The sequence below is a fragment of the Streptomyces sp. bgisy159 genome (assembly GCF_965341775.1).
Lineage (GTDB): Bacteria > Actinomycetota > Actinomycetes > Streptomycetales > Streptomycetaceae > Streptomyces.
Map to the genome: position 1 here is coordinate 1 of NZ_CBDQZH010000024.1, position 56,724 is coordinate 56,724.

53 protein-coding genes and 2 pseudogenes (1 of these 55 only partly in view) are annotated in these 56,724 nt (G+C 71.8%); 29 read left to right on the plus strand and 26 right to left on the minus strand.

The genetic code is table 11. The features are described from left to right. Positions 1-43 precede the first annotated feature (43 nt). Together ACSLTV_RS22340 and ACSLTV_RS22345 are read right to left on the minus strand one after the other, a co-directional pair. Positions 44-550: a hypothetical protein gene (locus ACSLTV_RS22340; RefSeq protein WP_435612764.1), complete on the minus strand. Its 507-nt coding sequence runs from the start codon at positions 548-550 to the stop codon at positions 44-46. A gap of 276 nt (positions 551-826) precedes the next feature. Next, positions 827-1,216, minus strand: a complete 390-nt coding sequence (locus ACSLTV_RS22345; RefSeq protein WP_432134763.1) for a DUF192 domain-containing protein — start codon at positions 1,214-1,216, stop codon at positions 827-829. 105 nt (positions 1,217-1,321) lie between these two features. Here ACSLTV_RS22345 and ACSLTV_RS22350 point away from each other — a divergent pair, with 105 nt between their 5' ends. From ACSLTV_RS22350 to ACSLTV_RS22375, 6 genes are all read left to right on the plus strand, one after another. Further along, a complete protein-coding gene (locus ACSLTV_RS22350) occupies positions 1,322-2,335 on the plus strand; it encodes an LLM class flavin-dependent oxidoreductase (RefSeq protein WP_435612765.1) in 1,014 nt (337 codons plus the stop codon). Between the two features lie 6 nt (positions 2,336-2,341). Further along, positions 2,342-3,145 (plus strand): methyltransferase domain-containing protein, encoded by an 804-nt coding sequence (locus tag ACSLTV_RS22355; RefSeq protein WP_435612766.1) that lies wholly within the window; start codon positions 2,342-2,344, stop codon positions 3,143-3,145. Positions 3,146-4,089: 944 nt separating this feature from the next. Continuing rightward, positions 4,090-4,863 carry an isoprenyl transferase gene (locus ACSLTV_RS22360; protein ID WP_432134766.1) on the plus strand — a complete coding sequence of 258 codons (774 nt, stop codon included), beginning with the start codon at positions 4,090-4,092 and terminating at the stop codon, positions 4,861-4,863. Positions 4,864-5,238: 375 nt separating this feature from the next. After that, a complete protein-coding gene (locus tag ACSLTV_RS22365) occupies positions 5,239-6,564 on the plus strand; it encodes a PhoH family protein (protein WP_432134767.1) in 1,326 nt (441 codons plus the stop codon). Positions 6,565-6,962: 398 nt separating this feature from the next. Beyond that, a complete protein-coding gene (locus ACSLTV_RS22370) occupies positions 6,963-7,646 on the plus strand; it encodes a transglycosylase SLT domain-containing protein (RefSeq protein WP_435612767.1) in 684 nt (227 codons plus the stop codon). Between the two features lie 148 nt (positions 7,647-7,794). After that, entirely contained in the window at positions 7,795-9,225 is a 1,431-nt protein-coding gene (locus ACSLTV_RS22375; RefSeq protein WP_435612768.1) for an AI-2E family transporter, read from the plus strand. Between the two features lie 25 nt (positions 9,226-9,250). Here ACSLTV_RS22375 and ACSLTV_RS22380 read toward each other — a convergent pair whose 3' ends face one another. Together ACSLTV_RS22380 and ACSLTV_RS22385 are read right to left on the minus strand one after the other, a co-directional pair. Continuing rightward, complete coding sequence (locus ACSLTV_RS22380; RefSeq protein ID WP_432134770.1) at positions 9,251-9,790, minus strand: alkyl hydroperoxide reductase; 540 nt, start codon at positions 9,788-9,790, stop codon at positions 9,251-9,253. A gap of 3 nt (positions 9,791-9,793) precedes the next feature. Then, the gene (locus ACSLTV_RS22385) at positions 9,794-10,348 is read right to left on the minus strand and encodes a peroxiredoxin (protein ID WP_432134771.1); all 555 of its coding nucleotides are present in this window, start codon (positions 10,346-10,348) and stop codon (positions 9,794-9,796) included. A gap of 133 nt (positions 10,349-10,481) precedes the next feature. Between ACSLTV_RS22385 and ACSLTV_RS22390 the strand changes: the two genes are divergently transcribed. From ACSLTV_RS22390 to ACSLTV_RS22405, 4 genes are all read left to right on the plus strand, one after another. After that, on the plus strand, positions 10,482-11,498 hold the full coding sequence (locus ACSLTV_RS22390) for a LysR substrate-binding domain-containing protein (protein ID WP_432134772.1): 1,017 nt from the start codon (positions 10,482-10,484) through the stop codon (positions 11,496-11,498). Positions 11,499-11,685: 187 nt separating this feature from the next. Then, positions 11,686-13,371, plus strand: a complete 1,686-nt coding sequence (locus ACSLTV_RS22395) for a hypothetical protein (protein WP_435612769.1) — start codon at positions 11,686-11,688, stop codon at positions 13,369-13,371. Between the two features lie 13 nt (positions 13,372-13,384). Beyond that, complete coding sequence (locus ACSLTV_RS22400; RefSeq protein WP_432134774.1) at positions 13,385-13,765, plus strand: roadblock/LC7 domain-containing protein; 381 nt, start codon at positions 13,385-13,387, stop codon at positions 13,763-13,765. Positions 13,766-13,768: 3 nt separating this feature from the next. Further along, entirely contained in the window at positions 13,769-14,197 is a 429-nt protein-coding gene (locus tag ACSLTV_RS22405; protein ID WP_432134775.1) for a hypothetical protein, read from the plus strand. A 71-nt stretch (positions 14,198-14,268) separates the two neighbouring features. On the opposite strand, the gene ACSLTV_RS22410 is transcribed toward ACSLTV_RS22405, so the two are convergent. The 5 genes from ACSLTV_RS22410 to ACSLTV_RS22430 form a co-directional block, all read right to left on the minus strand. Then, positions 14,269-16,599: an ABC transporter permease gene (locus ACSLTV_RS22410; protein ID WP_432134776.1), complete on the minus strand. Its 2,331-nt coding sequence runs from the start codon at positions 16,597-16,599 to the stop codon at positions 14,269-14,271. Next, on the minus strand, positions 16,596-17,285 hold the full coding sequence (locus ACSLTV_RS22415; RefSeq protein WP_432134777.1) for an ABC transporter ATP-binding protein: 690 nt from the start codon (positions 17,283-17,285) through the stop codon (positions 16,596-16,598). Before ACSLTV_RS22415 ends, ACSLTV_RS22410 begins: the two co-directional genes overlap by 4 nt. Continuing rightward, complete coding sequence (locus ACSLTV_RS22420; protein WP_432134778.1) at positions 17,282-17,809, minus strand: PadR family transcriptional regulator; 528 nt, start codon at positions 17,807-17,809, stop codon at positions 17,282-17,284. The genes ACSLTV_RS22415 and ACSLTV_RS22420 overlap by 4 nt, the downstream gene beginning before the upstream one ends. Positions 17,810-17,925: 116 nt before the next feature. Next, complete coding sequence (locus tag ACSLTV_RS22425) at positions 17,926-18,180, minus strand: hypothetical protein (protein ID WP_432134779.1); 255 nt, start codon at positions 18,178-18,180, stop codon at positions 17,926-17,928. Further along, positions 18,177-19,124 carry an SPFH domain-containing protein gene (locus tag ACSLTV_RS22430; RefSeq protein WP_432134780.1) on the minus strand — a complete coding sequence of 316 codons (948 nt, stop codon included), beginning with the start codon at positions 19,122-19,124 and terminating at the stop codon, positions 18,177-18,179. Before ACSLTV_RS22430 ends, ACSLTV_RS22425 begins: the two co-directional genes overlap by 4 nt. A gap of 273 nt (positions 19,125-19,397) precedes the next feature. On the opposite strand from ACSLTV_RS22430, the gene ACSLTV_RS22435 reads away from it, so the two are divergent. Further along, positions 19,398-21,794, plus strand: coding sequence for a transglycosylase domain-containing protein (locus ACSLTV_RS22435; RefSeq protein ID WP_432134781.1), 2,397 nt, complete (start codon positions 19,398-19,400; stop codon positions 21,792-21,794). Positions 21,795-21,830: 36 nt separating this feature from the next. On the opposite strand, the gene ACSLTV_RS22440 is transcribed toward ACSLTV_RS22435, so the two are convergent. The 4 genes from ACSLTV_RS22440 to ACSLTV_RS22455 all read right to left on the minus strand — a co-directional run bounded on the left by ACSLTV_RS22440 (position 21,831) and on the right by ACSLTV_RS22455 (position 26,941). Then, complete coding sequence (locus tag ACSLTV_RS22440; protein WP_432134782.1) at positions 21,831-23,822, minus strand: SpoIIE family protein phosphatase; 1,992 nt, start codon at positions 23,820-23,822, stop codon at positions 21,831-21,833. Between the two features lie 531 nt (positions 23,823-24,353). Further along, positions 24,354-25,049: a cytidylyl-2-hydroxypropylphosphonate hydrolase gene (gene fomD / locus ACSLTV_RS22445; RefSeq protein WP_435612770.1), complete on the minus strand. Its 696-nt coding sequence runs from the start codon at positions 25,047-25,049 to the stop codon at positions 24,354-24,356. A 72-nt stretch (positions 25,050-25,121) separates the two neighbouring features. Next, positions 25,122-26,519: a class II fumarate hydratase gene (locus ACSLTV_RS22450; protein WP_432134784.1), complete on the minus strand. Its 1,398-nt coding sequence runs from the start codon at positions 26,517-26,519 to the stop codon at positions 25,122-25,124. Between the two features lie 104 nt (positions 26,520-26,623). Further along, complete coding sequence (locus ACSLTV_RS22455) at positions 26,624-26,941, minus strand: hypothetical protein (RefSeq protein ID WP_432134785.1); 318 nt, start codon at positions 26,939-26,941, stop codon at positions 26,624-26,626. 166 nt (positions 26,942-27,107) lie between these two features. Here ACSLTV_RS22455 and ACSLTV_RS22460 point away from each other — a divergent pair, with 166 nt between their 5' ends. Then, positions 27,108-27,356 carry a GntR family transcriptional regulator gene (locus tag ACSLTV_RS22460; RefSeq protein WP_432134786.1) on the plus strand — a complete coding sequence of 83 codons (249 nt, stop codon included), beginning with the start codon at positions 27,108-27,110 and terminating at the stop codon, positions 27,354-27,356. A gap of 90 nt (positions 27,357-27,446) precedes the next feature. Further along, entirely contained in the window at positions 27,447-28,088 is a 642-nt protein-coding gene (locus ACSLTV_RS22465; RefSeq protein WP_432134787.1) for a hypothetical protein, read from the plus strand. Between the two features lie 87 nt (positions 28,089-28,175). Here ACSLTV_RS22465 and ACSLTV_RS22470 read toward each other — a convergent pair whose 3' ends face one another. Next, the gene (locus tag ACSLTV_RS22470; protein ID WP_435612771.1) at positions 28,176-29,843 is read right to left on the minus strand and encodes a fumarate hydratase; all 1,668 of its coding nucleotides are present in this window, start codon (positions 29,841-29,843) and stop codon (positions 28,176-28,178) included. Positions 29,844-29,999: 156 nt separating this feature from the next. Here ACSLTV_RS22470 and ACSLTV_RS22475 point away from each other — a divergent pair, with 156 nt between their 5' ends. Continuing rightward, the gene (locus ACSLTV_RS22475; RefSeq protein WP_432134789.1) at positions 30,000-30,743 is read left to right on the plus strand and encodes a DUF1707 SHOCT-like domain-containing protein; all 744 of its coding nucleotides are present in this window, start codon (positions 30,000-30,002) and stop codon (positions 30,741-30,743) included. Positions 30,744-30,867: 124 nt separating this feature from the next. Beyond that, a complete protein-coding gene (locus tag ACSLTV_RS22480; protein WP_432134790.1) occupies positions 30,868-31,245 on the plus strand; it encodes a WhiB family transcriptional regulator in 378 nt (125 codons plus the stop codon). Positions 31,246-31,526: 281 nt separating this feature from the next. Here ACSLTV_RS22480 and glpX read toward each other — a convergent pair whose 3' ends face one another. Next, complete coding sequence (glpX, locus tag ACSLTV_RS22485) at positions 31,527-32,561, minus strand: class II fructose-bisphosphatase (RefSeq protein WP_432134791.1); 1,035 nt, start codon at positions 32,559-32,561, stop codon at positions 31,527-31,529. Positions 32,562-32,687: 126 nt separating this feature from the next. Here glpX and ACSLTV_RS22490 point away from each other — a divergent pair, with 126 nt between their 5' ends. After that, positions 32,688-33,215, plus strand: a complete 528-nt coding sequence (locus ACSLTV_RS22490) for a DUF4245 domain-containing protein (protein ID WP_432134792.1) — start codon at positions 32,688-32,690, stop codon at positions 33,213-33,215. 65 nt (positions 33,216-33,280) lie between these two features. Here the strand turns inward: ACSLTV_RS22490 and ACSLTV_RS22495 are convergent, their stop codons facing one another. The 3 genes from ACSLTV_RS22495 to xseA form a co-directional block, all read right to left on the minus strand. Continuing rightward, positions 33,281-33,871, minus strand: coding sequence for a malonic semialdehyde reductase (locus ACSLTV_RS22495; protein ID WP_432134793.1), 591 nt, complete (start codon positions 33,869-33,871; stop codon positions 33,281-33,283). A gap of 139 nt (positions 33,872-34,010) precedes the next feature. Next, positions 34,011-34,265, minus strand: a complete 255-nt coding sequence (locus ACSLTV_RS22500; protein WP_432134794.1) for an exodeoxyribonuclease VII small subunit — start codon at positions 34,263-34,265, stop codon at positions 34,011-34,013. Between the two features lie 108 nt (positions 34,266-34,373). Beyond that, entirely contained in the window at positions 34,374-35,597 is a 1,224-nt protein-coding gene (gene xseA, locus ACSLTV_RS22505) for an exodeoxyribonuclease VII large subunit (protein WP_432134795.1), read from the minus strand. Positions 35,598-35,777: 180 nt separating this feature from the next. Between xseA and ACSLTV_RS22510 the strand changes: the two genes are divergently transcribed. From ACSLTV_RS22510 to ppgK, 3 genes are all read left to right on the plus strand, one after another. Next, entirely contained in the window at positions 35,778-36,242 is a 465-nt protein-coding gene (locus ACSLTV_RS22510; RefSeq protein ID WP_432134796.1) for a hypothetical protein, read from the plus strand. A 176-nt stretch (positions 36,243-36,418) separates the two neighbouring features. After that, entirely contained in the window at positions 36,419-37,462 is a 1,044-nt protein-coding gene (locus ACSLTV_RS22515) for a 4-hydroxy-3-methylbut-2-enyl diphosphate reductase (RefSeq protein WP_432134797.1), read from the plus strand. A gap of 52 nt (positions 37,463-37,514) precedes the next feature. Next, a complete protein-coding gene (ppgK, locus tag ACSLTV_RS22520) occupies positions 37,515-38,261 on the plus strand; it encodes a polyphosphate--glucose phosphotransferase (RefSeq protein ID WP_432134798.1) in 747 nt (248 codons plus the stop codon). A gap of 335 nt (positions 38,262-38,596) precedes the next feature. Here ppgK and ACSLTV_RS22525 read toward each other — a convergent pair whose 3' ends face one another. Beyond that, positions 38,597-39,103, minus strand: a complete 507-nt coding sequence (locus ACSLTV_RS22525) for a DUF6542 domain-containing protein (RefSeq protein ID WP_432134799.1) — start codon at positions 39,101-39,103, stop codon at positions 38,597-38,599. Positions 39,104-39,751: 648 nt separating this feature from the next. Here ACSLTV_RS22525 and ychF point away from each other — a divergent pair. Then, complete coding sequence (gene ychF / locus ACSLTV_RS22530) at positions 39,752-40,840, plus strand: redox-regulated ATPase YchF (RefSeq protein ID WP_432134800.1); 1,089 nt, start codon at positions 39,752-39,754, stop codon at positions 40,838-40,840. Between the two features lie 127 nt (positions 40,841-40,967). Here the strand turns inward: ychF and ACSLTV_RS22535 are convergent, their stop codons facing one another. Both ACSLTV_RS22535 and ACSLTV_RS22540 read right to left on the minus strand, forming a co-directional pair. Beyond that, positions 40,968-41,360, minus strand: coding sequence for a DNA-binding protein (locus tag ACSLTV_RS22535; RefSeq protein WP_279560030.1), 393 nt, complete (start codon positions 41,358-41,360; stop codon positions 40,968-40,970). After that, complete coding sequence (locus ACSLTV_RS22540) at positions 41,360-41,611, minus strand: hypothetical protein (RefSeq protein ID WP_018845686.1); 252 nt, start codon at positions 41,609-41,611, stop codon at positions 41,360-41,362. The genes ACSLTV_RS22535 and ACSLTV_RS22540 overlap by 1 nt, the downstream gene beginning before the upstream one ends. 146 nt (positions 41,612-41,757) lie before the next feature. Between ACSLTV_RS22540 and ACSLTV_RS22545 the strand changes: the two genes are divergently transcribed. From ACSLTV_RS22545 to ACSLTV_RS22555, 3 genes and pseudogenes are all read left to right on the plus strand, one after another. Beyond that, positions 41,758-43,938 carry a DEAD/DEAH box helicase gene (locus ACSLTV_RS22545; protein ID WP_435612772.1) on the plus strand — a complete coding sequence of 727 codons (2,181 nt, stop codon included), beginning with the start codon at positions 41,758-41,760 and terminating at the stop codon, positions 43,936-43,938. 479 nt (positions 43,939-44,417) lie between these two features. After that, positions 44,418-44,702, plus strand: coding sequence for a hypothetical protein (locus ACSLTV_RS22550; RefSeq protein WP_435612773.1), 285 nt, complete (start codon positions 44,418-44,420; stop codon positions 44,700-44,702). Continuing rightward, positions 44,684-45,089, plus strand: a pseudogene (locus ACSLTV_RS22555) (DNA-binding protein). The gene ACSLTV_RS22550 and the pseudogene ACSLTV_RS22555 overlap by 19 nt, the downstream one beginning before the upstream one ends. Before the next feature lie 252 nt (positions 45,090-45,341). Here the strand turns inward: ACSLTV_RS22555 and ACSLTV_RS22560 are convergent. Both ACSLTV_RS22560 and ACSLTV_RS22565 read right to left on the minus strand, forming a co-directional pair. After that, complete coding sequence (locus ACSLTV_RS22560; protein ID WP_435612774.1) at positions 45,342-45,749, minus strand: PIN domain-containing protein; 408 nt, start codon at positions 45,747-45,749, stop codon at positions 45,342-45,344. Continuing rightward, positions 45,746-46,021 carry a hypothetical protein gene (locus ACSLTV_RS22565; protein ID WP_255980202.1) on the minus strand — a complete coding sequence of 92 codons (276 nt, stop codon included), beginning with the start codon at positions 46,019-46,021 and terminating at the stop codon, positions 45,746-45,748. Before ACSLTV_RS22565 ends, ACSLTV_RS22560 begins: the two co-directional genes overlap by 4 nt. A gap of 84 nt (positions 46,022-46,105) precedes the next feature. Here ACSLTV_RS22565 and ACSLTV_RS22570 point away from each other — a divergent pair. Together ACSLTV_RS22570 and ACSLTV_RS22575 are read left to right on the plus strand one after the other, a co-directional pair. Continuing rightward, positions 46,106-46,312: pseudogene (locus tag ACSLTV_RS22570) on the plus strand (carbohydrate ABC transporter permease); the annotation flags it as partial. Positions 46,313-46,469: 157 nt separating this feature from the next. Beyond that, positions 46,470-46,802: a hypothetical protein gene (locus tag ACSLTV_RS22575; RefSeq protein WP_432134805.1), complete on the plus strand. Its 333-nt coding sequence runs from the start codon at positions 46,470-46,472 to the stop codon at positions 46,800-46,802. 186 nt (positions 46,803-46,988) lie between these two features. On the opposite strand, the gene ACSLTV_RS22580 is transcribed toward ACSLTV_RS22575, so the two are convergent. The 3 genes from ACSLTV_RS22580 to ACSLTV_RS22590 are packed head-to-tail and all read right to left on the minus strand — an operon-like array spanning position 46,989 to position 52,359. Beyond that, positions 46,989-50,660, minus strand: coding sequence for a DEAD/DEAH box helicase (locus ACSLTV_RS22580; protein ID WP_432134806.1), 3,672 nt, complete (start codon positions 50,658-50,660; stop codon positions 46,989-46,991). Between the two features lie 41 nt (positions 50,661-50,701). Continuing rightward, the gene (locus ACSLTV_RS22585; protein WP_432134807.1) at positions 50,702-51,658 is read right to left on the minus strand and encodes an effector-associated domain EAD1-containing protein; all 957 of its coding nucleotides are present in this window, start codon (positions 51,656-51,658) and stop codon (positions 50,702-50,704) included. Further along, positions 51,655-52,359, minus strand: a complete 705-nt coding sequence (locus tag ACSLTV_RS22590) for a hypothetical protein (RefSeq protein ID WP_432134808.1) — start codon at positions 52,357-52,359, stop codon at positions 51,655-51,657. Before ACSLTV_RS22590 ends, ACSLTV_RS22585 begins: the two co-directional genes overlap by 4 nt. A gap of 503 nt (positions 52,360-52,862) precedes the next feature. Between ACSLTV_RS22590 and ACSLTV_RS22595 the strand changes: the two genes are divergently transcribed. From ACSLTV_RS22595 to ACSLTV_RS22610, 4 genes are all read left to right on the plus strand, one after another. Continuing rightward, positions 52,863-53,942 (plus strand): SMP-30/gluconolactonase/LRE family protein, encoded by a 1,080-nt coding sequence (locus ACSLTV_RS22595; protein WP_432134809.1) that lies wholly within the window; start codon positions 52,863-52,865, stop codon positions 53,940-53,942. Beyond that, complete coding sequence (locus ACSLTV_RS22600) at positions 53,939-55,372, plus strand: MFS transporter (protein WP_432134810.1); 1,434 nt, start codon at positions 53,939-53,941, stop codon at positions 55,370-55,372. The genes ACSLTV_RS22595 and ACSLTV_RS22600 overlap by 4 nt, the downstream gene beginning before the upstream one ends. Positions 55,373-55,666: 294 nt before the next feature. Continuing rightward, on the plus strand, positions 55,667-56,695 hold the full coding sequence (locus ACSLTV_RS22605) for an AfsA-related hotdog domain-containing protein (protein ID WP_432134811.1): 1,029 nt from the start codon (positions 55,667-55,669) through the stop codon (positions 56,693-56,695). 12 nt (positions 56,696-56,707) lie between these two features. Next, positions 56,708-56,724, plus strand: the beginning of a protein-coding gene (locus tag ACSLTV_RS22610) for an HAD family hydrolase (protein ID WP_435612775.1). Its footprint extends 652 nt past the window's final position; the window shows 17 of its 669 coding nt (coding positions 1-17); its start codon is at positions 56,708-56,710; the stop codon falls past the right edge of the window.

The following is a 56,724-nucleotide window of genomic DNA, read 5'->3' on the forward strand; positions in this document are numbered from 1 at the left end:
GTCTCGAACGGGGTGGAGCCGGTCCCGGGGGTGTTGCCCGTCATCAGATGGTGCCTCCCGCTTCGTTGCCGGTTCCGTTCGTCGTGCCGCTCTCGCCGGTTCCGCCGGCCTCCTCACCGGTCTGAGCGCCGGTACCCGTGTGGGTGTCCGACGGGGTGCCCGGGGTGTGGGTGCCGCCGTAGTGGGCCGTCGTCTCGGCGCTGATCGCGGCCATGCGGTCCCGGACGTCCAGGTCGATGTTCTCGTAGCCCTTGTGCGAGGCCAGGACGGCGATGCTCATGCCCTCCATGCAGTCAGAGAGCAGCTTGGAGAGGTTCTCCAGCTCGGTGATCACCGTCTCGTACGCCCCGTAGAGGCCGGCCGCCTCCGCCCACGCGCCGTCGCCGCCCCCGAACTCGGCGCGAACCAACTGGTCCTGGGCCACCTTGCCGGGGCCCGCCGGTGAACCCTTGAGGTCGCGGATGAGTTCGTCGACGCGGCGGCGGAAGTCCGTGAAGGAGGACAGCTCGGCGGCCAGGTCGGCCCGCGCGTCCTTCGCGAAGTCGAACACGGACGACACCCACGACGTCGACGTCGGGTTCGAACCCGAACCGTCTTCGCTCGGCAACACAGCACATCCTCCCCGTACGGCCCGAATGGTCAGGCTGAAACCCGTAGCCGCTGCGGAAACTCTAACCACCGCCGCTGACATGCCTGTTCGCGGCGTCGCGGAGGTGAACGGGATCACGTCAGGTGCCCGGAACCATTCCAGTGACGGGCGCGCCGCATTGCATGAGCATCCGTACTCAGACTCGCCCCCTTCCCTCCCATCGACTCCACCCTCCGCTCAGGAGCCCGGGTGCACCGACACCCGGACGCCCGCCCGCAGGTCCCAGCCCGCCATCGCCCCCGCCTCCGCCTCCAGCACGTGCCGGGCGCGCGGGCGCGGCAGGCCGAGGCGGTTGGGGCGCATGGTGCGTACGGCGAGGACGCGCAGGGTGCGGTCCAGGTACGCCACGTCGATCGGCATGCGCATGCCGAAGGTGTGGACGCCGGACGCGGGGGACAGCAGCATCGCGCCGGTCAGGGAGTCCCGCCCCAGCAGCCCCCTCGTACGGGCACGGTACGAGGTGGCGAACTCCAGGGGGACGCGGAGGTCCTCGGCGTCGTCGCCGGGCACCGGCACCCGCAGCGTCCCGCCGCCGTCCGGCCAGCGTTCTCGTCGTACCGTCGCCACCGGCCGCCTCCCACCTTCCTGACCAGCCCTCCCCTCCGATCTGCCAATTGGGCCGTTCCGTTAAACGAGTTGTCCCGGTCGTCGGCGTCTGGATAGGAAGCCCTCATGACTTCCATCGGCGCCATCTTCCGGCCACAGCTGCCTCCCGAGCGGCTGCGGGACATCGCCCGGCTCGTCGACGACGCGGGACTGGACGAGCTGTGGCTGTGGGAGGACTGCTTCCGGCAGGGCGGCATCTCGTCCGCCGCCGCCGTGCTGGCGTGGACCGAGCGGGTGCGGGTCGGCGTGGGACTGCTGCCCGTGCCGCTGCGTAACGTCGCCGTCACCGCCATGGAGGCCGCGACCCTGCACCGCATGTTCCCCGGGCGGGCCCGGATCGGGGTCGGGCACGGCGTGCAGGACTGGATGGGGCAGGCCGGGGCGCGTGTCGACTCGCCGGTGACGCTGCTGCGGGAGTACACGGTGGCCTTGCGGGCGCTGCTGAACGGGGAGCGGGTCACCGTCAAGGGGCGGTACGTCCGGCTCGACGACGTCGGGCTCGACTGGCCGCCGACCGGGAGCGGGGCGGCGCCGGCCGAGGTGCTCGTCGGTGCCGTCGGGGAACGTACGGTCCGGCTGTCCGGGGAGGTCGCCGACGGCACCGTGCTCAACGAGTCCGCCTCACCCGAGCGGGTGCGGGAGGTCCGGCGGATCGTCGAGCGGGAGCGAGCGGCAGCCGGGCGGAACGGCGCACGGAACGGCACACGGAACGGCGACGGTAACCGCGAAGGGCATGGTGAGGGGACCGGTCGGCGGATCGGCCGGAGCGACGGCGAGGGGGCCGACCAGGGGACCCGCCACGGCAGCGCCACGCGGCCGCACCAGATCGTCGTCTATCTCTTCGCCGCCACCGGGGAGGGCGCCGCCGAGCGGCTGCGCGGGGAACTCATCGCCACCGGACTCGACTCCGTTCCGGGGCTCGGCGTCGCCGGTGACGCCGAGACGGTCGCCGCTGCGGTACGGCGCTTCGCCGACGCCGGCGCCGACAGCGTCGTACTCCTCCCCACCGCTGATGAGCCCGACCCCGAGGGGTTCCTCCGGTTCGTGGCCGAGGACGTACGTCCCCTCGCCGCGAGCTGAGGACCTGTGAACGGCAGCGTCAACGACCGCGGCGGCGACGATTACGAGGCCCTCGTCGCCGAAGGCGCCTCCGTGCCGACCGACGGGTGGGACTTCTCCTGGTTCGAGGGCCGGGCCACCGAGGCGCGGCCCTCCTGGGGGTACGCGGTGTCCCTGGCAGGGCGGCTGGCGGAGGCCGCCGCCGTGCTCGATCTCGACACCGGGGGAGGGGAGGCCCTGGACTTCGCCCTCGCGCGGGCCGCGCCCCGGGCGCCGGGGCTCGCCGTCGCCACCGAGGGCTGGCCGCCCAACGTGGCCGGGGCCACCGCGCTGCTGCGCCCGCGCGGGGTGGCGGTGGTCGCGGTCGCCGACGACGCGCCGCTGCCCTTCGCCGACGGTACGTTCGACCTCGTCGTCAGTCGGCATCCGGTGCGGCCCCGGTGGGCCGAGATCGCCCGGGTGCTCGCGCCCGGCGGGACGTACTTCGCGCAGCACGTCGGGCCGAGCAGCGTCTTCGAGCTCGTCGAGTACTTCCTCGGGCCGCAGCCGGACGAGGTCCGCGAGGGCAGGCATCCCGACCGGGAGCGCGCGGACGCGGAGGCGGCCGGGCTGGAGGTCGTCGACCTGAGGGCGGAGCGGCTGCGGATGGAGTTCCGCGACATCGGTGCGGTGGTGCACTTCCTGCGCAAGGTGGTGTGGATGGTGCCGGGGTTCACGGTGGAGGCGTACGAGCCTCGGCTGCGCGCCCTGCACGAGCGGATCAGGAGCGAGGGTGCCTTCGTCGCCCATAGCGCCCGGCACCTGATCGAGGCCCGCCGCCCGGCCCGGTAAGCCGCGCCCCGTGCGCTGCCCGTCGCCCGGACACCCGCCGCCCGCCGCCCGGCCCGGGTAAGCCGCGCCCCCGTGCCCTGCCCGCCGCCCGCCCCACCCGCCGCGCGTCGCCGTGCCCGGTGAGCCGCCCTCTGCCCGTTCCCCAAGCCGCGCCCCGACCGCCGCCCCCGTGCCCCGCCCCACTCGCAGTCCCGTGCCCGCCCCACTCGCCGCGCCCGTGCCCCGCCCGCCCTGCCCGCCGTCCCGTGTCCCGCCCTGCCCGGTGAGCCGCCCTCTAGCACCCCCATGCCGGAAATGGCCGGAAGTCCCTCCGCAAGGTGTCCACATCGTTATCAGAAATCCCTCGCGTCACACGTAAGTCTCACGTAAGTTCAGACCAAGGCAATTCGCGTAAGCAAAGCTGCGCGGGCGTCACCGCGCAGTGGAGGGGGCTGCGCGGTGGCGTGCGCGTCAAGCGGGCGTTCGCGCCTCGGGTAGCCCATCGGAGGGACGTCCCTCAAACCTCCGAAATCACCCCCGTTTCCTCCGTTCGGCCTGGGAATCCGCCGACTTTCGGCCATCCGTACCCCAGGAACGACCCCTATCGGGCCCCTTATCGCGTCGCCGGGCGACTCCGGAGAGTAGTTGTGACCCGCCGATGCACGCAGCATCACTTACGAAGGGTTATGGTGGAAACCCCCCCTCGGGCCGGTCCGTCTCCCCCCCACGGACCGGCCCGTTTTTTGTGCGCACCGACCGGCGCCCGTCCCTCCGCCCAGTCGGCCCCTCCCCCCGGCCGACCCCGGTCCTGTCCCTCCGCCCGCAGCAGCCGCCCCCATCCGCCCGCCCCACCCCCGCCTCAAGGCGCCCGCCCCGCCCCCCGCCTCAAGGCGCCCGCCCCGCCCCCGGCGGGGTAGGCTGCGCCCCTGCGGGGACCGCATCCGCACCGGAGGGGTGGCAATCACGTGAACCTGCGCGACAAGCTGCGCGGCCTGCTGGTCAGGCTCTACGCACGCCGGGTGGAAGGCCACCTGGACCACGCTCAGGTGCCCAAGCACATCGGCGTCATCATGGACGGCAACCGCCGCTGGGCTAAGGCCGCCGGCTCCTCCACCGTGCACGGCCACCGCGCCGGCGCCGACAAGATCGAGGAGTTCCTCGGCTGGTGCAGTGAGACCGACGTCGAGGTCGTCACCCTCTGGCTGCTGTCCACGGACAACTTCGACCGGCCGCAGGACGAACTCGGTCCGCTTCTCGGCATCATCGAGGACGTCGTGCGCACCCTCGCCGCCGACGGCCGCTGGCGCGTGCACCACGTCGGCACCCTGGACATCCTCCCGGCCGGAATGCAGCGCACACTGAAGGAGGCCGAGGAGACCACCGCGCACATCGCCGGGATAACGGTCAACGTCGCCATCGGCTACGGCGGCCGGCAGGAGATCGCCGACGCCGTGCGGTCCATGCTCCTGGACGCCCACGAGAAGGGCACCTCGATGGAGGACCTCGCCGAGACGGTGGACGTCGAGATGATCGGCCGCCACCTCTACACCGGCGCCCAGCCCGACCCGGACCTCGTCATCCGCACCAGCGGTGAGCAGCGGCTCTCCGGTTTCATGCTGTGGCAGACCGCGCACTCCGAGTACTACTTCTGCGAGGTCTTCTGGCCGGCCTTCCGCAAGGTCGACTTCCTGCGCGCGATGCGCGACTACGCGGCCCGCCACCGCCGCTTCGGCGGCTGAAGCGGCTGAAGCGGCCCGACCGGACCGCGCGCCGGACACACGCGCGTCCCCCTGGCGCCCCCGGGGAAACCCTCCGCGTACCCCATTCCCCACGGATGTAACAAGGAGTTCACCGGCCTGCCGTGACAAGCGTCGGCATGGCGGCGCGTGTTCGAGGGCATAAGGCAAGCAGGTCGATGCCCGAACCACGGGTGTCGGATCCTCAGCGGGCGGCACGGGGTCGTCCGCCCGGGAGGCCCTTTGCACCAGCCGGAACGTGCGGTCAGCACGGACGCAGCGGAGGGCCGGTCGCCGGCCCGCGGTGCAGCGGGGCCGGAGACCGGTCCAGTCACTCCTCGTCGCTCCCCGACCTCATCCGAGGGGGTACGTCCTTCCGTGGTGACCAGCACAAAGCGCCACAAGCCAGACCGGCGCACCTACGTTCTCGACACCAGCGTCCTGCTGGCCGACCCGAACGCCCTGAGCCGCTTCGACGAGCACGAGGTCGTGCTCCCCATCGTCGTGGTCACGGAGCTGGAGGCCAAGCGGCACCATCCCGAACTCGGGTACTTCGCCCGGCAGGCACTGCGCCTGCTGGACGATTACCGGGTGCGGTACGGACGCCTCGACGCCCCCATCCCGATCGGGGACCTGGGCGGGACGGTCCGTGTCGAGCTCAACCACTCGGACCCCGGCGTGCTGCCCACCGGCTACCGCCTGGGGGACAACGACTCACGCATCCTCGCGGTGGCCCGCAATCTGCAGGCCGAGGGGTTCGACGTCACCGTCGTCTCGAAGGACCTGCCGCTCCGGATCAAGGCCTCCTCCGTCGGTCTCCTCGCCGAGGAGTACCGCGCCGAACTCGCCATCACGGAGAACTCCGGATGGACCGGGATGTCCGAACTGACGCTGCCCGGCGAACAGGTGGACATCCTCTTCGAGGAGGGACACCTCCACGTCCCCGAGGCCGCCGACCTGCCCGTGCACACCGGCCTGACCATCCAGTCGGAGCGCGGCAAGGCGCTCGGCCGCGTCACCCCCGAGGGGAACATCCGGCTCGTGCGCGGCGACCGTGAGGCCTTCGGCATCAAGGGGCGAAGCGCCGAGCAGCGGATCGCGCTGGACCTGCTGCTCGATCCGGACGTCGGGATCGTCTCCATGGGCGGCCGGGCCGGCACCGGCAAGTCGGCGCTGGCGCTGTGCGCGGGTCTGGAGGCGGTGCTGGAGCGCAGGCAGCACCAGAAGGTGATGGTCTTCCGGCCGCTGTACGCCGTCGGCGGGCAGGAGCTCGGCTATCTGCCGGGCTCCGAGGCGGAGAAGATGAGCCCCTGGGCGCAGGCCGTCTTCGACACGCTGTCCGCGGTCACCTCGCGCGAGGTCATCGAGGAGGTCACCGCCCGCGGGATGCTGGAGGTGCTCCCGCTGACCCACATCCGCGGCCGCTCCCTGCACGACGCGTTCGTGATCGTCGACGAGGCCCAGTCGCTGGAACGGAACGTCCTGCTGACCGTGTTGTCCCGGATCGGCGCCAACTCGCGGGTGGTACTCACCCATGACGTGGCACAGCGGGACAATCTGCGCGTTGGGCGCTATGACGGTGTCGTGGCCGTCGTGGAGAAGCTGAAGGGGCACCCGCTCTTCGCGCATGTCACCCTGACCCGGTCCGAGAGGTCCCAGATCGCCGCACTCGTGACCGAGATGCTGGAGGAGAACAGCGGCTGACCCTTCGGGTGAGCCGGTCGGCGCCGCCCCGCAAAGGCCGAGAGCCTAGCGGGGCGGCGTCGTCGTACGGGGGCGTTCGGCGAAATCTCCGGGCCCAAACCAGATGTGACCTTTAACACGCAGCACAGAATTGCCTCGCGGCGCCGGGTTACGGCAGAGTCTCAATCCTGTCAGGCCCCGCATACGACACGGCTGTACCCCCAGCGGTACGGCACCACAGCAGGACTCATCAACTCCATAACGCCGTCGTATGCCGCCCGAGCACCAAGCGGCGCTTCCGTCAAGGGAGTCGTCCACCGGGCCCGCGCCTCCGTGACCCCGTAGTTGGGAGGCCAGCGCCAGGGGCACGATTGCGTCCGCCAGGGTCACCGAGGCGGGCGATGCTGGAAGGAAACCGTGTGAGCCGGATCTCGGTCCGGGGATTCGCAGTGGCCTCGGCCACGGCGGTCACCGCTGTCGGAAGCGTCGTCGGCGTTGCGTCGGGCAGTGTCGCCCAGAGCAACGACGCGGAGGCGACGGCGAGTGACGCGACCCTGCTCGCGGACATACCCGTCGGTGAACAGGCCCAGGTGCAGACCGCCTCCCTGACGCAGCAGGCCAACTTCCAGGCCATCGCGGCGGACGAGTCCGCCAAGAAGGACGCGGAGGAAGCGGCCCGCAAGGCCGCCGCCGAGACCGCCGTCGCGAAGAAGGAAGCGGCGGAGAAAGCCGAGAAGGCGGCGAAGGCGCGCGAGGAGGCCAAGCTCAAGGCCAGCCGCAGCGCCGGTGACTTCCCCGTCCAGAGCTCCTACACGGTCGCCCAGATCCAGGCGATGGCCCGCTCCATGGTGCCCAGCGGGCAGTTCCAGTGCTTCAGCAACATCGTGGACCACGAGTCCAGCTGGAACTACCACGCGGTGAACCCCTCCTCCGGCGCCTACGGCCTCTTCCAGGCGCTGCCCGCCGGCAAGTACGCGAGCGCCGGAGCGGACTGGCAGAGCAACCCGGCCACCCAGATCAAGTGGGGGCTGAACTACATGAACAGCCGCTACGGCAGCCCCTGCGACGCCTGGTCCTTCTGGCAGGCCAACCACTGGTACTAGGCCCTCGCGGCATCCGCCCGGTTCCCGGGCCCGCTCAACCCTCCGCAGCCCCTCCCCGTCCTAGGGTGAGGGGCTGCGGCCCTGTACGGTCGTACACCGACGACTCCTGGGGGGAGCGGTGGGGAGAGACGGGGGAAAGGGACGGATCATGTCGCGAGTGCCAGGGTGGCTCGGCCGGCTCGGAGCCGGGCTGACGCGGATGGGCAGGCAACTCGACGAGCGCCGCGCCGAGGTCGAACGGGAACACGCCGAACCGGAGCCGCCCCCGCCGCCCGCCGACCCCCGGCCCACCGTGGTGCTGCCCCCCGTTCCCCGCCCCGACCCGGCCCAGGCGGTGCCCTGGGGCGTCCGGGTGGCCGCCGAGGCCGGCTGGCGGCTGCTGGTGCTCGCGGGCACCGTCTGGGTGCTGATGCGGATCATCAGCGCCGTACAGCTGGTGGTGCTCGCCTTCGTGGTCGCGCTGCTGCTGACCGCCCTGCTGGAGCCCACCGTGACCCGGCTGCGGCGGCGCGGGGTGCCGCGGGGGCTGGCGACCGCGTTCACCGCGTTCCTCGGGTTCGTCGTCATCGGACTGCTCGGCTGGTTCGTGACCTGGCAGGTCATGGAGAACATCGACGACCTCTCCGACCAGGTCCAGGACGGCATCGACGACCTGCGCCGCTGGCTGCTCGACAGCCCCCTCCACGTCACCGACAAGCAGATCAACGGCATCGCCAAGAACCTGCGGGAGGCGATCGGGGCCAACACCGACCAGATCACCTCGGCCGGGCTGGAGGGCGTCCAGGTCGTCGTCGAGGCCCTGACCGGCATCCTGCTGGCCTTCTTCTCGACCCTCTTCCTGCTCTACGACGGCAAGCGCATCTGGGAGTGGTCCCTGAAGCTGGTCCCCGCCGCCGCGCGCCCGGGCGTCGCCGGCGCCGGTCCGCGCGCCTGGGCCACGCTCACCGCGTACGTACGCGGCACGGTCATCGTCGCCCTCATCGACGCCGTGTTCATCGGTATCGGCATCTACTTCCTCGATGTGCCGATGGCCGTCCCGCTCGCCGTGTTCATCTTCCTGTTCTCCTTCATCCCGCTGGTCGGCGCCGTCGCCTCGGGCGCGCTGGCGGTGGTGGTGGCGCTGGTGACGCAGGGCGTGTTCACCGCCGTGATGACGCTGGCGGTGGTGCTGGCGGTGCAGCAGATCGAGGGGCACATCCTGCAGCCGTTCATCCTCGGCCGCGCGGTGCGGGTGCATCCGCTGGCGGTGGTGCTCACGGTCGCCACGGGCGGCATGGTGGCCGGCATCGGCGGCGCGGTGGTGGCGGTGCCGCTGGTCGCGGTCACCAACACGGTGGTCGGCTATCTGGCGGCGTACGCCCGGGAACGCGCCCACGAGGAGCACGCGGTGCTCGCCGGTACCGCCGAGCTGTCCCCGGCCGCGGCGCTCGGCGGCGAGGCCGGTCAGCCCGGTCAGCCCGGTGAGGCCGAACGTGCCGGTCAGGCCGGTCAGGCCGGTCAGGCCGGTCCGGCCGGTCGGAGCGGCGCGGCCCCCGGCGAGGCGCCCGGAAACGCGGAGAACCCCGCCCACGAGGAGTGAGCGGGGTCCGCGGAGCGAAGGGCGACTACTCGACCTCGGCCAGCACGGCGTCGGCCTCCAGCGTGGCGCCCACCGCCTGGATCACCGAGGCGATCTTGAACGCCTCCTGGATCACCTCACGGTCGACACCGGCCTTGCGCAGCACCTGCTCGTGCGAGTCCAGGCACATGCCGCAGCCGTTGATCGCGGACACCGCGAACGACCACAGCTCGAAGTCGACCTTGTCGACGCCGGGGTTGCCGATGACGTTCATCCGCAGACCGGCGCGCAGGGTGCCGTACTCGTGGTCCGACAGCAGGTGCCGGGTGCGGTAGAAGACGTTGTTCATCGCCATGACCGCGGCGGCCGACTTGGCGGCCGTGTACGCCTCCGGCTTCAGGTTCGCCTTGGCCTCCGGCGCCAGCTCGCGCAGGACGAGAGGGGAGCGCGAGGCGATCGCGGTCGCCAGCACCGTGCCCCACAGCTGCTGCGCGGGCAGGTCGGAGTTGCCGATGACCGAGCCCAGGTTGAGCTTGAGGTCCTTGGCGTAGTCCGGTACGCGGGACTTCAGCGAGTCGAGGGACATGACTCACTCACCGGCCAGCAGCTTGACCGGGTCGAGGGTGTCCTCGCCCTTGGTCCAGTTGCACGGGCACAGCTCGTCGGTCTGCAGGGCGTCCAGGACCCGCAGGACCTCCTTGGGGTTACGGCCCACGGAGCCGGCGGTCACCATGGTGAACTGGATCTCGTTGTTCGGGTCGACGATGAAGACGGCGCGCTGCGCGAAGCCGTCCTCGCCCTCGATGCCGAGCGCGCGCATCAGCTCGTGCCGGGAGTCGGCCAGCATCGGGAAGGGCAGGTCACGCAGGTCGTCGTGGTCCTTGCGCCAGGCGTGGTGGACGAACTCCGAGTCACCGGAGAAGCCGAGGATCTGGGCGTCCCGGTCGGCGAACTCCTCGTTCAGCTTGCCGAAGGCCGCGATCTCGGTCGGGCACACGAAGGTGAAGTCCTTGGGCCACGCGAAGACGACCTTCCACTTGCCCTCGTAGGTCTTGTGGTCGATCTGCTCGAACTCCTTGCCCTTCTCCAGCGAGACGCAGGCGGTCAGTTCGAACTCGGGGAACTTGTCACCGACAGTGAGCACTAGCTCTCCTTGCAGCGAAGAAGCATCCGGATAGCGGACGCTTCCCATGGGTTGGACACCGCTGATCGTGACACAGGGCGGATTGATCCAGGAAATAGCTACACTCGGTCGAGTTGATCGGAGGTAGTTATCAGTGACCGTTGGTAGTACGAACGCCGGTAAGAAGCGCCCGCCCAGTCTCGCCCAGCTCCGCGCCTTCGCCGCCGTCGCCGAGCACCTCCACTTCCGCGACGCCGCCGCGGCCATCGGCATGAGTCAGCCCGCCCTGTCCGGCGCGGTCTCCGCGCTGGAGGAGGCCCTCGGGGTGACCCTCCTCGAACGTACGACCCGCAAGGTGCTGCTCTCGCCCGCCGGTGAGCGGCTCGCCGTGCGCGCCAAGGCGGTGCTGGACGAGGTCGGCAGACTCCTGGAGGAAGCGGAGGCGGTACGGGCGCCCTTCACCGGGGCCCTGCGGCTCGGCGTGATCCCGACCGTCGCGCCGTACCTGCTGCCCACCGTGCTGCGCCTGGTACACGAACGCTATCCGCATCTCGACCTCCAGGTGCACGAGGAGCAGACCGCCAGCCTCCTCGACGGGCTGCACACCGGCCGCCTCGACCTGCTGCTGCTCGCGGTCCCCCTGGGTGTGCCCGGGGTTACCGAACTTCCGCTGTTCGACGAGGACTTCGTGCTGCTCACGCCTCTCGATCACTGGCTCGGCGGCCGGGAGGGCATCCCCCGGGAGGCGCTCAAGGAACTCGATCTCCTCCTTCTCGACGAAGGGCACTGCCTGCGCGACCAGGCGCTCGACATCTGCCGGGAGGCGGGGCAGGGGTTCAAGGGGGCGGGGCGAAGCCCCTCGGGGGAGGGCGGCGGTGGGAGACGGGTGGGCGCGCCGGTGACGACTACCGCCGCCGGGCTGTCCACGCTGGTGCAGTTGGTGGCCGGGGGGCTCGGCTGCACGCTGCTGCCGCGTACCGCGCTGCGGCTGGAGACCGCGCGCAGCAGCCAGTTGCTGACCGGCTCCTTCGCCGAGCCCGCGCCCACCCGCCGGATCGCCCTCGCGATGCGCGCCGGGGCCGCGCGGGAGGCTGAGTACGCGGAACTCGCCGACGCGTTGCGCGAGGCGCTGCGGCCGCTGCCCGTACGGGTGCTCGACAGCGACGCCTGAAGTCCCCCAGTCGTTCAAATGGGCGTCGAACAAAGCCCATGTGAACATCACAGAAGTCCAAGTTCCGCCAACTCGGGGCAGGGTGGGACGTAAACCGCTTTCGTCCCCCACACGGCTGATACACATACCCCCCTCAGAGCTACACGTCAGGCGCGTGTGCGAAGGGCCAAGGGGAGTGATGTCGGGGTTGGCAGCCGCACTGGGCGCGTGCGGGCGTGACGGGTTCACCGGGGTACTGCGGGTGTCCGGCGCACCCGGCGGCGTCTTCCACCTGCGCGGCGGGCTCGTCGTCGCCGTCGAGTCGCCGGGTGCGCCCGGGGCGGACGCGCTGCTGCTGCGGTCCGGGCGGATCCAGGGCGAGGAGTGGGCCGGGCTGGTGCGCGAGGCGGGCGGGGCCCGCTGGCCGGCCGACGGGATCGTCACCCACGGGTACGCGGGGGCGGCGCAGCTGCGGGTGGTGTGCGCGATGGCGCTGCGGGACGCCGTGTTCGCGGTCGTCGCCGGCCGGGTCGACGCACTCGAACGCGGGCCCGCGGCCGGTCCGCCGCCCGCCGCCGTCCCCGTCGGGGAACCGCCCCAGCGGCTGCTGCAGGAGGCCGGGCGCCGGCTCGCTGCCCTGGCCGCGCTGCCCTGTCCGGTACGGCCGGACCGGGAGCGCCCGGTGCCCGCGCCGCTGTCGTACACCGGGGAGTGCCTCAGCGCCGAGCGGCGTGAGCTGCTCGCCCACGCGGATGGGCGGCGTACCGCCCGTGACCTGGCGTTCCGCACCGGGCGCGGGGTGTACGCGGTCACCGTGGAGGTGGCCCGGATGCTCGGCGAGGGCCTGCTGGAGTGCCTGGAGAACCCCTGGCCGATCCCCGTCCACCTCCCGGCCGGCAAGGACCTCTCCGTGCGCCGACCGGCCCCCGCCGCTCGCCCCGGCACCGGTCCGGCTCCGGCGACCCGTTCCTCCGGCGTCGCGGTGGACGGTTCTTCCGACGGTGCGGTGGACGTTTCTTCCGCCGGTGCGGCTGCCGAGGACGGGGCCCGGGGTGCGGCCCGGGGCCCGTTCAGGGGCGAGGGCGGGGCCGTGGGGGAGGGGGACGGTGTGGGCTTCGGCGGTGCGGTCGCCGGGCGTGGCACTCGGGGTGAGTCCCCCTGCGGAGGCGGAACCGTCGGCGGTGCGGTCGTCGGCGGTGCGGCCTCGGGCGCGGTGGCCTCCGGACGGGGGACCGGCCGCGAGGACTCCCCGGGGCGCGGTCACCGCAGCCGGGCAGATTCCCGTGGGACCGGCCCGGCCGGTGCGGCGGGTGGCGGCGGGAGCGAGCGGCTCGTGCTCGGAATGGATGCCGGCGTGGCACCGCCGGGGGACGGGCTCTCCGGGGTGCCGGTGGCGGCCCGGTCGGCTCCCGCGCCGGGGCGCCCCTTCGATCCACCGCCCCCCGTGCTACCGGCGCCCGCCACCCGGTCGGCTTTCCCCGCCCCCGCATACGAACCCGCACCCGCACCCGCGCAGGCCGCCGCGCTGGAACCCGCGCCGTCCCGGCGCCCGCCCGCCGACCGACCGGCACCCCCGCCGCCCCCGCTCGCGCCCGGCGCTCCGCCAACGCCCGCCCTGCCCCCGCCCGGCGCCCCGCCGACCCCCACACCGCCCGCGCCCGGCGCCCCACCCCCGCCCGGCACACCGCCCGCGCCCCCGTGCGGCGGCACGCCGCCCGAGTCTCCGTGCGGCGCCGGCGGGGCGGAGGCGACGGAGCAAGAGTCTTTGCCGGTGTCCCCCAGAGGACCGGGCGGGCCCTTCGAACCTCCCGAGCTGCCCCGGCGCAGGCCGTTCTTCCGGCTGCGGGCGGGGGCGGGGCCGAGTGACGTATCCGCTGATGAACACAGGAAATAGGAGAGTTGCAGCCATGGACCACCAAGCCCTCGCGCGGGAGATGCGCGGTCTGCGCGAGCAGGTGACCGGGATCACCGACACCGCCGTCGCGGCGGCGGACGGACTGCTCATCGCCGCCGACACCGCCGACTCCATCGACCCGGAGGGCCTCGCCGCCCTCGCCGCGGCCGGACTCGGACTCGCCCGCCGCACCGCCGCGGCCACCGACCGCGGCGCCCTGCACCGGACGGTCACCTACGGCAGCCACGGCTGCGCCGCCTTCTACGCGCTCGGCGACACCGCGCTGATGGTCGTACTCGGCGACGAGGGCCTGGACCTCGACCGGCTGCACACCGCAAGCCTGCCCGCACTGGACCGCATCGGCGCGATCCTGACGACCCCCCAAGGAGTCTGAACCATGGCCACGAAACGGATGACTACGAGCTTTTCCGACCAGGTGATGGGCCTGGTCAAGTCCCTGCGCTCGGAAGCCCCGGACTGCGTCGCCGCCGGCGTGGTCGACATGGCCACCGGGATGCTGCTCTCGTACGAGACCGTCGACAACCACCCGCCGGAGGTGCTGGACCTGCTGGCGGGCGCCACCCTCGACCTGTTCCAGGGCCGCACGGTGGTGATGATCGAGGACGTCTTCAAGGAGCGCCGCGGGATCAGCAACGACACCCACTTCTTCCAGGAGATCCTGGTCAACAGCGAGAACCTCACCCACCTGTTCCTGCGCCTGACGGAGCAGCAGGACGTGGTGGCGGTCGTCGTCTGCCGCAAGTCGGTGAACGTGGGCATGCTGTTCGCCCAGGCGCGGCGGGTGGTGAAGGAGTACAGCCTGTAGACGCGGACCGGGCCCCCTCCCCGCCGGTCGGTTCCGGCGGGGAGGGGGCCCGGTGTCCGGTGGCCCGGGTCCTACTCGGTGCGCAGCCCGTCCGGCCGGAGCAGCCGCAGCAGCGGCGGCAGGCTGAACAGCGTCACCCCGAGCACGACCCCCGCGCCGATCCCGGTCATCGACACCACGCTCCACCAGTCGAGGATCACCGGCGTGTCCGTCATGCCCAGCAGCAGCGCGCCCAGCGCCACCCCCACGAGCGAGGCGAGCAGCAGGCCGAGCGCGATCGGGATCGCCGTCTGCCACAGCACCGACAGGCCCAGGGTCCGGCGCCGGGTGCCGAAGGCGACCAGGGACGACAGCAGCTTGCGCCGCTCCCGCAGCTGCTCCAGCTGGGACACCAGCAGGCTCGCGCCGATCAGCGTCAGCACACACGAGGCGCCGACCAGCAGCCCCGTACGGATGGAGGCGAACCGGTTGGACTCCTGGGTCGCCGACCACACCGACTGCGAGCTCATCGGGTTGACCTGCGCGGCCGTGTTGCGCGCGTACTCGAACGCGTCGGGCACGGACTCGTCGATCGACAGGTACAGCTGTCCGCTGACCGCCTCGGAGACGTCGTCCGGCAGGGCGGACGGGGTGAGCAGGAACCCGCCGCGCCGGATGCCGTTCATGTCGGCTGCGGACTGCGCGTGCTTGACGTTCGCCGGCACCTTCCAGGTGAGGTCCGGGCCGTTCTCGTCGTCGGGGCTGAAGTGCAGGGTGGCCCCCGCCTTCGCCATCTGCGGGCCGTCCGTGTCGTACTCGGCGCCGTCCAGGACGAACACGTCGCCGTCCCGGCACGACGGGAGCTTCGCCAGCTCCCGCAGGTCCGCGCAGGTGCCCACGGAGAGCGGGGCGCTGAGTTCCGTGCCCTCGCCCGTCCAGGCGGTGTTGGCGACGTATCCCTCGGACAGGCTGATGACCCGCCGCACGCCCCGGGTGTCGGCGAACCGGTCCGCGGCCTCGGACAGCGCCATGCTCTTCGGCACCTGTACGTCCATCTGGGTCCGCGAGACGTCCTTGCCGGTGTTCTTGGTGTAGTCGCCCTCGACGCCGGCGAACAGCATCTGCAGGGCGACCGCGCCGGCGACGGCCACCGCGATGCCGTTGACCATCCGGGCCGCCGTGCCGCTGCTCAACTGCAGTCGCCGTACCGCGAGTTGCCACGACAGGGCGCCCGCGCCGAGCCGGGCGACGACGGTCTCCACCAGCCAGGGCAGCAGCGCGGTCACCCCGACGAGCAGCAGCAGGACACCGCTCACCACCTGGTACTCGTTGAAGTTCCCGTTCTCGCGGCCCTGGCCGAGCATCGGCGCGAGCAGGCCGAGGCCCGCCAGCGGCAGCAGCAGCCGCCACCACAGCCGGCGCCGCGTCGGCTTGGCCGTGCGCACCACGCCGAGCGGTTCGATCACCACGCCGCGCAGCGCGAGCAGCGTGACCAGCACGGCGGCCGCCGGGACGGCGACGGCGACCAGCACGGCCAGCGCCGGCGAGGGGTTGAGATAGCTGGGGAACACGCTGATCCCGAACACCTCGACGGAGCCCGCCACCTGACGGCCGAGCAGGAAGAAGCCGAGGCCGACGACCAGCCCGAGCAGCGCCCCGGCGAGCGCCTCGCCGGCCGCGATCCGCCGGGTCATCCGCCCGTCGGAGCCCACCAGCCGCAGCGCCGCCAGCCGGCGGTCGCGCCGCTCGCCGCCGATCCGTACCGCGGCCGCGACGAACACCGCGACCGGCATCAGCAGCACGACCAGCACGACCAGGTTGAGCAGCACCAGCACCGGGTCGGTGCGCTCCTCGGACGGCTGCGCCTCGCCGAACCGGTTCAGCCGCACCACCCAGGCGCCGCCGGCCCGCTCCTCCAGCTTCTCGCCGCCCGCGTAGTAGGCCAGCTCCCGCGAGCCGACCAGCCCGGCCTCCTTGATCGTGCCGGTGATCCGGTACGGCAGCCGCTCCCGCAGCAGCCGGGCCCCGTCGGACTCCAGCAGCTCCTTGAGCGCGGGGGAGACGACCATCTCGTCCGCGGCCGGGAACGCGTCGACGCCCGGCGGCAGCGGGGCCCGCGGCCCCATGGGCTCCAGCAGCCGCCCCCGTATGTCCTTGTTGCGGAACGAGGTGTCGGTGTGGGCCACGACGACCGTGTCGTCGGTGCGGGAGACGGTCTCGCCGGAGCCGAAGTCCATCCGGGCCTGTTCGCGGTCGTGCCGGACCGACAGCGCGGTGGGCAGCGCGGTCGACAGCAGCAGCAGCGCCACACCGAGTCCCACGCCGACGGCGGTCAGCGTCAGCCGGACCCAGCCCTCGCGCCCGCCGGAGACCGCGAACCGCAGGCCCAGGCGGAGGTCGCGGCCCCATGCGCGCGGGTTCATACGGCCCGCTCCATGTCCCGCGACCTGCCGTCCCGTACGACGATCTCGCGGTCGGAGTAGGCCGCCACCCGGGCCTCGTGGGTGACCAGGACGACGGCCGCGTTGGTGGTGCGGGCCGCGTCGGTGAGGAGTTCCATGACGCGTTCGCCGTTGAGCGAGTCGAGCGCGCCGGTGGGCTCGTCCGCGAACACCACGCGGGGGCTGGTGACCAGCGCCCGCGCGACCGCGACCCGCTGGCCCTGGCCGCCGGAGACCTCGCCGGGCCGCTTCCGGCTGAGGTCGTCGACCTCCAGCCGCTCCATCCAGGTGAGCGCGGTGCGCTCGGCGGCCTTGCGTGAAGTGCCGTTCAGCCGCAGCGGCAGGGCGACGTTCTCCACGCAGGTCAGTTCGGGCACCAGCTGCCCGAACTGGAAGACGAACCCGAACTCGCTGCGCCGCAGCGAGCTGCGCTCGGCGTCGCTCATCGTGGCCATCTCGCGTCCGTCGTACATGATCGACCCGGAGTCGGGTGTCACGATGCCGGCGAGGCAGTGCAGCAGCGTCGACTTGCCCGAGCCGGAGGGGCCCATGACGGCGACGACCTCGCCGGGGTGGATGGAGAACCCGGCGCCGTCCAGGGCGAGCGTCGGACCGTAGGCCTTGCGCAGATCCTGCGCCGTGAGCAGGGAACCGGCGGGAGCTATCACTGGGCCGTCACCGCCTCGCGGAGCCGGTCGAGCCTGGCGGCGGTCAGCTCCAGCCAGCGCAGGTCGGCCTCCAGGTGGAACAGGGCGTGGTCGCAGATCAGCTGGTCGGCGAGGTCGCCCTTGCGCTTGCGGTCGGTCAGGATCCGCATGCTGCGCAGGTGCTCCGAGCGCTGGGTGTCGAGGATGTCGGCGGCGTCGCGGTGGGTGAGCAGGGCGAGGACGACCTTGGTGTACAGGGTCGACTGCAGGTACGGCTCGGGCTGCTCCGGCGTGGCGAGCCACCGTTCGACGTCGGTGATCCCGGCGTCGGTGATCGCGTACCGCTTGCGCTCGGGCCCGCCGCCCGGCTCGATGCCCTCGACCTCGACGAGGCCGTGCTTCAGCAGCCGGGACATCGTCGAGTAGACCTGGCCGTAGTGCAGCGGCCGGTCGTGACCGAACTTCGCGTCGAAGGCCCGCTTGAGGTCGTAACCGTGGCGGGGTCCGGACTCCAGGAGTCCGAGAAGGGTGTGACCGATGGACATGGCGAGGACTCTACACAGCGTGTATACCCGGTGCGTATACACCGGGTGTGGACTCCCTCGCGGAGCGTGCGGGCAACCGCTCTCTCAGTCGTGGAGCCGCAGGTCGCAGCCGATTGTCACGGTTCTGACACAGGGGGGCGGCCGCGGCGCGGCAGCGGTCCGGCCCCCCGCGGCAGCCGTCCGGCCTCCGCCAGCGCCTTGCGCAGCAGGAACTCGATCTGCGCGTTGGCCGACCGCAGGTCGTCGGACGCCCAGCGCGCCAGCGCCTCGTACACCGACGGGTCCAGTCGCAGCAGCACCTGCTTGCGCTGCTGCGACCGCCGCCGGGGCGCCGGACCCTCGTCGGAGTCGTTCCCCGGTCGGTCCGTCACTGGTAGAGGGTCCCGGTGTTCAGGACGGGCTGCGGCGCCCGGTCCCCGCACAGTACGACCATCAGGTTGGACACCATCGCCGCCTTCCGTTCCTCGTCCAGTTCCACGATGTCCCGCTCGTTGATCCGGGCGAGCGCCGCCTCGACCATCCCGACCGCCCCGTCGACGATCTCCCGCCGCGCCGCGACCACCGCGCCCGCCTGCTGGCGCTGGAGCATCGCGGAGGCGATCTCGGGAGCGTACGCGAGGTGGGTGAACCGGGACTCGATGATCTGCACACCGGCCGCCTCCACGCGCGCGTGCAGCTCGATCGCGAGCTTCTCGGTGATCTCCTCGGCGTTGCCGCGCAGCGAGAGCCCGTCCTCCTCGTGCGCGTCATAGGGGTACTCGATGGCGATGTGGCGGACGGCGGCCTCGGTCTGGGTGGAGACGAACTCCAGGAAGTCGTCCACCTCGAAGGTGGCCTGCGCGGTGTCCCGCACCTTCCACACCACCACCGCGGCCAGCTCGATCGGGTTGCCGTAGGCGTCGTTGACCTTGAGTACGGCGGTCTCGTGGTTGCGGACCCGGGTGGAGATCTTGGTGCGCGAGGTGAACGGGTTCACCCAGCGCAGCCCGTCCTCGCGGATCGTCCCGCGGTAGCGCCCGAAGAGCTGGACGACCCGCGCCTCGCCCGGTGCCACCATGTTCAGCCCCGACATCGCCAGCAGTGCGCTGAGCCCGGCCAGCACGCCCGGCACGATCAGCGAAGCCTTGACTCCGGCGGCCACGGCCGCGGCGGCGCCGCCGGCTATCAGCCCGATCCCGGCCAGCAGCCCGACGAGCCCGAGCAGCAGGGCGTACCCGCCGCCGATGCTGTGCGCCGGGAACTCCTTCACCCGTGGTTCCGGCATCTCCGGTGCCGTGGGCGTGGCGGTGGCGGCTGAGGCGTCGTGCGTGGGCATGGGTGGGTCCCCCCGTTCGTCGGGCGAGTCGCCGGTCGGGCGCCTCGCTAGCTTGTGCCTATCTAAGTGATATCAGATTACCGTCGCGCGGCAACCCTGTGCCCCTCTCGCACGTCGGTTCCGGTGGACGGCGTGCTGATTCTCACGCCTCCCCCGCCCGGAAAGGCCCGGATCGGGGGCCCTTTGTCATAGAGAGCGGTGTTAGCTTTCTGAGCTGACCTGCCCCCTGGGCACTGGGGTGACTGCCGAGTAGGAAGCGGAGCGAGCGGACTCATGGGACGAGCGGAAGAGAGACGAGCGCGCCAGCGCGGTGGCCGCCGCGCCGCGCCCAGGAACCGCTCGTCGGAGCCCTCGGCGACGGACTCCGCCTCGCCGTCGGTCGCCGAGGGCGGCCGGGCCGCGGCCCGCCGGGCCGCCAGGCGGGGCGGCGGGGCGAAGGGCGCCAAGAGCGACCGGAGCCTCATACGCAGGCTGTTCACCTGGAAGAAGATCCTCGGCACCTTCCTCGGCGTCTGCCTCCTCGGCATCGGCACGTTCATCACGCTGTACCTGATGATCGACATCCCGGAGGTGAACGCCGACGCCCTCAAGCAGAGCAACACCTTCAAGTACAGCGACGGCACGATCCTCGCCCGGGACGGCGAGCTCAACCGCGAGAACGTCGACCTCTCCAAGATCTCCAAGGACGTCCGCAACGCGTTCGTCGCCGCCGAGAACAAGAGCTTCTACGACGACTCCGGCGTCGACCTGAAGGGCACCGCGCGCGGCGTCCTCAACACCCTCACCGGCAAGGGCGCCCAGGGCGGCTCGACGATCACCCAGCAGTACGTCAAGAACTACTACCTCACCCAGGAGCAGACGGTCACCCGCAAGCTCAAGGAGGTGGTCATCTCCCTGAAGCTGGACCGCGAGAAGTCCAAGGAGTACATCCTCGCCGGCTACCTCAACACCAGCTACTACGGCCGCGGCGCCTACGGAATCCAGGCTGCCTCCCAGGCCTACTACCGGGTCGACGCCGACAAGCTGAACGTCGAGCAGGCCGCCTACCTCGCCGCCCTGCTCCAGGCGCCGAGCCAGTACGACTGGGCGGTCGCCGGCGACACCGGCAAGAGACTGGTGCAGCAGCGCTGGAACTACGTCCTGGACAACATGGTCGAGGAGGAGTGGCTCGACAAGTCCGAACGCGACGCCATGAAGTTCCCGATCCCGAAGGACCCCAAGCCCGCGCCCGCCAAGAAGGGCCAGGTCGGCTACCTCGTCGACGCGGCGGAGAGGGAACTGCGGCACCAGCTGGTCGCACAGGGCGTGGCCGAGAACAGCAAGGCGGCCGAGGCCCTGGTCGGCCGGGGCGGCTGGACGATCACCCTCAACATCGACCGGAAGAAGCAGCAGGCGCTGGAGGCGTCCGTCAAGGAGCAGCTCACCAGCAAGCTCGACCCCGACAAGCGCAAGGTCGACGGCGACATCCAGGCGGGCGCCGCCTCGGTCGACCCCAAGACCGGCGCGGTCGTCGCGATGTACGGCGGCGTGGACTACTTCAAGCACTACGTCAACAACGCCACCCGCACCGACTACCAGCCCGCCTCCACATTCAAGCCGGTCATCCTCGCCGCCGCCCTCGACAAGGGCGCCAAGACGCAGGACGGCGACGAGATCACCGCCAACACCCTCTACAGCGGCAAGAGCAAGCGCCCGGTCGTCGGCAGCGACATCGCGTTCGCCCCCGAGAACGAGGACGACGTCAGCTACGGCGACGTCACCGTCCAGGAGGCCATGAACAAGTCCGTGAACTCGGCCTTCGCCCAGATGGGCGTCGACGTCGGCATGGACAAGGTGATGGAGACCGCCGCCGACCTGGGCATGGACCCCAAGGACCTGAAGGCGGTGCCCGCCCAGACCCTGGGCACCATGGGCGCAAGCCCCCTGGAGATGGCCGGCGTCTACGCCACCCTCGACAACCACGGCAAGAAGGTCACCCCGGCGATCCTCAAGGACGTCGAGAACAGCGCCCTGTCGCTGAAACTGCCGGACCCGGTCGGCGACCAGGTCATCAGCCGCGAGGCCGCCGACACCGTCACCTCGGTGCTGACCGGCGTGGTCGACGACGGCACGGCCCGCCGGTCCGTGCGCGACAACCCCGACCGCAAGGGCCAGAAGGTCGCCGGCAAGACCGGTACCTCCGACGACAACAAGTCGGCCTGGTTCTCCGGCTTCACCCCCGACCTGGTCACCTCGGTCGGCCTGTTCGGTGAGGACGCCAAGACCCACGCCCAGGTCAACATGACCGGCGCCACCGGCGAACTCCCCGGCAAGGGCCGCGTCAACGGCGGTGGCCCCCCGGCCCAGATCTGGGCGCAGTACACCTTCGGCGTCTCCACCGAGGTCTCCAAGTTCGACCTGGAGACCGACCAGGGCGCGGCGGTGCGGCCGACGAAGTCGGCTACCCCGTCGCAGTCCCCGTCCTCGACGCCGTCCGAGACGCCCAGCAGCGAGCCCCCGTCGTCCTCGGCACCGCCGTCGTCCTCGGCGCCGCCGTCCCAGACGCCGACCTCGGAGCCGCCGGCCACCTCGGAGGCGCCGACGCCGCCTGATCCGTCGACGGCGCCGCCGACGGGTTCGCAGAGTCCGACCGGTCCGCCCGACGTCTTCAACCCGCAGTCGGGCGGCTGACCCGCCGCAGGGGAGCGGGCCCGCGGCCCGCTCCCCTCACGGCCTGACCAGCTCGAACCACACGACCTTCCCGGTGCTGAGCCGGGTGGCCCCCCACCGCCGGGCCAGCCGGTTCACCAGATACAGCCCGCGCCCACCCTCGTCGGTGGCCCGGGCCTGCCGCAGCCGCGGCAGCTGCGGCACGTCGTCGCCGACCTCGCACCGCAGCACGTCGGTCCGCAGCAGCCGCAAGGTCACCGGCCGCGACGCGTACCGCACCGCGTTGGTGACCACCTCGCTCACCAGCAGCTCCACCGAGTCGCTCAGCTCCTCCAGACCCCACCGGTCCAGCGCCCGCCGGGCCAGCCGCCGGGCCTGGCCCGGCGCGGAGACCTCCGGGTCCAGCACCCAGTACGCGACGTCGCTCGGCGCGATCCCGTCGAACCGCGCCGCGAGCAGCGCGATGTCGTCGTCCCGGTCGCCGGGCCCGAGCATGTCGAGGACCTCGTCGCACAGCGCCTCCAGCGGCGGCGGATGGTCCGGCCCGGTCAGCCGCGCGGTCGCCGCCAGCTTCTCCCGCAACTGCTCTATGCCGGTCGCCACGTCCCGCAGCCGGGACTCCACCAGACCGTCGGTGTACAGCAGCAGCGTGCCGCCGGCCGGTGCGTCCAGCTCCACGGCTTCGAAGTCCACCCCGCCGACGCCGATCGGCGCCCCCGGCGGCACCCGCAGCACCTCGGCCCGGCCGCCCAGGTGCAGCAGCACGGGCGGCGGGTGGCCGGCGTTGGCGATGGTGATGCGGTGCGCCACCGGGTCGTAGACGGCGTAGAGGCAGGTCGCCATGCGGTCCGTGCCGAGCCGCTGCGCCTGCTCGTCGAGGTGGTGCAGCACCTCCTGCGGCGGCAGGTCCAGCCCGGCCAGGGTCTGCGCGGTGGTCCGCAGCTGACCCATGATCGCGGCCGACGTCATGGAGTGCCCCATCACGTCCCCCACGACCAGCGCCACCCGGCTGCCGGGCAGCGGGATCGCGTCGTACCAGTCACCGCCGACCCGCGCCGTCTCGGCGGCCGGCAGGTAGCGCGACGCCAGCCGTACGCCCGTGGGCCGCGGCAGCGTCTCCGGCAGCATGGTGCGCTGCAGCTCGTCGGCGATGTACGCCTCACGGTCGTACAGCACCGCCTTGTCGATGCCGAGCGCGCTGTGCGTGGCCAGCTGGGCGGCCACCAGCAGGTCGTCGCCCTCGAACGCCATGCGCTCCGGGCCCCGGATGAACACCGCGGCCCCGATCACCCGGCGCCGCCCGCGCAGCGGCGCGAGGATCGCGCGCTGGCCGCACGGCACGACCGACTCGCCCTCGTCGCCGAGGAGTTCCGGCAGCGCGGCGCGGGCCGCCGGGGCGTCCGCGAACACCGGCCGCACCCCGCGCAGCACCTCCGCGAGCGCCCCGCCGGGCCGTACCTCGCACAGCTCGGCGATCGCCGCCGACAGCTCGGACAGCTCCGGCGCCTCCGGCGGCGCCACGGGCTGCGCCCAGCCGGCCTCGGTGTCCCGCTCCTGCGGTATCCGGTCGGTACGCCGCAGCCGCAGCACCACCGGCCCCAACGGCCGCTCGTCGCCGACCGGAAGGGGATCGCGCAGGTAGACGAGGATCGCGTCGGAGAAGGTCGGCACGGTCGCCCGGCACAGCCCCATCACGATCTCGTCCAGGTCCAGGCCCCGGGCGATCCGCCGGGTCGCCGCGCCCACGAACCGCAGCCGGTCCCCGTCCCGCCGCATCGGCGTGGGCCGGCCCGGCGACACCGGCTGACCGGTGCGCCGCTCCGGCCCCGCCCCGCGCTCGTCGGCGCCGGGCTGCACGGGGATGGTCTCGGGGGCCGGGCGCGGCCGGTGGCTGTCCGGCTCGGCCGCCGACGGCTGGGAGTGCTCCGGGTCGGAACCGGCCGGTAAGGCCGCGGCCGCCGCGGGCGCCTGGGTACGCAGGAGCGCCCCGCGGGGGTCCGTGGGGTCGACGCCCTGAGGGCGCTCGAAGGATGTCGGGTGCTCCGTCACGCGTGTCGAATCCATCCGTCCGGGGCGGTGGGCCCTGCCGTCACGTTCCCGCGTGCCACGCGACGCCTGGCCCGCGCCTCTGCGGCGTTGTCGTCGGTCCCCGGTTTCCCCGCGCCCGGCTTCGCTCGATCGGGGGCAGCCCCATCGCGTCGACTCCTTCCTGCGCCGTACGGCCGCACGCCGTCCCACGCCCGGTTCCGCGTGCGCGGGCGGCACCGCCGCCCGCGTGCCCCGCCCGGCGGGCGGACGACGGGAAGGTGACGGCGAGGTCCCGGTGCGGCTTTGCCCGCCGAAGTGCCGATACCCGCAATACGTGTCCCGGGAACGGATTTCCGGAGTGGTCGGAGGATGTTCCCGTGCCACCGGTGGTCCGCGCGCGGACCGGACCGGTCGTGTCCTCGTACCCCTCGCTCACGTCCTGCCGCCCCTCGGTGACGTTCGGTCAGACCCGGCGCCTGCTCCCGGAGTTGCCTCGGTGCGCCCGTGCGGAGGACGATCCTACGTTTCCTGCACCGGGGCGCATCAAGGGTCTCATGAGGACATGCGCGCGGGCGTACGGTCCCAGTCCTCGGGCAGCGAGGGAACCCCCCAGGACGGATCCGGACGCCAGTTCTCCCAGTTGTCCGAGAACGGCGGCCCCCAGGAGCGGATCGCCTCCACCGCCCGCAGCCCCGCCCGGCGCACCCGCTCGGCGAGGCCGGCGTCCATCAGCCCGTCCCGCTGGGCCTGCGCGAACTCGTCCTCGTCCCGCCAGTGCCAACTGCGGTCCGAGTGCACGGAGATGTCCAGGAAGTGGTCCTCTGAGTCCACCCCGCCCGCCCAGCGGACGAGCGGCTCCTCCAGGTTGACGTACCAGTTCTTGAACCGCCAGCCCGGCTCCCAGAACAGCCACACCGACCACGGCTCGCCCGGCCGGGCCAGCTTCAGCACCCCGGTGCCGAACCAGTGGTCCAGCTGCACGGAGCGCGGCTTGGTGTAGCGGGTGGCGAGGGGCTCCTGGTGCAGCGGGGTGCCGTCCGCGAGGACCGGCTTCACGCACTGGGTGCCCGGCGCCATCCACACCGCCAGCACGTCCTCGTCGTCGCGTACGACGGTGACGGGGCGGGCGATGTGGAAGCGCGGGCCGGCGTTCTCCCGGTAGCGCCACAGGATGTGACTCCCCGGCGCCCAGTAACCCGCCGGTCCGCTCGACCGCGCTTCCCCCGTCACCGCTCCACCGTCTGCCATGCACAGATATTAGGTGCCCACTCCATCCGACGCTGCGGTGTCCGTCACGGTTCACACGGCGGGCACCGCCGGTTACGGGCGCGTCATCCGCAGCACGTCCAGCGCCTCGTCGAGCTGTTCCGCGGTGAGGTCGCCGCGCTCCACGTAGCCGCCCTCCAGGACGGCCTCGCGGATGGTCTTCCGCTCGGCCAGCGCCTTCTTGGCGACCTTCGCGGCCTCCTCGTACCCGATGTACTTGTTGAGCGGCGTCACCACGGACGGCGACGACTCGGCGTACTCCAGGGCGCGTTCGCGGTGGGCGACGATGCCGTCGACGGTGCGGTCGGCGAGCAGCCGGGAGGCGTTGGCGAGCAGCCGGACCGACTCCAGGACGTTCTTGGCGATCACCGGCAGCATCACGTTCAGCTCGAAGTTGCCGGCCGCACCCGCCGTGGTGACCGTCGTGTCGTTGCCGATGACCTGCGCGGCGACCATCAGCACCGCCTCGGGGATCACCGGGTTGACCTTGCCCGGCATGATCGACGACCCGGGCTGCAGATCGGGCAGGCTGATCTCGGCGAGCCCGGTGCGCGGCCCGGAGGACATCCAGCGCAGATCGTTGGCGATCTTGGTGAGGCCGACCGCGACGGTCCGCAGCTGCCCGCTGGTCTCCACGATGCCGTCCCGGGCGCCCTGCGCCTCGAAGTGGTCGCGTGCCTCGGTCAGCGGCAGCCCGGTGACCCGGGCCACCTCCGCGATCACGGCGGCGGCGAAGCCGGGCGGGGTGTTGATCCCGGTGCCGACGGCGGTGCCGCCCAGCGGCAGCTCGGCCAGCCGGGGCAGGGACGCGGTCAGCCGCTCGATCCCGTACCGCACCTGGGCCGCGTACCCGCCGAACTCCTGGCCCAGCGTCACCGGGGTGGCGTCCATCAGGTGCGTACGGCCCGACTTCACCACGTCGGCGAACTCCGCCGCCTTGCGCTCCAGCGCGGCGGCCAGGTGGTCCAGGGCCGGGATCAGATCGCGGGTGACGGCGGCGGTGGCGGCGATGTGGATGGAGGACGGGAACACGTCGTTGGACGACTGCGAGGCGTTGACGTGGTCGTTGGGGTGCACCTGACGGCCCAGCCGCTCGCTCGCCAGGGTGGCGAGGACCTCGTTGGTGTTCATGTTCGACGAGGTCCCGGAGCCGGTCTGGAACACGTCGACCGGGAAGTGCTCGTCCCAGGCGCCCCCGGCGACCTCGTCGGCCGCCTCCCGGATCGCCTCCGCGACCTCCTCGTCGAGCACTCCCAGCTCCGCGTTCACCTTCGCCGCCGCGCCCTTGATCCGGGCCAGGGCCTCGATGTGGGCCCGTTCGATGCGCTGCCCCGAGACGGGGAAGTTCTCGATCGCGCGCTGGGTCTGCGCCCGCCACTTGGCGTGCGCCGGGACCCGGACCTCGCCCATCGAGTCGTGCTCGACGCGGTAGCTCTGCTCTTCGTCGGCCACTGCCGATCACCTCCACGAGTCACAGCATCCGGAACGTGACAACTGTTCCCCGTGGAGGCGGACGAAGACGGGCGGAGGTGGACGGGGTGGACGGGGCGGGCGGGTTACGCCTCGGACGTTTCGAGGTGCGCCAGGCGTTCTCCCCGGAGTACGGCGACCCGGATGACGTCGTTGAGCAGGTGCCCCAGGAAGCGCACGCCCTTGCGCAGCTCCTCGACGGTGGCCTCGGGACGTCCGGCGTCCAGCACGGCGCCCGCGCCCTGGTCCAGGGCGGTGGCGACGATGTCCTCCTCGGTGGCGTCGGCGAGGCTGTTGATGAACCCCTTCCCGTGGGGGACGAGGCAAGGCTTGCCCTCGGGGGTGGTCCAGGGGAGGCGGCGGAGGCCGGGGGGAGGGGCGAGGGAGGGTAGGTTGTCGGTCATCGTCGGCGACTCCTTGTCAGTCGTGGACGGCAGGGCCCCAGGACGGCTTGCTCCCGGACTGGGGCCCGTTTGCGTTGTCACAGCCTAACTGCGTCATGCTGCAGTTGTCTGCAGATTAGCGCAGCCTGACCGGGCGTACTCCTGTACGCCGCCGCAGCATGGCCTCATGACCGACGTTGAGGGACTTCCGCTCTACCGCTGGCAGGAGATCGCCGCCGACCTGCGCGAACAAATCCGCACGGGACGGCTCCCGATCGGTGCCAGACTCCCCGGCGAGCGCCTGCTCTGCGAGGAGTACGGCGCGGCGCTGGGCACGATCCGGCGCGCCATCCGGGACCTCAAAGAAGAAGGGCTGGTCGGCGTGCTGCCGGCCAAGGGAACGTACGTCCTGCGCAAGCCCTCCGCGGACGCATAGCGCTCTGGCGCACAGTCGCGCCGGGTCGAGCGGGGTGTGGGGCCCTTAAATGCCGGCACTCTGGCCGAGGCATCCGCCTATGCTCCCCTGGTGCAGCCGCATTCCGACCGCAGCAATCCGTTGACCAGGGCGTTCCCGGCCGAACTCGCAGGTGATGCTCAGGCAGTCCTGGCGGTGATGCCCGATTCCCGGCTCCCGCCGCACGGCTCCTTCTCGGCCGCTGTGGAGGGCAGGCAGGTCGTGATCCCCGAGCGCCTCTACAACGACGAGCCGTCGGCCGGCGCGGTGGCGTCGCTCTCGCCGCGCCAACGGCAGCTTCTGCACTGCCTGTACTCCCGGCACTGCGACGGGATGGTCAGGCAGCGCCACCTGGAGAAGGTCGTGGGTTCCACGGACCCGTGGGTCATCCCCTTCGTCGTGCGGCTGGTCGGCGAGTACGTTCTGGAGATCCTGGTCTCCCTCTGCGATGAACTCCGCGATCTCGCCACGCCCGGTACGTGCGGCCACCTCGCCTACGGGCAGTTCCTCGTGGACAACCCCGCCTTCTTCGCGCGCACCCAACGGCGGGTCGTGAGCTACTGGAACTGCCACTACCGGGGCATGTACGCGAGTTTCCGGGGCTACCCGGGGTGCACTCTCCTCGACCTCCTGCGGTCCGCTGCCTCCGACAGGGCGGGCCGTCCCTGGCCCAGCCTCGCTCCGGCCGGCACCCGGGTGGACGGCTACTGCTAGAGGACCTGCCGCAGCCGCTGCCCTTCCGAGCGGCGAAGAGCCCCCGGCCGGACCGGCCGGGGGCTCCTGCTCTGCGGGAACGGGGGGTCAGCCCAGCCCGGGTCCCCGGACCGGGATCGACGTGAAGGTCGGCGCGGGGGCCGGGTCCTTGAAGAAGTCGTTGCCCTTGTCGTCGACCACGATGAACGCCGGGAAGTCCTCGACCTCGATCTTCCAGACGGCCTCCATGCCGAGCTCCTCGTACTCGACGACCTCGACCTTCTTGATGCAGTCCTGCGCGAGGCGCGCGGCGGGGCCGCCGATCGAGCCGAGGTAGAACCCGCCGTGCGCGGCGCACGCGTCGGTGACCTGCTGCGAGCGGTTGCCCTTGGCCAGCATCACCTTGGAGCCGCCCGCCGCCTGGAACTGCTCGACGTAGGAGTCCATGCGGCCGGCTGTCGTCGGGCCGAAGGAGCCGGAGGCGTAACCCTCGGGGGTCTTCGCGGGGCCCGCGTAGTACACCGGGTGGTCCTTCAGGTACTGCGGCATCTCCTCGCCCGCGTCCAGCCGCTCCTTGATCTTGGCGTGCGCGATGTCGCGGGCCACGACCAGCGGGCCGGTCAGCGAAAGCCGGGTCTTGACCGGGTACTTGGTCAGCTCGGCGAGGATCGTCTCCATGGGCTGGTTGAGGTCGATCCTGACGACGTCCGAGGCGCCGTCCAGGTGCTCGTCGGTCGTGTCCGGCAGGAAGCGCGCCGGGTCGGTCTCCAGCTGCTCCAGGAAGACGCCCTCGGCGGTGATCTTCGCGACGGCCTGGCGGTCGGCGGAGCAGGACACCGCGATGGCGACGGGGCAGGAGGCGCCGTGCCGGGGCAGCCGGACCACACGCACGTCGTGGCAGAAGTACTTGCCGCCGAACTGCGCGCCGATGCCGATCTTCTGGGTCAGCTCGAAGACCTTCTCCTCCAGCTCCTTGTCCCGGAAGCCGTGCCCGAGCGGCGAACCCTCGGCGGGGATCTCGTCCAGGTAGTGCGCGGAGGCGTACTTGGCGGTCTTCAGCGCGTACTCGGCGGACGTGCCGCCGACCACGATCGCCAGGTGGTACGGCGGGCAGGCGGCCGTGCCCAGGGAGCGGATCTTCTCCTCCAGGAACCTCATCATGGACGCCTCGTTGAGGACGGCCTTCGTCTCCTGGTAGAGGAACGACTTGTTGGCCGAGCCGCCGCCCTTGGCCATGAACAGGAACTTGTAGGCGCCGCCGTCGGTCGCGTACAGCTCGATCTGCGCCGGGAGGTTGGAGCCGGTGTTCTTCTCCTCCCACATGGTGAGCGGAGCCATCTGCGAGTAGCGCAGGTTGAGCTTGGTGTAGGCGTCGAAGATGCCCTCGGACAGGGCCTTCTCGTCCTCGCCGCCGGTGAGGACGTTCTGCCCGCGCTTGCCCATGACGATCGCCGTGCCGGTGTCCTGGCACATCGGGAGCACGCCCGCGGCCGCGATGTTCGCGTTCTTCAGCAGGTCCAGGGCGACGAACTTGTCGTTGGCGGACGCCTCGGGGTCGTCGATGATGCGGCGCAGCTGGGCGAGGTGGGCGGGGCGCAGGTAGTGCTGGATGTCGTGGATCGCCTCCTCGGCCAGCTTGCGCAGCGCCTCCGGCTCCACCTTGAGGAAGGTCCGCCCGTCGGCCTCGAAGGTGGAGACACCCTCGGAGGTCACCAGCCGGTAGGGGGTGGTGTCCTCTCCCATGGGGAGCAGATCGGTGTACGCGAACTCAGGCATCTCGCCCATTCCTCACTCACGGCAGACAGCGGCTGGCAGTCATTGGCAGCGCCCACCAGCGTAGAACCTGCCGCTGACAGCTCGTCTGTGAGGTAGGGCTCAGTCGGTCCCGGAGGAGGGGTGTCGCGATCTATCGTGTTTCGCTACGCTGCTGTCGTGGACCTTCAGAAGCAGCCCGCCCCCGCGACCACTCCCCCCGCCTCCGCGGCAACTCCCGCCGCCCCCGCCCCCGCCCCCGCTCCCGCGCCGGCCGCCGAGCTGCGTGCCTCGGACGCCGACCGGGACAGGATCGCCGACATCCTGCGCGAGGCGCTGGCCGAGGGCCGGCTCAGCCCCGAGGAGCACTCCGAACGTGTGACGGGCGCCCTGGCCGCCAAGACGGTCGGTGAACTGGACGTGTTCATACGCGACCTGCCCGCCGCCCACGCCCGCCGCGCCACCACCGCCGGCCCGCCGAGCCGCCCCGCCCCGGGCCCCCTGCCGGCCGGCCCGTACGACAACGTCGTCGCGGTCTTCAGCAGCGCCGCCCGCCGGGGCCGCTGGCGCGCGGGCCGCCGGATCCACGCGTACGCGATCTTCGGCAGTGTCGAGATCGACCTCAGCGAGGCGCTCTTCGAGTACCAGCACATCGTCATCAAGGCGTTCTCGCTCTTCGGCAGTGTGGAGGTGTACGTCCCGGAGAACGTGTCGCTGCGCGGTACCGGCGGCGGTGTCCTCGGCAGCTTCGAGGTGGACACGATGGACGCGCCCGAACCCGACGCGCCCGTGGTCTACCTCGACGGCTGGGCGGTCCTGGGCAGCGTCGAGGGACGGCCGCGCCGCGGCAGGCTGGTGGCGGACATCCTCGACCGGGTGCACCGCAAGGTGGACCGGAGCCTGCGCAGGCATCTGGACCGCTGACGGCCGGGACCGACAACGACCTTGCGGGGCACGGCGGTTGGGAACTCACTGCATAGGCACGCGTACAGCGGGTAGACCTTGCTGCATCGTCTCTCGCTCGCGAAGCCGTCGTCAGGAGTAGACCGTGCTGCAACCGCCGCATTCGTCCCTGCAGGTAGCTGCTGTTCCGGCCCCGCGGGTGCCGGCGCGCGACAGGGACCACGACGCCCCGTGGCACACCGAGGCGGTGTGCCGCCGCGACGAGGCCGGCCTCTTCTTCGCGCCCTCCAAGGAACCGACCGCCGCCCGGCTCTCCCGTGAGGAGGCCGCCAAGCGTGTCTGCGCCCGCTGCCCGGTCATGGTCGAGTGCCGCGAGCACGCCCTGCTGCAGCCCGAGCCCTACGGTGTCTGGGGCGGCCTGACCGCCGCCGAGCGCCGCGTGGTGCTGGCCCGGCGCCGCCGCCGCGAGATGGAACTGAAGAAGGCGGCGCGGACGACCGCGCCGATCGCCAAGGCCGGCTGAGCCCCCGGCACCCGGCGCGCCCGCCGGACCGCGCCCGCAGGCACCCGGGGCGCCCGCCGGACCGCGCCCGCCGGACCCCGTACAGCCGGACCGCGTGCCGCCGGGCGAGGTGCCCGGCCGGGCGCGCACCGCCCGCCGCGTCCCGCCCGCCGCGTCCCGCCGGGCGCATCCGGGCCACTCAGCCGCCGTCCGGCGACGGCCTCCGGTACGCGGAAGAGGTGCCCTCACCGCACTGAGGGCACCTCTTCGTCGTGGAAGGCGGCCGTCGGGCCGCCCTCGGGCTACTTGGCGCGGTCGAAGTCGATCGCGCTGTAGGCCCGGAGCTTGCTCAGACGGTGCTCGGAGTCGATCCGCCGCACCGTCCCCGACTTCGAGCGCATCACGATCGACTCGGTCATCGCGGTCTCCGACCGGTAGCGCACGCCGCGCAGCAGCTCGCCGTCCGTGATCCCGGTGGCGACGAAGAACACGTTCTCCCCGGTCACCAGGTCCTCGGTGGTCAGCACCCGGTCGAGATCGTGCCCGGCGTCGATCGCCCGCTGCCGCTCCTCGTCGTCCTTGGGCCACAGCTTGCCCTGGATCGTGCCGCCGAGGCACTTCACCGCGCAGGCGGAGATGATGCCCTCGGGCGTCCCCCCGATGCCGAGCAGCATGTCGACTCCGGTGCCCTCGCGCAGTGCGTAGATCGAACCGGCGACGTCGCCGTCCGAGATCAGCTTGATGCGGGCGCCGGCCTCGCGGATCTCCTTGATGATCCCCTCGTGGCGGGGCCGGTCCAGGATGACCACGGTGACGTCCTCGGGCGTGGCCCGCTTGGCCTTGGCGACCCGCCGGATGTTCACCGACACGGGCGCGTCGATGTCCACGAAGTCGGCGGCCTCGGGACCGGTCACCAGCTTGTCCATGTAGAACACGGCGGACGGGTCGAACATCGACCCGCGCTCGGCGGCGGCCAGCACCGCGATCGCGTTGGGCATGCCCTTGGCCGTGAGGGTGGTCCCGTCGATCGGGTCGACGGCGATGTCGCACTCGGGGCCGGTCCCGTCACCGACGTGCTCTCCGTTGAAGAGCATCGGCGCCTCGTCCTTCTCGCCCTCGCCGATGACGACCACGCCGTTCATCGAGACGGTGGAGACCAGGGCCCGCATGGCGCGCACCGCGGCGCCGTCGGCGCCGTTCTTGTCACCGCGCCCCACCCAGCGGCCCGCGGCCATCGCCGCGGCCTCGGTCACCCGGACCAGTTCCAGGGCGAGGTTGCGGTCGGGGGCCTCGGAGGGCACATCGAGTTCGGACGGCAGATGATGATTCTCGGTCATCGGAGCGCACCTTTCTGATACGACGACGGCCGGATGAGGGTTGCGCCCCGACTCTATCGTCAGTCCGACAAAATGAGCAGGGGACCCCACGGATGAGCGGACCGGGCACCTGCGACGATAGGGGGCGTGGCAGGTTCGACAGGCAAGCAGAAGACGGTCCGGGACATGATCCTCTCCCTCGGAGTGATCATGATCGCGGCGGCGGTGATCTACGTGTTCGTCCCGCACGACGACAAGGACCCCGACCTCCCGCGCGTCGACTACCGGGTCGAACTGCTCACGGCCCGCCGCGCGGCCTCGTACCCCGTGGCCGCCCCGGAGGGCCTGCCGGACGCCTGGAAGGCCACCTCCGTACGCTTCAGCGGCGCCGACTCCGACAGCTGGCACCTCGGGTTCCACGCCCCGGACGGGGAGTACGTGGGGATCGAGCAGTCGACGACCGGGAAGCGGGCCGAGTTCATCGACGAGGCCAGCCAGGGCGCGCGCGAGACGAAGACCGTCGAGGAGATCGACGGCCGCACCTGGACCCGCTACACCGGCGGCCGCTACGACGCGCTGGTCCTCAAGGGGGACGACGGCTCCACCACGGTGGTGGCCGGCACCGGCTCCTTCGAGCAGCTGACGACGATGGTCAGGGCGCTGAAGATGGCGTGAACCGCAACTGACACGTAAGGGGCCACCGGCATGCCGGTGGCCCCTTCGGGTACGCGTCCGCGAGGTCAGACCGTGGTGACGACCTGGTCGAACGTCAGGCGCGGGGAGCGCGGGTAGGACGCGTTCTCGCCCGGCCTGCCGATGTTGACCACCATCAGCGGGGTGTGGTCGCCGTCCAGGAACTCCTTGCGGACGCCCTCGGCGTCGAAACCGGTCATCGGGCCCGCGGCCAGGCCGGCGGCGCGCACGCCGACGATGAAGTACGCGGCCTGCAGCGCGGCGTTGAGCGCGGCGGAGCCCTCGCGGACCGGGCGCTCGGCGAAGAAGGCGTCCTTGGCCTGCGGGAAGGCCGGGAACAGCGTGGGCAGCTCCTCGTGGAACTCGTTGTCCGCGGAGAGGATCGCGACCAGCGGGGCCGCGGCCGTCTTGGCCCGGTTGCCCTCGGCCATGTGGCCCACCAGGCGCTCGCGGGCCTCGGCGGAGCGGACCAGGGTGATGCGCAGTGGGGTCTGGTTGAAGGCGGTCGGGCCGTACTTGACCAGGTCGTAGATCGCCTGGACCTGCTCCTCGGTCACCGGCTCGTCGGTGAAGGTGTTCGCGGTGCGGGCCTCGCGGAACAGCAGGTCCTGGGCGGCGGGGTCAAGAACGAGAGTCATGCGTGAACTTTCCTCGGGTGCGTGTCCGGATCCGGGCACGGCCGGACCGGCTTACGTCCTCGACGGTACGCAAGATCTGTTCAACCTTCAACAAAGCCCGGGGTGGGGTGACCCACCTCACAGCCGCCCGGCGGCCCCGCTACCCCTTCCCTTTGCCGGAGTCCGCATCGCCCACCGCGCCCTCGGTCTCCTCCTCGGCGAGCGCCGCGTCCAGCCGGGCGCGCGCACCCTCCAGCCAGCGACGGCACACCTTCGCCAACTCCTCGCCGCGCTCCCACAGCGCCAGGGACTCCTCCAGCGTCGTGCCGCCCGCCTCCAGCCGGCGCACCACCTCGACCAGCTCGTCCCGCGCCTGCTCGTACCCGAGCGTCGCCTCGTCGGCCTTTCCCGTCATGCCACCCATCCTTGACCGCCCGTTCCCTCAGAGCCTCTCGGCCTTCTCGGCCTTCTCGGCCTTCGCCTGCCTTCGCCTGTCGGCCGTCGCCTGTCGGCGGTCGCCTTCTCAGCCGTCGCCTTCTCGGCCGTCGACCCGGACCGTGAACTCGCCCTCGGCGACCCGCGCGCGCAGCGTCTCGTCCGCCGTGACCTCCTCCGGATCCCGGACCACATGCCCGTCCGCCCGCTGCAGCACCGCGTACCCGCGCCGAAGCGTCGCGGCGGGGGAGAGGGCGACCACGCGCGCGTGCGTGTGCGTCAGCTCCGAGTCCGCGCGGTCGAGCAGATGGCCGAGGCAGCGGCGCCCGCGGTCGGTGAGCGACGCCACCTGGTCCGCCCGCTCGTCGATCATCCGGTGCGGGTCCTGTATCGACGGGCGGGCCAGCGCATGGGCCAGCCCCCGCTCCTCGCGCTCCACGAACGCCCGCACGCACCGCCGCGCCCGGTCCCGCAGCACGTCCACGCGCTGCAGCTCCTCCCCGACGTCGGGCACCACCTTCTTCGCGGCGTCCGTCGGCGTCGAGGCGCGCAGATCGGCCACGAAGTCCAGCAGCGGCTGGTCCGGCTCGTGCCCGATCGCCGAAACCACCGGAGTACGGCACTCGGCGACCGCGCGCACCAGCTGCTCGTCGGAGAACGGCAACAGGTCCTCCACGCTGCCCCCGCCGCGCGCGACGATGATCACGTCCACGCCGTCCAGGCCGTCCAGCTCCTTCACCGCCTGCACCACCTGCGGCACCGCGTGCACGCCCTGCACGGCTACGTTGCGCACCTCGAAGCGGACCGCCGGCCAGCGGTGCCGCGCGTTCTCCAGCACATCGCGCTCGGCGGCGGAGGCCCGGCCGCAGACCAGCCCGATCAGCTGCGGCAGGAACGGCAGCGGCTTCTTGCGCTCCGCCGCGAACAGCCCCTCCGCGGCGAGGGACTTCTTCAGCTGCTCCAGCCGGGCCAGCAGCTCCCCGACGCCGACCGGCCGGATCTCCGCGGCCCTGAGCGACAACTGCCCGCGCGGCGCGTACCACTCGGGCTTGGCGTGGACGACCACGCGCGCGCCCTCGCCGACGACATCGGCGACCGCGTCGAACACCTGCCGGTAGCAGGTCACGCTGACCGAGATGTCGTACGACGGGTCGCGCAGCGTGAGGAACACCACGCCCGCGCCCGGGCGCCGCGACAACTGGGTGATCTGACCCTCGACCCACACCGCGCCGAGCCGGTCGATCCACCCCCCGATGAGCCGCGAGACCTCGCCGACGGGCAGCGGGGCGTCCGCGGACGTGTTCACAGCCATGCCGGTGAGCGTAACCGCCGCCACCGACAACGGGTCAGGCCGTCGGACACGCGCGCGTGGCGGGCGCGGACAGGGTGGGTGCGGCGTGGCGGCGCCCGGCACGGGCGGGAGATCTCTAATTTCGAGATCGTGACAAGATGTGTAAAACGCATGAAAAGGGTGCTGGTGCAAGGGGTTCGAGTGGATGGTGGTGACGGCGGGAGGGCAGGAGCACGTCGGCTGCGGGGCGCGCTCCTCCTGACCGGCGGCGCCACCTGCTCCCTCGCCCTCGCCCTCGCGGCGACGGGACCGGGCAGCGCCGTCGCCCACGGCGCCGCCGCCTCCTGGTCGTCGGGGAGTGAGGGCGGAGTGGCGGGATCGCCGAGGCCGTCGGGCGGTGCGGGGCGGCCGTCGGAGAGCGCCACCGGCGACAGCTCGCCGAGACCGGCCGGGAACGGGACCGGCGCCACGCCCGGCGAGAGTGACGGCCGTGCCCACGGACCGGACCGGAGCCGCCGGCCCCGTCCCGGGCCCGGCGGTCACCTCGCCGGGACCGGCACCGACCGCACCCCGCTCCTCGCCCTCGGCGCCGTGGGCGCCGGACTCGCCGCGGCCGGTGTCGCCCTGATGGTCTGGAGCCGCCGCCGGGACCGCCACCGGAGCTGAACCGACGGGACGCGAACGGAACGACAGGACTCCGTCGGCTTCCAGCTTCGTGAAGCATCCGGTCCGGAGTTGCGTCGCGTGAAGACACGGTGCGGAGTTCCGTGAAGACACGGTCCGGAGTCTCCGGGAGCACCCGGTCCGGCGTGCTCACCGACCCGCCGGGTGCGGCCCGTACGATGGGGACCATGACAGCTTCGCCTGGCCGCCGTGTCCTGCTCGCCGCCCCCCGGGGCTACTGCGCCGGCGTGGACCGCGCCGTGATCGCCGTCGAGAAGGCCCTCGAACAGTACGGGGCCCCCGTCTACGTCCGGCACGAGATCGTGCACAACAAGTACGTCGTGCAGACCCTGGAGAAGAAGGGCGCCGTCTTCGTCGAGCGGACCGAGGAGGTGCCGCCCGGCAACATCGTGATGTTCTCCGCGCACGGCGTCGCCCCCGTCGTCCACGAGGAAGCCGAGCGCGGCCGTCTCGCCACCATCGACGCGACCTGCCCGCTCGTCACCAAGGTCCACAAGGAAGCCGTCCGCTTCGCCAACGAGGACTACGACATCCTCCTCATCGGACACGAGGGCCACGAAGAGGTCATCGGCACGTCCGGTGAAGCCCCCGACCACATCCAGCTCGTCGACGGCCCGGGCGACGTCGCCAAGGTCGAGGTCCGCGACCCGTCCAAGGTGGTCTGGCTGTCCCAGACGACGCTGTCGGTCGACGAGACCATGGAGACCGTCGACGCGCTCAAGGAGAAGTTCCCGCAGCTGATCTCCCCGCCCAGCGACGACATCTGCTACGCCACGCAGAACCGTCAGCTCGCCGTGAAGCAGATGGGCGCCGAGGCCGACCTGGTGATCGTGGTCGGCTCCCGGAACTCCTCCAACTCCAAGCGGCTCGTGGAGGTCGCCAAGCTGGCCGGCGCCCGCCAGGCCTACCTGGTGGACTTCGCCGACGAGATCGACGAGGCCTGGCTGGACGGTGTGACGACGGTCGGCGTCACCTCCGGGGCCTCCGTGCCCGAAGTGCTGGTCGAGCAGGTCCTGGAGTGGCTCGCGGAGCGCGGCTACGGCGACGTGGAGATCGTCAAGGCGGCCGAGGAGTCCATCATCTTCTCGCTGCCCAAGGAACTCCGCCGTGATCTCCGCGAGGAGGCGGCGACGCTGGTGGCCGAGCGCGGCGGCAGCGGGCCGGCACAGGCCGTCACCGGGCGCGCGGCCACCGGCGAGTGACGTTCGACGACCACGCGGAGTGACCGTCGGTGGTCCGTCGTAACGTGGAGCCATGCAGATCTTCGGCGTGGACATCGGTGGATCCGGGATCAAGGGCGCCCCTGTGGACCTGGACAGGGGCGACCTGGCGGAAGAGCGCCACAAGGTGCTCACCCCGCAGCCCGCGACGCCCGAGGGCGTGGCCGACGGCGTGAAACAGGTCGTCGACCACTTCGGCTGGACGGGCCCGGTCGGACTCACCTTCCCGGGCGTCGTCACCGACGGGTCGACGATCCGGACCGCCGCCAACGTCGACAGGAGCTGGATCGACACCGACGCACGGGCGCTGTTCGGCGAGCGGCTGGGCGGCCTGCCGGTGACGGTCGTCAACGACGCCGACGCCGCGGGCGTCGCCGAGATGAACTTCGGCGCGGGCAAGGACCGCCGGGGCACCGTCATCCTGCTGACCTTCGGCACCGGCATCGGCAGCGCGGTCTTCGCCGACGGCGTCCTGCTGCCCAACACCGAACTGGGCCACCTGGAACTGAACGGCCACGACGCGGAGAAGCGCGCCTCCAGCAAGGCCAAGGAGGACGGCGAGCTGACCTGGGAGCACTGGGCACGCCGCGTCCAGAAGTACCTCGCCCACGTCGAGATGCTGTTCTCCCCCGAACTCTTCGTCATCGGCGGCGGCGTCAGCCGCAAGGCGCACAAGTTCCTGCCCCACATCCAGGGCATCAAGGCGGAGATCGTCCCGGCCCAGTTGCAGAACAACGCGGGGATCGTGGGAGCGGCGATGCGAGCGGCGACGGGTGAGTGACGGGCGTGCGGCGGGCGTGCGGCGGGCGAGCGCTGTGCGCTTAGGGGCGCCGGGACGGTAGCGACGTCCGGCAGGCAGGGGCGCGGCGTCGGCCGGGTCCTGGCCCGGGCCGCGGAGGCGCCGCGCCGTGGAGGCGTCGGGACGCGAGCCGCGGGGTCGCCGGGCCGTCGGGCCGTCGGGCCGCTTGGGTATCGGGGCGCTTGGCCCTTGGGGGCGCCGGGTCGCCCGGCCATCGGGGCGCCGGGCCGCTGAGTCGGCGGGCCGTCGGGGCGCCGGGCCGCTGAGTCGGCGGGCCGTCGGGGTCTCGGCCGCCGCCCGTCCGCTCCCCGCCCGGGTCAGCGGGGTGCCGCCGCCCCTCCGCTCCGCGCCCGCCGACGGATACCGGCCAGGTGCACGCGCCGTACGAGCACCGTGAGCGCGGTCAGCAGCGTCCCGCCGTAGAGCCAGGCGGCCTGGGTGGCCAGGGCGGTCATCAGGCCCATCAGCCACGGCCCGACCCCGCCGTCGCCCTCCGCCAGGGGCGTCAGCCCCACGACGAACGCGATCGGCACGACCACGGGCGCGGCCACCAGGTCGCCCCGCCGCACCCACAGCGCCGTCAGCAGGCACACCGGCAGGAACAGCACGCCGTACGCCGTCAGCGACGCCCCGAAGAGCAGCCGGTCGAGGGCCGCGAACCCGAGCATCAGCGCTCCGCTGAGCAGGCCGCCTCCGAGCCCGGTGAGCCGGGGGTTCGGCAGCCGCCGCAGATCCCGTACCAGGGGCGGGGCGGGACGGCGCCCGCCCGGCGGCGTCGCCCGCGCCGTACGCTCCGCACGCCCGGCGCGCCCAGCACTCCGCACGCCCCCCGTGGACTCCTTGCGCCCCGTGCGGCGGGGGCCGCCCGCACCGGCGGGGTGCGCGGCGGAGGGCCCTCCGGTGACCGCCGGTCGCCGACGGCGCGGCTCCCCGCCACGTGGCTGCGGCGTGCGCGGTGCCCGGGCCGGCTTCCCGTCGCGCGCCGGGTGAGACGCCGGGGGCACATCCGGGCCGGACGGCCCCCGCCCGGACGACGACCCGGCAGCCGGCTTCCCCGCCCCCCGTCCGTCGCCCGAGGGCTGCCCGCCAGAAGGCCGCCCCCGACCCGGTCGCCCGCGCTCCGGCCCGTCGGACTGCCGGCCCGCCGTTTCCCGCGGACCGTCGGCCCGTTCCACCCCTGGACCCCCGCTTCCCGTTCCCACGCGCGCGGAACCGCCCCCCTCGCGGCCCGTCTGGGGCGGCAGCGGCGGGGGGTTCTGTCGCGTTCCGTGGTGCGGGGGCCGCGTTCCGTTTTGCTCCACCGGACCAACTTAGGTCTGTTTATGTGCCGAATCGGGGGTCAGACACGCCGGGGCACAGAGCTTGGCCAAGCGTTCGACCGGTCCACCGGGGCGCGGCCGGGCACGCCGTAGACTGGTGGATCGGCCGGTCCTCTGGCCCCCTGGCCCTCACCACATACGGGAAGTCGCAACGTGTCGCTCACGATCGGAATCGTCGGTCTGCCCAATGTCGGCAAGTCGACCCTGTTCAACGCCCTGACCAAGAACGACGTGCTGGCGGCCAACTACCCGTTCGCCACCATCGAGCCGAACGTCGGCGTGGTCGGTGTCCCCGACGCCCGCCTGACGAAGCTCGCGGAGATCTTCGGCTCCCAGCGGGTCCTGCCCGCCACCGTCGACTTCGTCGACATCGCGGGCATCGTGCGGGGCGCCAGCGAGGGTGAGGGCCTGGGCAACAAGTTCCTCGCGAACATCCGGGAGTCCGACGCGATCTGCCAGGTCATCCGCGCCTTCAAGGACGAGAACGTCGTCCACGTCGACGGCAAGGTCTCGCCGAAGAACGACATCGAGACCATCAACACCGAGCTGATCCTGGCCGACCTGCAGACCATCGAGAAGGTGCTGCCCCGCCTCCAGAAGGAGTCGCGGATCAAGAAGGACCTCGCGCCGAAGGTCAAGGCCGTCGAGGAGGCCAAGGAGATCCTGGAGAAGGGCGACACGCTCTTCGCCCACGGCATCGTCCAGGGCACCGAGCGCGCCGAGCCGCTGCACGACCTGCACCTGCTCACCACCAAGCCCTTCCTCTACGTCTTCAACGTCGACGAGGACGAGCTGACCGACGAGACCTTCAAGGACGAGCAGCGCGCCCTGGTCGCCCCCGCCGAGGCGATCTTCCTCAACGCCAAGCTGGAGGCGGACCTCGCCGAGCTGGACGAGGACGAGGCCCTGGAGCTCCTCCAGTCCGTCGGCCAGGAGGAGCCCGGCCTCGCCACCCTGGCCCACGTCGGCTTCCGCACCCTCGGCCTGCAGACCTACCTGACGGCCGGCCCCAAGGAGTCCCGCGCCTGGACCATCAAGAAGGGCGCCACCGCCCCCGAGGCCGCCGGCGTCATCCACACCGACTTCCAGAAGGGCTTCATCAAGGCCGAGGTCATCTCCTTCGACGACCTGGTCGAGACCGGCTCGGTGGCCGAGGCCCGCGCCAAGGGCAAGGCGCGCATGGAGGGCAAGGAGTACGTGATGCAGGACGGGGACGTGGTGGAGTTCCGCTTCAACGTCTGACGCTATGTCAATACCTGTGCCCGACCCGCCTGTTGCTGGGTCGGGCACAGCTGTATATCCGCAGTGAGTCCTCGATCCCGCGATGCGGTGACAGCGTTTGGCCGGGCGGCATGGCGGCGATGCGGTCTCAGACCTTGACGACCTCCACGGAAGGGCCGCACAGGAGTGTCAGATCCTCGGGGTCGGAGGTGAGGACGGTGACCGGTTGGGGCGCGTTGCGGGCGATGGCGGCGAGAGCGGCATCGATGGCGTACTTGTGGCCGTGAAGGTGATGGGTGCGAAGGAGGACTGCGGCCCGGTCGGTGATCTCCTTGGTGACGTCGTGGACGTCGACGCGGGAGAGGACCCACTTGATGCGGGCCGGGTGAATGCGCTCGTAGTCGGCCTCAAGCGTGGTCATGGCGCTGGTGGCGACTCGGACGCCCTCCTCCGACGCCGCCTGGACCAGGGCCACCACGGTGCGGTCCTTGCGGTAGAGCTTCGAGAGTCCTTCGCTGTCGAGCAGGAGGGTGCCGGGCATCAGGCGGCGGCCCCGCCGGCCTGCCGGTGGTCGTGGCGCAGCAGCGCCCGGGCGGCCTCGACTTCCTCGCGGGTGAGGGCTTCGTTGTCGGTCTCGAAGTCGGCGACGATCTCCCGCAGCTTGTCCATGGCGACCCTCTGTTCGAGAGCCTCGGCGACGTAGGCGGAGAAACCGCCGGGCCCGACATGGGCGCGTACGGCCTCGGCGAGATCCTCGGGCAGGCTGATCGAATACTTCCTACTACCGCTCATGGTGCCAATCCTACCGGTGGTCGTAAGTCTGGGGGTGTGAATGACTGTCCCGAGGTTCGGTCGATCAGCAGGGAGCTGCGAATGCCCGTCGAGACCCCGTGTGAGCGGTGGAAAGATGCGGGGAGGGTCGGAGAGGGGCGGGAAGCGTGGGGCGTGGCGAGCGGGACACAGTCGCGAGGGGAACGCGACTGTACGAGGCGGCGCAGGCAGTGGTCGGTGACCATGGAAGGGCAGTGGAGGCGGTACGGGCGGCACTGAAGCCGATCCATGATGCGGCGGTGAAACGGGAACTCGACGCCATTCCCGTCGCTCGGCTGCAGGACGTCACCGAAGGGCGGCTGCGGCTGGGGAGCGTCGAGAAGAGCGGACTGCGCACCGTGGGCAGTGTTCTCGAAGCGGGCCCCTACCGGCTGCGGCAGATTCCCGGTGTAGGGCAGCGCACCGTCGACCAGATGCTCGCCGCCGCCCGCAGGCTCTCCGAGGCTGTGTACGAGACCGTGGCCGTCCACATCGACGTGGACCGGCCGGAACCGCGCACCACCGCGCTCGTCATGGCCCTGCACGTCCTGGTGGAGGCAGGCCCGGACGCCCGGCGTGCGGTCGACAAGGCCACCGTCCTGGCGGAACGGCTCGGTCCGCTACTGGCCGACGCCAGGCCCGCCGCCGGAAGGGTCCGGATGCTGCTGGCCGGCCGGGAGAAGAAGGCTCGCGCGTGGGCGGCGGTCGCCGAGACCCGGTCGCTGGTGGACGAGGCGGAGCAGGCCGGCCTGCCAGAGCTGCTCGCCCAGGCGTCGGTGGACCTGCTCCGGGGGCTCTCGTCCGACGTCGCGGCCTGGGTGGACTTCGAACTCCGCTCCGCCGAGTACTACAGCCTGCTCGCCGAGATTTCCGGGCGGCTGCCGGACGCGGCTGCCGCAGAGGGCTTTCTGCCGGACGAGATTGCGGAGCGGGTACGGACCCAGCACCTCGACGACACGCACCGGCGGGTCTCCCTGCGCGGTTACCAGTCGTTCGGCGCACGGTTCGCGCTTGCGCAGCGCAAGGTGATACTCGGCGACGAGATGGGCCTCGGGAAGACCATCCAGGCGATCGCCGTCCTCGCCCACCTGGCAGACGAGGGGCAGAGCCACTTCATGGTCGTCTGCCCGGCGAGCGTCCTCGTGAACTGGACACGGGAGATCGAGGCCCGCAGCGCCCTTCGCGTCATGGTGCTCCACGGGCCCGACCGGCACGACGCGTTCGCCGACTGGAAGGGGCGGGGCGGGGTGGGGGTGACCACGTTCGACGCACTGCGCGGATTTCCGGCGCCGGGCGGCGGGGAGGTCGGACTCCTCGTCGTCGACGAAGCACACTCCGTGAAGAATCCGAAGGCCAAGCGGTCTCAGTCGGTCGCCCTGTGGGCGGAGCGCTGTGAGCGCAGCCTCTTCATGACCGGAACCCCGATGGAGAACCGGGTCGTGGAGTTCCGCAACTTGGTCCGGATGCTCGACGGCGACGTCGCGGACTCACTCGGTGAACGGGACGCGCTGGCCGGATCGGTCGCCTTCCGCAAGGCGGTGGCCCCGGTCTACCTGCGGCGCAACCAGGAGGACGTGCTGACGGAACTCCCGAGCCTTCAGCAGACCGACGAGTGGGAGGAGCTGAGCGCTTCGGACGAGGAGGCGTACCGCGAAGCCGTGCGCGCGGGCAACTTCATGGCCATGCGCAGGGCCGCGTACATGCGCCCCGAGAAGTCGGCCAAGCTGGACCGGCTTGGGGAGATCGTTCAGGAGGCCGGCGAGAACGGGCAGAAGACGGTGGTCTTCTCCAACTTCAAGGACGTACTGAGCGTGGTGAAAGATGTCCTCGCGGCCGGAACCGCTGGGGCCACTCCGGTGTTCGGTCCGCTGACCGGCGGCGTCCCGGCCCAGCGTCGCCAGGAGATCGTCGACGACTTCGCCGGTGTCCAGGGCCCGGCGGTGCTCCTGGGGCAGATCCAGGCAGCGGGCGTCGGCCTCAACATGCAGGCTGCCTCCGTAGTCGTCATCTGCGAACCCCAGATCAAGCCGACCATCGAACATCAGGCGGTGGCCCGGGCCCACCGTATGGGCCAGGTCAGGCCGGTTCGCGTGCACCGTCTCCTCGCCACCGGAGGCGTGGACGAACGCATGGTGAAGATGCTGGAAGCCAAGACGCGCCTGTTCGATGCCTACGCCCGCCGCAGCGTCGTGGCCGAAGCCACCCCGGACGCGGTCGACGTGTCGGACACCGAGCTGGCACGTCGCATCGTCGAGGAGGAACAGGCACGTCTGGGTATGGCGGACGAGAGGTCCACGCCATCCGAGTGAGGGTGCCCTCCGGTCCGCAGCCAGTCCGCAGGACACCCGTAAACGGCCGTCGGGAGCCAACGCACTCCAACTAGGAAACCCTAGGTCAGGGCCCTGCGCAGGGCTCCGTCGCAGGTCAGGATCAGGCCGCAGACATTCCGCTTCAACGTGTAGCGGCTGACATATCACCACGTTGCTGATCTGGCAAACATGCAGGTCAGAGAGGGTCCGACTCTTCGGGGTCGGGCCCTTGGTTTTTTTCCCGTGCTGGGATGGTGCTGGGATAGCTGACCCCTCGTCACCTGTCATCACCCCTGCTCATCCCTACCGTGCTGGGATTGTGCTGAGATGGGATGAGAAGCCTGTGCTGGGTTTCGGGCAGCGATCTCCCGATGCGGCAGTTGGGCGGGTGGGGCGGTATCCGCACGACTTCTTCACGACTCCGGGGCTGCGCAGATTCGATCCGTGGTGCTTTTCCTACTCGTTTGGCACATATGGGCATGGGTGAGACGACGTACGGCATCGGGGAAGGCCCGGCGACGCGGGTGAGCCTGTCGCTGCCGGAGGGGACCGCGGAGGCGATCCGGGCGCGGGTGGGGAAGCGGGAGTTCTCCGCGTTCATCGCCGAGGCGGTCGAGCGTGAACTGCGCGGGCAGGGCCTGGACGAGTACCTGGCGGACTACAAGAGCCGCAAGGGGCCGGTCTCCGAACAAGCACGTCAACGAGCGCGGCAGGTCTTCGACGAGGTGTTCGCCGAGGAGGCCGAGTGGCCCGCCGCAGGCTGAGTCACGAGGGGGCGCTGGCCCTCGACAGTGAGGTACCTTCGCAGCTGCTCGCCGACGACGAGCAGGTGGTGGCTCTGATCGCTGAGGCGCGCTCGCGCGGCATGGAGGTCGTGATCAGTGCGCTCACCATCATCGAAGCCGTCCATTCCCGTACCAACAAGTCCCGCCTGAACTGGGTGCTCTCCGGGCTGCGAGTCGTCCCGGTGGGTGGCGAGGGCGGCCTCGAAGCTGCTGATGAACGCCGGCTTGCACGGACACAGGTACGCAATCGATGCGGCGGTCGCCGAGGTGGCACTGCGGCAGCATCGCCCCGTGGCCATGCTGACGTCGGATATCGACGACATGACCAAGCTGTGCGGCGAGAGGGTCCGGCTCGTGGCGGTGTGAACTCCCCTGGCTCGCTTTCAACCTGGTGATCAATACCCGCCGCGCTGCCGGGCACCACAACATCGCCGTGGGGCCTTCCCCCGACCAGAAGTCTCCTCGCACCGGCATCCCTGCCCCTGCTGCCCAGCCGCCGCCACATCGGCGTGCTGCGCGTGTGCAGCGCGTCGGCCGCACACCCTCAGCAGTGGGCGCGATGAGCCGTGAGCGATGTCGGCACGGCCTGTCTTCGTCGTAGAGGGGCGAACACCGATCTCAGACGTCCTTGATCTGCACGCGGTCGCCGCACAATTTCGACCAGTCGTCGCGGTCCGAGGTCAGTACCAGGACGGGCGCCGGGGAGCGGAGCGCCATCGCGGCGACGAGGGCGTCGATGGCGTACTTGTGGCCGTGCAGGCCACCGGCGTCGGCCAGCAACTGCACCGCGGTGAGGCTGTCCGCCTGGGTGACGTCCTGGACCTGAAGACGGGAGAGAAGCCAGCGCAGCCGGGCGGTGTCCGTCCTCCCGTAGACGGCCTCCACCACCGTCAGGGCCGACACGAGGACGGGCACGCCTACGCGCCGTGCGGCCTCGATCCGGGTGACCATCTGGCGGTCGTTACGCAGCAGTAGCGACAGTGCCTGGGAGTCCAGAACCAGGGACCTGGCCGCGGGCTCCTTCACGCGGCGCTGTCGTTCGACGCGTACGGCGCCGGTGCGTCACCGAACAGTTCGTGCTGCGCGGCCTGGATCTCGGCTTCGCTCAGCGGTTCGTGCTCAGCTTCGTAGGCGGCCACGATCTCGGCGAGGCCGTCCATCGCGAGTTGATGCCGGACCGCCGCGGTCACATACGCGGACACGCCGCGCTTGCCGGTGCGGGTCCGCAGGGCACCGAGGAGTTCCGAGGGCATCGAGACGGAGATGTTCTCCGTGCCGCCGGGGCGGGGTGACTTCATAGGGGCCAGTCTAGTACAGGAACTATTACATCGAGTGGGATGCTGGGCGGCCCGTATCCGGCGGCGTAGTCTCGGCGCCATTGCAACGACTTCTACATCCCGTTCCTGTACATGCCCTCCGAGGACCTGGGCACCATGTCGACCGCCCTGTTCCGCTTCAAGGGCCCCTTCGGCGCCCACTGGGAGGACATCTCGGCCGGCGCGATCCTCGTCATCCTGCCGACGCTCGTCATCTTCCTCTTCCTCCAGCGCTACATCTACAACGGCTTCGCGCGAGGCGCCACGAAGTGAGCCTGGCCCGTCCGCCCGCCGCCCGGTTCCGCCCCTGCCCGCGCCCGGTTCCGCTCCCCGGCACCCGGTTCCGCTCCGGCCCACGGCGCGGGACGGGCCGAGGGCGCCGGCCGTACCGGCCGCGGCACCGGCGCGGGCAGCCCTCCTCGACGAGCGGGTGACCCCGCGCGCCTTCCCGCACGCCCTCGCGAGCCCGGACGGCGGCCCTGGACGGCTGCGGGGCGACGGCTCGGGCAACGGGGCGACGCTCCAGATCGTCGCCGACGACGTCTGCTTCGAGTACAACGTCCCGCTGGCCGACACCGGCGGGCGGGAGGTCAGGGCGCCCTTCAGCGCGTTCGCGCCCGCACCCTGGGACACCGCCCACGCCGGAGCCGTGCTCGACGCGGCCCGTCTCGCCGAGGTGACGGCGTTCAACCTGTACCTCGGCCGCGGCGGCGGCGCGGCGACCGAGGGTGTCGTGTACGTGGACGCGATCAGGGCGGAGTGACCGGCGCGGCTTCGCGCCGTGGCCCGTGCTGGAGGCCGGCCCTGATCGCACGCGGAGCGCGCCGGCGGGTGGCGCGTGTCAGGGCCCGGCCCGGACCTTCCGGCAGGTGGGCGGCCGGTGTGTGTTCCTCCGGCGTTCCGGCCGCCCCCTGTCGTCGTCACGCCCCGATCCCCGGGGCGCGGGGTGTCACCAGTCGCGGCTGATCGACGACACCCGGATCTTCCGGAGCTCCTCCACCACGTGGTCCGGCGAGAAGGCGTGCTGGAGGTCCTGTACGAGATGCGCCAGGGTCTGCAGCACGTACTCCATGGTCACGAACCGGGCCTGGGTGCCCCGCTCCTCCAGCACCCTGCGGGCGCCGGAGTCCGCGCCGCGCACGATGACCCGGGCGGGCCGGCCCGCCACGGCCTGCGCGCCCTCGGCCGTGAGCGCGAACTGCAGGGGGACCATGATCTCGACGGTGGCCCCGGTGCCCGGGGCGGTCCAGACGGACACCGCGAACCCGCCTTCCATCGCCGTGTCCGTGGCCTGGACCCTCATGTCCCGTACGGTCTCGCACAGCCGGTCCAGGTACGCCTTGGCCGTCTCGGCGTTGTCGAGGTCGCGCGAGAGCTCCGCGAACGTCTCGCCCTCCGTGCCCGGAATGGTCTCCCCGGCCACCTCGCCGCCGACCCGTTCGAGCTGTTTGCGCTCGTCCTGAATCCGGCTTTCGATGGTCTTCCGGATGGCCTCGCGCTCCTGCTCGTCGAGCACCGCCTTGATGACGTCCTCGTTCACGAGGTCGGACAGCGGGTTGAGCTCGTCCCGGTCGGCCAGCTTGGCGAGGCGTTCGCGGTGCAGCGAGGGGATCCGCATCTTCGAGACGCGCGCGAGCCAGGTCGGCAGCCCCGATTCGACGCGCTGTGCCAGCGCGTGCATGCGGAAGGAGTGGTCCGAGCCGTCCTCGCCCACGCAGAGTTCGGCCGCGGCCCGCAGGTACCCGGCGACCTGTTCGCAGAGCTGCTCGACGTCCGCGTAGTACAGCTTGACCGACGGCGCCCGCCGTTTGCCGCGGTCGGGCTGCTCGGACGACTGGACCACGCCGCCGATCCGTTTGGCCATCTCCTCGTACGGAATCCCGTTGAGCCACTCCCACGCGACGACCGCCCGCAGGAGCGCGTTGGCGTCCTCCATCGTCAGCGCGTCCTCGTCGACGGTCAGGAGCCGGCGCAGGTCGTCGGAGATCTGCTGGTTGTTCTCGCTGAGCAGCCGGTCCGGTACGGCAGGCCCCTTGGCGGCTATGTAGCGGAGGGAGAAGTAGCGCTTCGTCGGCTCCTCGGCCGAGTCCTCCGGCAGGCAGTGCGCGCACAGGAGGGTGAGGACGGCTCCCTTGAGCGAGGGCATGTGGTTGCTCGTGGGCTGTCCCGGCAACGCGACCCAGGCGGTGACCCGCTGTACCGACCGGGCCTTGAACGCGTGCCACAGCAGGTCCAGATTGCCCTTGTTCTCGATCGCGAGGCGCGCGAGCTGCTGCAGGTCCGCCGCGTCGTCCAGTTCCAGGCCCGACTGGCCGAGTGCCTGACCGAGCGGGGACAGCGACAGCACCTCCTCGCCGCCCCGGTAGCCTTCGCCCTCGCTGAACGTGATCAGGTTCCGTGTCTCCAGCTCCCGCAGTACGTCCTCGGCGCCGGGGATGTCGGGGGAGTCGGGTTCGTAGGAGATGAGGAGTCCGCCGAGGATCTCCGAGACCCGGTCGAGCCACTGGCGCCGGGTGAGCCCGCTGCGTCCCTGGCAGAGCACCTGGAGAACCAGACCGCTGATCTGGAGGGTGTCCCGGAACTGGGAGCGGACCCTGAGCGAGCGTTCGGTGCTGTTGACGAAGGTCCGGTACACGCCCTCCTCGGTCGAGAGCGCCTTGACCTGGTCCGGGCCCAGGCCGTCGATCTCCTGGAGGTCCCTCTGGGAAGGCACCAGGATGTAGAACTTCCCGAGCTGGTCCGTCACCGTCTTCTCGAGCCGCCGGCCCGCTCGCCCGCCCTTGTTGTCCAGATCGGCGGCCGGCAGCAGGCGCCGCATCCGGTTGGCGCCCTCACCGCCCCAGCCGGAGACGCTCGTCGCGATGACGACGTCGGCGGGCAGGTTGAGCCCCACGGCCAGGGTGTCCGTGGCCACGATCACCCGCAGCAGCCCGTCGGGCTCCCTGAACTCCTCCTCCACCTGGCGCCGCAGGGTGGGCGCCAGAGCGGCCGTGTGGAAGGCGACGCCGTGCCGCAGACCTCGCATGACCAGGTCGTGCAGGGGCAGATCCGAGTTCCTGAGCCGCTCGTACAGATGGCCCGCGTCGTCCCTCGCCTGCGACTCCGGCCCGTGGTAGCGGCCGAAGTGCCAGGGCGAGCCGCGCCGGCCGACCGGCTTCTGACCGCTGGTGCCCTGCAGCAGGTCCTGAATGGCCAGCGCGAGACTCTGTGCGATGGTGCGGCCGGGGACGAAGACGATGATCCGCTTGTCCGGATCCTTCATCAGGGTGTGGACGACCAGGGCGGCCGCGAGCGGCGCGGTGGAGAGCCTGCTTCCGGGCAGTCCCTCGAAGCGCAGGGAGAGGGCCTTGGCGTGCTTGTCGCGGATGTCGCCGAGATCGTGCGGCTCCTCGTAGGGAGGCGGGGGTGACTGGTGGTCGCCGGGCATGCTCAGCAGGTGGGCCTTCTCCTGCACCAGCCAGCGCCGCGGCCCCACCACGTAGGTGTCGAGCGGCACCGGCCGCACGTTGGTGAAGTGCTTGCGGAGCAGGCGGTCGTGTCCCAGCCACCGCTCCAGCGTCTCGCCCGCCGCCGGCGAGAGCGCGGCCGACAGGCCGAGGAGAGCCGGCTGCTGGTCGCGGGGGAGCATCTTCACCAGCGTCAGCAGGGCCTCCAGCTTGGCGGCCCGCTCGCTGCGCTCCGCCAGCATCTGGAGTTCGTCCACCACGAGGAGGGCGCTGCGCCGCAACGGCGACAGCCGGTGCACCAGATACACCCCGAGCTTCTCGTAGATGGCCAGCGCGACGTCGTACGAGCCGGCGCCGACGGGACGGTCGTTCTCCGGGTAGTCCCGTGAGGCCGGGTAGACGAGCAGGCCCTTCATGTCGGGGACGCTGCCCTTGAGCGCCTGCCACTCGGAGTGTTCCTGGGTCACCAGGGCCTTGATGGGCAGCAGCATCATCGACGTCTTCCCCGAGTTCACCGCCATCGTCATGCCGAACCGGGCCAGGGTGGTCTTGCCGCTGTTGGTGACGGCGTAGATGAGGCCCACCCCCCGCTGGTCGACGATCTCCCGGCACAGGATGAGCAGCCGCTGCTGGAAGTCGGACAGTTCCTCCCAGGAGCCGAGCCGCTCCTCCCAGCTCTCCAGCAGCGCGTTCCGCAGGTCCGGGCGGTCCCCGGCGGGGAGCAGTTCGCCGTAGCCGCGGATGGTGGGCGCCATGGTGCCGATCAGAGCCTCGGCCGCCTCGGGAGGGGGCTCCGTGAGCGGCACGGGGTCGGGGGCGGGCTCCTCGGGGCTGTCCAGTCTGGCGAAGACCGACTGGTGGTTGGCCGTCTGGTCCTGGTTCGCCAGCCGGGCGAGATCACGCCAGTCGAGGGACACGGCTCCCGATTCGGCCCGTTCCCGGATGTGCTCCCAGAAGTCGGCCTGGCTGGCCGCGTCCGGCGGGTACTGCGCCGGCGGGAAGTTCAGGTCGCGCAGAAACCTCTTCCTGGCGGTGAGGTCCAGATACGCGGCACTCAGCCCGCCGCGCAGCTCTTCCCAGTCGCTCTTCGCGATGTCCCAGGTGATCGGGCCCGTCACCACCTCGTCGGAGAGGTCGTCGGCTGTCGGCTGCTCGGACGCGTCGTTGAATGGCATGACGGCTCCTGTGCGAGACGTGGATCAGTGGTGCGGGTCGTTCACGCCGTGCCGGGCAGGACGATGAGCTGCGTCTGGACGCTGCGGCACGGGGCTGCCTGGTTGACGGTGTCCTGGGCCGCGAAGCGGGCGGCGGCCCCGATGGCCCGCGCGTCGGCGGGGTGGGCCGAGGCCGCCAGTTCGCGGTAGAAGGCGGCGGCGAAGAGGACGGAGCACTCGGCGTCCAGCCTGCCGCGGTGGGCGATGACGACGTCGGCGTACGGAGTGAAGAGTTCCGCCACCTCCTGGCCCTCGCAGGACCGCAGGACCAGCGCGCGCAGGCGGTGACCGCGGTGCTCGGCGACGAGCCTGAGCGTGTTGCGCAGATCGTCCGCGGCCAGGTGGTGCGCCTCGCCGCCGGCGTCCTCCAGGATCAGCTCGTCGCGCGTGCCGTGGCAGGCCAGGTGCAGCACATGGGGCAGGATCGAGCGGATCTCCCCCAGATCGGCGCCGCCGGCGGCCGGGAAGGGCCTCATGTCCAGGCGCCCGCCCTCCCTGACGGCCGCCCGCAGTTCGGCGCTCGCCCTGGTGGCGCCGTAGCGGGCGGGCTCGGCGCCGAGCAGCATCACGCGCAGGCGCTCGTCCGTCGCTCGCCCCGGCGCCGCCGACGTGGCACCTGCCGGCACTGCCGACGTGGCACCCACCGGAGCCGCCGGTGCGGCTGCCGCCCGCTCCGGGCGGGCACGGGACGCCGCGGCGAACACGGGATGGAAGGGGTGCTCGTCGTGCGCCTTCGCCAGGATGCGGGTCCGGCCCGCCGCCATCACCCCGCCCTCCAGCTCCGAGGAGACCTGGCCCCAGAAGTCGCCCATGGTGTCGGCCCCGGCCGGGATCGCCCACGCCGGGAACCCCGCGGAGCGCAGCATCCGCCGGGCCCGGCCCGCCGAGTGGTAGACCTCGGCCAGTGCCTGCACCTCCTGCCGGCGCAGGGGCGCGCCGTCCGGGTCCGGCGGTGTCACAGGAACGCCTTCAGCCGCAGCGGATCGGGCAGTTCCCGGCTGTACCGGCGCAGCAACGGCTTCTCCACCCCGGCCGTCACCGTGCATCGCAGCTCCGTGTCGGTGCCCGCGCCGCAGCGCACGACGAGGCTGAGCGGGTAGGTGCCGGTGAGTTCGGTCGCCGTGGTCGGCCTGAAGTCCCAGGCCGGGGTGGAGCCGCCCAGGTCGAGCGCCTGGACGAGGGGCTGGTTGGTCGTGTAGCCGACGGTCCGCGTCATCTCGCCGAGGGAGGCGTCCGCGCCGAGCAGGGAGAGCTGCGGTCCGAGGCGGCGTACACGTTCGACCTGCACGGGGTCCGTCAGCCGGATCGGGTCCATGGAGTGGGCGACGGGCTTGGGTCCCCAGCCGGAGGTGAGGTGGAGGGCCACGTTGGCGAACTTCAGGCGGGGCCCGCGGACGTGGGGGACGAAGGTGAGGGACAGCCGGACCAGGTGGTGCTCGTAGAGGGCGGCCTGTTCCTCGGCGTACCGGGCGAGTTCCGGGTCCGCGGCGAGTTCCTCGGGGGTCAGGCGGACGGCGTGCGGCCCGCCGAGCCGGAGACGGCCGGCGAGGGCCTCGGGCTCGCGGCCCGGCGAAGGCTCCTGACCGGACCCTCGCGTGGGGTCGTCGGCGTTCAGGACTAAGTCGTACGTCGTCAACCGAGGATCAATGAGCTCGATCACCAGCCACCCTTTCAGGGACGGAGGAAGGCCGGGATGGACTGCGGAGCCGCGGCTTCGGCCGGTGCGCAGGCGTCGACGGCTCTCCCGAGTTGTCCCCGCGTGTCCCCCTGGTGTGCAAAAGGCTACCCATAGTGGGTGGTTGAGGATATGACTTTGCCGCCACTCGCCGATGTCCGCTCGCGATCGGCTCCCTCACCCCGGGACGGATCACCCGTCGGCAAGGGGCGAACACCGGTCCCGGGCGCCGGACCGGCGGCCCGCTACCTCCAAGGTGACATCCCCACTGCGCCCTAGGTGGCCTGGGGAAACGCCGGACGCGCGCCTAGATTCGGACTGTCGCAAGAGAGCAAGTGAGCACGTCTGCCGCTGAGTTGTCGCTCTGCCCGCCGGTTCTCGCCAGTCGTGGCCCGTCGTAGGGGTCCGCCGGGGTCCGGTGACTCGTCCCGCCGCGGTCCGGAGCAGTGAGTCTCCGCAACCGCCCCCACCCCGACGAAAGGAACGCAGTGTCCCGCACCCTGCCGCTACGAGCTGCCGTCGCCTCAGCGGCCGTTCTCGCGACGATCGCCCCGATAGGCCTCCCGGCTTCCGCCGCCGTGGCGCAGCCGTCGTCCTCGCACTCGCACTCGGCCGCCGGCTGGTGGCGGGGGCCGCAGGTCATCGACAGCCGCGCCGCCGACGTCTACCCCGAAGGCATCGCCTGGGACCCGACGCGCCGCGCCTTCGTGGTCGGGTCCGCGCTGCGGGGCGACCTGTCGGTGATCGGCATGGACGGCACCGTCACACAGCTGGCCCCGAGCATCGGCATGGTCTCCACCCTCGGCGTGCGGGTGGACACCGCCCGCAACCGCATCATCGTGGCGTACAGCGACTTCTGGATCCGCCAGCGCCTGGACGTCGGCGACCAGCCGCCCACCTCCGGCGTGGCGATCTTCGCACTGGACACCGGCGAGCTGCGGCGCACGATCGACGTCGCGGGCGGGCGCGAGCGGACCTTCGCCAACGACCTGACCTACGACGACCAGGGCAACATCTACGTCACGGACTCCGTGTCCGACACGGTGCAGCGGATCGACCCGCACGGGAACGTCACCCCGCTGGTGACCGACCCCCGGTTCGCCGCCGACATCGTCGGCCTGAACGGCGTCGTCTGGCACCCGCGCGGCTATCTGCTCGCCCTGCGCTACGACACCGGCGTCATGTACCGCATCGACCCGAAGGCCCCGGCGCACCGCAGGGTGACCGAGGTACGGCTGCCCCGGCCGCTGGTCGGCACCGACGGGCTCGGGCTGCGCCGGGACGGTTCCCTGATCGTGGTGACCAACTCCATCGGTGAGGCCGTCGGCGCGCCGGGCGGCGTGGACGCCGTCACGGTCCTCGACTCCCGGGACGGCTGGCGCAGCGCCACCGTCCGCAGCCGCACCGAACCCTGGCCGACCGGTGGCCCCACCACGGTCGCGCTGACCCCGTACGGCGACTACGTGCTCAGCGGCCAGGTCGGCGAGGTCCTGGCCGGGCGCACCTCGGACCGGATCACCCTGCGGCGCGTGCCGTGCCCCCCCACGAGCAAGGAGAAGAACCGATGACCACCGACGGCCGCATGTCGACGTGGGCGTTGATCGCCACGTCCGTGCCCATGTTCATGGTGTCGCTTGACAACCTCATCGTCACCAACGCGCTGGCGGAGATCGGCAAGGAGTTCGAGGTCAGGCAGTCCGAACTCCAGTGGGTGATGAACGGCTACGTGCTCGCCTTCGCCGGGCTGCTGCTGGCCGGCGCCGCGCTGGGTGACCGGTTCGGCCGACGCCGGGTGTTCCTCACCGGCGTCACCCTGTTCACCGCCTCGTCGGTGGCCTGCGCCCTGGCCGACTCCGTGGGCACGCTGGTCGTCGCCCGGGTGCTGCAGGGCGCGGGTGCGGCGGCCATCCTGCCGGTCTCGCTCACGCTGGCCGTCGCCGCGGTGTCGCGGGAGCGGCGCAACCTGGCCGTGGGCGTGTGGGGCGGGGTCAACGGGCTCGGCATCGCGATCGGCCCGCTCGCCGGCGGTCTGGTCACCGAACAGATCCACTGGTCCTGGATCTTCTGGATCAACGTGCCGGTCGGTGTCCTCGCGCTGCCCCTCGCGCTGTGGGCGGTCAAGGAGAGCCGGGGCGCCGAGCGGGAGCTGAACGTCGTCAGCATGGTGCTGGTGACCGGTTCGGTGGTGTCCGCCGTCTGGGGCATCGTCTCCGCCGCCGACCACGGCTGGACGGCGTCCGCCACCGTGATCGGGCTGTCCGCCGCGCTGGTGCTGGCGATCGCCTTCGTCCTGTCGGAGCGCGCCAGCAAGGCCCCGCTGATCCCCTCGCACATGTACCGGGTGCCCGCCTTCGTGCTGAGCAACGTCGTCTCGATCACCATGTACTTCGGGGTCTTCGGGTCGATCTTCTTCCTGACGCAGTTCCTCCAGGGCCCGATGGGCTACTCGCCCTTCGAGGCCGGGCTGCGCACCCTCCCGTGGACCGTCGCGCCGATGATCGTCGTGCCCGTCGCCAGCCAGTTCGTGGACCGGATCGGCGGCGGAGTGCTGCAGGCGGCGGGCTGCGCCCTCCAGGGCGTCGGCCTCGGCTGGATCGCCGTGATCGTCACCCCCGACGTCGGGTACGGCGCCATGGTGCCGGCCCTCGCCCTGGCCGGTGTCGGCATGGGCCTGGTCTTCGCGGGCAACCCCGCCACGGTCATCTCCTCGGTGCGCGAGAGCGAGCACAACAAGGCGTCCGGAGTGAACAACACCAGCCGCGAGTTCGGCGGCGCGCTGGGGGTGGCGGCGCTGACCACCGTCTTCAGCCACCGGTTCACCGACAACTCCTCCGGCGACCCGATGGCCGCGTTCACCGACGGCCTGGAGGCCGCCCTGTGGATCGGGGTGGCCGTGGTGATGCTCGGCGCGGTGAGCGGTCTGTTCATCCGGCGCGGCGCGGCCCACGCCGGCGAGGACGCCGTCCAGCAGGCCCCGGCGACGGTGCCGGTCGGCTGACGCCGGCGACGGTGCCGGGCGGCTGAACCCGGCCCCGGTCGCGGTGCGCGGTCGACGTCGGCCGCGGTCGCGGCCGGCCGGTCCGGGCACCCGCCCGGCCGGCACCCCGGCGAAGGTCCGGCGGCGGGCACCGGCCAGGAGGCCGGCCCGCCCCCGGCGGCCCTCGCCGGCACGGTCCCGGCCGGCCGTCCCCCTCGGCCGGCCAGGTCCGGCCGGTTCCGGTCCGGCGGTCATCCCCCGTCGGCCGGACCGGAACCGGCGGAACACCCAGAGAACTGGTTTGGAGGGAAACTGATGACCACCCAGGTGACGGAAGAAGCCACGCCGTCCGTGGTCCCCGCCGTCGAGTACGGGCGCACCATCGAGCGCTCCCTCGCACACCGCTCCGCGATCTCCGAGGTCTTCGTCACCGACGTGCGGACCGTGCGGCCCATGGCGGTGACGGCCGGGATCCACCTGCCGCTGACCCACCTGTACTACAGCGACCACCGGCAGCGGCCCAGGCTGCACGACGCGCTGCTGCTGCTGGAGGCCGGCCGGCAGGCCGCCATCGCCGGCTCCCACACCAACGCTGGGGTCCCGGTCGGCACCCTCGCGATCGTGGACGCCTTCCAGTTCTCGCTGCGGAACCTGCCCGCGCTGCGGATCGGCCACGAACCCGGGGCGCCCCGCGTCGACACCGACTTCTTCGGCCGGACCGCCCGGCACAGCGGCCGCTACCGCAAGGGCCGCCTGGAGCAGCGGATCTTCCTGGGCGAGACGCACGTCGCCGACCACTCCATGGACGTGCTGTTCCTCAAGAACCACGAGAACGAGATCCTGCGCCACGCCCAGCGCGGCACCCCCGCGCCGCTCAGCTCCCAGCTCACCGAGACGCCCGGCGCCGTCGAGCGGATCGCCCCGGAGCGGGTGGGCCGCGACAACCCCCTCAACGTCGTCCTCGCCGACCCCCGGTCCACCGGCGGGACGGTCACCGCGAGGGTCGTACCGCGCCTCGACAACCCGGCGCTGTTCGACCACGCCTACGACCACCTGCCGGCCATGACCCTGGTGGAGGCCGCCCGCCAGCTGGCGCTGCTCAGCGCGGGCGCCACGGGCGACGCCGGCGCCCCGCGCCACGCCGTCGGGTTCGACGGCCGGTTCCACCGCTTCGCCGAGCTCGACGTGCCGCTGACCGCCACCGCGCACCGGGTGGCCGCGGACGCCGCCGGCACCCGGCACGAGATACGGGTCCGCTTCCGCCACGACACGGAGGACCTCGCGGAGGAGATCGCGGAACTCACCGTCACCGTCGTCGACGCCTCCCACATCAACGGAAGCTGAGGAACCCCCGCCATGACCGACAACGAGCC

Bases quoted from the DNA above. Each gene is read 5' to 3' on its own strand.
- ACSLTV_RS22350 (WP_435612765.1), top strand. From the start codon at position 1,322: ATGACTTCCATCGGCGCCATCTTCCGGCCACAGCTGCCTCCCGAGCGG.
- ACSLTV_RS22375 (WP_435612768.1), top strand. From the start codon at position 7,795: ATGTCGCGAGTGCCAGGGTGGCTCGGCCGGCTCGGAGCCGGGCTGACG.
- ACSLTV_RS22380 (WP_432134770.1), bottom strand. From the start codon at position 9,790: ATGTCCCTCGACTCGCTGAAGTCCCGCGTACCGGACTACGCCAAGGAC.
- ACSLTV_RS22400 (WP_432134774.1), top strand. From the start codon at position 13,385: ATGGACCACCAAGCCCTCGCGCGGGAGATGCGCGGTCTGCGCGAGCAG.
- ACSLTV_RS22405 (WP_432134775.1), top strand. From the start codon at position 13,769: ATGGCCACGAAACGGATGACTACGAGCTTTTCCGACCAGGTGATGGGC.
- ACSLTV_RS22410 (WP_432134776.1), bottom strand. From the start codon at position 16,599: ATGAACCCGCGCGCATGGGGCCGCGACCTCCGCCTGGGCCTGCGGTTC.
- ACSLTV_RS22420 (WP_432134778.1), bottom strand. From the start codon at position 17,809: ATGTCCATCGGTCACACCCTTCTCGGACTCCTGGAGTCCGGACCCCGC.
- ACSLTV_RS22430 (WP_432134780.1), bottom strand. From the start codon at position 19,124: ATGCCCACGCACGACGCCTCAGCCGCCACCGCCACGCCCACGGCACCG.
- ACSLTV_RS22435 (WP_432134781.1), top strand. From the start codon at position 19,398: ATGGGACGAGCGGAAGAGAGACGAGCGCGCCAGCGCGGTGGCCGCCGC.
- fomD (WP_435612770.1), bottom strand. From the start codon at position 25,049: ATGGCAGACGGTGGAGCGGTGACGGGGGAAGCGCGGTCGAGCGGACCG.
- ACSLTV_RS22455 (WP_432134785.1), bottom strand. From the start codon at position 26,941: ATGACCGACAACCTACCCTCCCTCGCCCCTCCCCCCGGCCTCCGCCGC.
- ACSLTV_RS22460 (WP_432134786.1), top strand. From the start codon at position 27,108: ATGACCGACGTTGAGGGACTTCCGCTCTACCGCTGGCAGGAGATCGCC.
- ACSLTV_RS22470 (WP_435612771.1), bottom strand. From the start codon at position 29,843: ATGCCTGAGTTCGCGTACACCGATCTGCTCCCCATGGGAGAGGACACC.
- glpX (WP_432134791.1), bottom strand. From the start codon at position 32,561: ATGACCGAGAATCATCATCTGCCGTCCGAACTCGATGTGCCCTCCGAG.
- ACSLTV_RS22495 (WP_432134793.1), bottom strand. From the start codon at position 33,871: ATGACTCTCGTTCTTGACCCCGCCGCCCAGGACCTGCTGTTCCGCGAG.
- ACSLTV_RS22500 (WP_432134794.1), bottom strand. From the start codon at position 34,265: ATGACGGGAAAGGCCGACGAGGCGACGCTCGGGTACGAGCAGGCGCGG.
- xseA (WP_432134795.1), bottom strand. From the start codon at position 35,597: ATGGCTGTGAACACGTCCGCGGACGCCCCGCTGCCCGTCGGCGAGGTC.
- ACSLTV_RS22515 (WP_432134797.1), top strand. From the start codon at position 36,419: ATGGGGACCATGACAGCTTCGCCTGGCCGCCGTGTCCTGCTCGCCGCC.
- ppgK (WP_432134798.1), top strand. From the start codon at position 37,515: ATGCAGATCTTCGGCGTGGACATCGGTGGATCCGGGATCAAGGGCGCC.
- ACSLTV_RS22535 (WP_279560030.1), bottom strand. From the start codon at position 41,360: ATGCCCGGCACCCTCCTGCTCGACAGCGAAGGACTCTCGAAGCTCTAC.
- ACSLTV_RS22540 (WP_018845686.1), bottom strand. From the start codon at position 41,611: ATGAGCGGTAGTAGGAAGTATTCGATCAGCCTGCCCGAGGATCTCGCC.
- ACSLTV_RS22550 (WP_435612773.1), top strand. From the start codon at position 44,418: ATGGGTGAGACGACGTACGGCATCGGGGAAGGCCCGGCGACGCGGGTG.
- ACSLTV_RS22565 (WP_255980202.1), bottom strand. From the start codon at position 46,021: ATGAAGTCACCCCGCCCCGGCGGCACGGAGAACATCTCCGTCTCGATG.
- ACSLTV_RS22580 (WP_432134806.1), bottom strand. From the start codon at position 50,660: ATGCCATTCAACGACGCGTCCGAGCAGCCGACAGCCGACGACCTCTCC.
- ACSLTV_RS22600 (WP_432134810.1), top strand. From the start codon at position 53,939: ATGACCACCGACGGCCGCATGTCGACGTGGGCGTTGATCGCCACGTCC.
- ACSLTV_RS22605 (WP_432134811.1), top strand. From the start codon at position 55,667: ATGACCACCCAGGTGACGGAAGAAGCCACGCCGTCCGTGGTCCCCGCC.